We start from the raw sequence: 57,671 nt of genomic DNA on the forward strand, positions 1-57,671 counted from the left end.
AGCATTTTTCAAGAGAGGGTGCGATTCCTGCGTAGGCGATAAGCCGGAGCAGAGCACCCGAACGTAAGGAAAATGCGATTCGCGTTAATTCGCGGAGATTCGCGGTTAAATAATCTCTTGTGTCTACACCCAGTAATACCCTTTCCGAATTGGATTCAGAATAACACCGCGTAACTCCTACTAAAAAATAAAAAAAGAGGGTCGCCCCCTCTCACAGAATAAACGTCACATACACGATGCCGGCAAAGATCCCGGCGACGATCAAAACCGTCACGAGATCTGCCGCATGGTAGACCATCTTTCTCCGGTGCTCCGACGCTTTCCGGTATCCCCGCATATCGATCGTCAGACCGAGCGTATCCGCCTTTCCAAGCGAATTAAGCATAAGCGGAAGCATAACCGGGCCAAGCTGCTTCAGCTTCCCGATAACGCCTCCTCCGGGAGAGTACCCGCGGGAAAGCTGAGCCTCATTGATCCTGACACCCTCTCTCTGCAGAGTCGGGATGAATCTGATAGCAATCAGGAACATCAAAGCATAATCGCCCGGGATCCGCAGCGTATAGAGAGCGTTCACCAGATCACGCGGCTGCGTCGAGATGACCAGCAGCTGGAACGAGAAGATCAGCACCGCAAACCGGAGAGCCATCTGCACCGCGAACATGATCGCTCCCGTCGTCACCGGGAACATCCCGTTTGGCAGAAGCGCAAACAGCACATCGCCCGACGCACTTGTAAGGACCGTCAAAACGACCAGAGCAAGACCCAGAATGATCAGCAGAGGGACCTGACGGATAAGCGGCTTCAAAAGCCCGCCGATCGCCGCGAACGCCAGCACAAACACCACCATCGCCGACAGAAGCAGCGGATTCGACGTGAAGATCGCCGCAAACATCATACCGACCGCGAAGAAGATCTTCGTCATCGGCGACAACCGGTGAACGAACCGGTTTCCCGGGATATACTGCATAATATCTTCCATTTCACTCACCTCCCCGGACAGCGGTTATTTTACCCGCTTCCATCTCGATGATCCGGTCCGCATACCGACCCGCGAGCACAGGGTCATGCGTCACCATAAGGATCGTCTTACCCGCATTCCTCATCCCGGTCAGGACACGCATGATCTCATACGACTCCTTCGGATCGAGACCCGTCGTCGGCTCATCCATAATAACGATCTCCTGACCCGTCGCAATAACGCAGGCAAGAGCAAGCTTCTGCCGCTCGCCCCGGCTCAGATGACGGGGATTCATCTTCGCTTTGCCGGCAAGGCCCACGGCCGCAAGAGAAGCCGCCGGCGAAGCATCGGACTTGCCGATGTTCTTCAGACCGAACATGATCTCCTTCTCGCAGGTGTTTTCAAACAGCATCGTGTCCGGGTTCTGGAACACCAGACCCACATGCTTCGCGATCTCCGGAATCGACCGGCAGGCGATGTCCTCACCCTTCAGCAGGACCGAGCCAACATCAGGACGGAGAAGACCGTTCAGATGTTTGACGAGTGTCGTCTTGCCCGATCCGTTCTCACCGAGAATTGCCGCGATCTCGCCTTTGAAAAAGGAGACCGAGACATCATCCAACGCAAGGACCTCGGGAAATTTGTGCGTGACGTGGGTCGCTTCCAAAACGACTTCATGGGTCGGAGCGGTCTTTTCAAGCGCAGGGCAGCTGGTCTCATCCAGCCGCGGAACGCCGTCGTAGACGATTTTGCCCGCATTCATCGTGATCATCCGGGTGGCATAGCCGATCGTTTCGTCGATCATGTGCTCGATCAAAACGATCGTGTGGCCCTTGGCCGTCATGCCTTTCAGCAGGGTGTACACCTGGCGTCTGGCGTTTTTGTCCAGCTCGGAGGTCGCCTCGTCCAGAACGAGGAGAGGGGTCTCGCGGGAAAGGGCCGCGGCCATCGCGACCCGCTGTTTCTGACCTCCGGAGAGGTTATGCGGGGCACGGTCCGTTAAGTGGCCCGTGCAGGTGATCTTGTAGATCTCGTCGAGTTTCTTTCTGACCTCGGCCTCAGGGAGATCGCGGGTCTCGAGACCAGTGAGGATCTCTTCCTCGACCGTGGTGAAGATCAGCTGGGCGTCGGCATCGTCAAAGACCATGCCGACTTTTGCGGAAAGCTCGGTCACGTCTTTGTACTCATCGGCATATTTCCCGTAAAGAGAGACGTTCCCTACAACAGTTCCCCCATATGCGTGAGCAAGAATTCCTGATACCGCTCGGGCAAGTGTGGTTTTTCCGGCTCCTGATGGACCGTTGACGACGATGAATTCGCCTGGATTTATTTTGAGCGAGACATTGTCGAGAGCCGGCGTATCTGCCGCCTGATAGGTGAACGTGAGTTTGTCCAAGACGACCGAATCACTCGGCGCAGCTTCCGTGTGGGCGGTTTTGATGACGGTCTTCGTCTTCTGCATGACCGAGGTCGCGGGCATCGCGATGATCTGGGCGATGATCACGTTCACGATCATGGCGCTCATCACGATCGGGATCAGGGCAATAGCAAACGCGAGAACGGTCGCAACGGTCGTTTCGGTGGTGAAGAACATCACGAAGCAGGTGACCGTGATGAAGGTGAATCCGCTCGCAGGGGTGGCTATGGCAGTTGAAATTGCCGGGGCAAGGCGGGTATGATCCTTGACGAGTTTATACACCGCTAAACAGACCACGGCACCGATCGGCTCGGAGATGAGGTTTCCAAGAGGAAAGATCGAGTGCGAAAAGACGGCACAGATGATTCCGGCTACAACGCCTATCCCGAGAGCTTCTTTGAACTTCGGGACGACGAGGATGATCGCAAGGCAGTAGAAGGCGATCGTCAGATTCGCGACGATGGCCCCCGGTACGAATAAGGAAATGTACCGGGCAATTGCTCCGGCGGCAAGTAAAATGCCGACGAGTGCTATATCACGTGATTTCATGATGGGTATTTTTTATGAGTATTGTTCGCGAAGTTCCCGTCTCAGGAGCTTCCAGCCGTTTACCCGGGGGAGGGCATCCACCGTAATGATCCTGCGGGGGACTTTGTATCCCGCAAGCCGCTCTTTTGCATATGCAGCGAGAGACTCTTCCTTTGATGAGCTGTCCCAGCCCCTCCGCCAAACGACGGCGGCGACCGGCATCTCGCCCCGATGTTCGTCGGGGATGCCGAAGACCGCGATCTCGGCGACCCCTTCGTGACCGATGAGGACCTCTTCGACCTCGGTCGGGTAGATCTTCCAGCCGGACATGACGATCATGTCTTTTTTCCGGTCGGTGAGGAAGAGTCTGAGATCTTTGTCGAGGTACCCGACATCACCGGTGAGGAACCAGCCGTCCTCAAGGAATGAGGCGGCGGTCTCTTTTGGCATGTTCCAGTATCCTTTGGCGACAGCGGGCCCCCGCAGAGCGATCTCGCCAGGGGTATCGACCGGCAGTTCGATCGACGGATCGGTCTCGTCAACGATCTTGACTTCCGAGAAACAGACCGGGTGGCCCACGCTCTGGAACCGGTCGGCGGATGCGTAATCCTCGGGACGGATCACGGTCCCGGTGCCTATGACGACGGTCTCTGAAAGACCGTAGGCGTTGATGACCGGGATGTTGTACCGGTAATGGAACTTTTTCCAGATGTCATGGTGGAGAGGGCCGCCGCCGGAGATGATCTCGCGAACGGTCGAAAGGCTCTCCTCCGGTCCGGGCGGAGCTTCGGTGAGGGAGTGGATCACCGGCGGCATGCCCGCGAGAACGGTGACTTTGTGCTCTTTGCAGAGAGCGAGGTAGGTGTCGTAGTCGTACCTCTCCATCATAACGAAGAGGGCGCCGGCCCGCATCGCGGCGATGCCCCAGGCGAGGCCGACATGCCCCATCGGGTAGATGCCGAGATAGACGTCGTTTTGTTTGTAGGTCAGCACATCGCAGATGTTGTGGATCGCGGCGAGCCAGTTTCCGTGGGTAAGCATCGCTCCTTTGGGTTTGCCTGTCGTTCCGGACGTATACTGCAGCTGGCAGAGGTCGTCGTGTTCGGTGTGTGCCGGCAGGAGACGGGGTTCGCCGCGCAGGGATTCGATGTCTCCGGGGACATAGATCCTGACCTGCAGATCGCGGGCGGCGGAGACGCCGTTTGGATCGGTGATGAAGATCTTCGCGCCCGAGTTTTTCGCCATATAGGCAAGTTCGCTTGGGGTATAGACGCGATTTGTGGGAACCGAGACGCAGCCGATCCTCCATACGGCGAAGTAGGAGAAGAGGTATTCGGGGCTGCTGTTCATATAGAGGAGGATACGGTCGCCTTTCACGGCACCGAGTGAGAGGAGATCACGGGCGATCGCGGAACTTATCGAGAGTATTTCAGCGGAGGTGTAGGAGGTGTTTCGTTCCGGACAGAAAAAGACCGGTTTTGCCAGACGGCAGGAGTTTGCATCGAGAAACGTGGTTATATTCAGCATCCATTATCACAACAATATACTTTGATGTATATTTGTGTGCATGTAAGATATAAATATGCTCGCTATCGGATGCTGTCCGCTGGATTTTTTCGCGGATAGGCAAGAAAACATCTATCTGAATGTACGTAAATATATTGACTCATTTATGGCAGAAACACCAGAAGGAATACCTGCTTCTCTGCAGTGCTCCGGCGTGATCCCTCCTTTTGTCAGCGAGGAGCGGGCGCGTGAGATCGCACGCATGTGGCTGGAGTCGGACACCAAACCGCTTATCCCGGCCGAAAAGATCAGGTTCGGGAAAGCGGTCATGCTCTACTATCCCTTCTGGAAATACACGCGGGAAGACGGTTGCAATGAAGTGGTCGTTTACCGTCCTGCCTGCGGAACGCTCCTTTCCGGTCTGCAGAATATGCAGCGGGAAAATTCTTCCGTGGTCCCGGTGCCGCAGGATGCGGCGATTCTGCCGGCAACAGTCTTTGCCGGCGTGTATTATCCCGAGCTCCACGGGATCGCCCGGGCGGAGGAGCTGATCGGTATTCCGCTCTGGCTGATCAGTTACAAAGTGAAAAACTCCATCTATATGGTCGAGGTGGACGCCGGGTCCGGTCGGGTCTATGACGAGTGGCATCCGATCAAAGAGCCGGTGAACTGGCGGAAAACCGCGCTGATCGCCTGTATCCCGGTGATGATCCTTTCCCTGACCGCCGTTTATTTCAGTCCCTGGCTCTTTCTTCTGGTGGCCGGACTGCTGATCTTCTTTTTGTATCAGAGCGAGATGCTGGGTATGATCAGCCTCAAACGAAAGGAGGGAAAGGATGGGGCTTGAACGTTCAGTCGAGGATCAGGTCGCCGAGTTCCGGTACAAAGCCAAGATCACCAAAGGGGTCGCCGACCGGACGCTTCGTACCTGGTTTGCAAAAGGGATCAAAGCCCCGGGTCTGGCGCAGCATGCGGTCGTGAGCGAACTTTATCTGCTGTATCTGCCGTTCTGGCGGTTCGTGGCTCAAGGTAAGGCAGTTGCCTGCGGGTACTCGGAGTACACCGAGCAGACGGGAAACGTGATCCGAAACATCTTCGAGGAGCTTATCGACGAGGAGTTCATCTGGACGGAGTGTGCCTGCGATACAGGCAAATACGGCATTGAAAAGCTCTGGCTGGATCCCGGCGGCGAGATCCCGTATGTGCGGGGTTCGGTCGTTTCGATGGAGCCGGGAGGATCGGCGGTCGAGGCAAGCAGACGCGGCCGGGAAGCGGTGCACGGAATGATCAAAAATGCCGTTGAGAAGCGGATCGACACGATCACGCTGAAAAAGTCGTTTCTGATCCCGAAGGTGTTCGAACTGGTGTATGCTCCGGTCTGGATCGCCCATTACGAGTACAAAGGCGGTCATTTCACCGCGGTCGTGGATGGGGTGAAAGGCGAAGTTCTCGGCGGAACGGCGCCGATCAATCTCACCGCCCGGACAAGGATGATGATCCTCTCCCTTGCGGCGGGAGGGATCATGATCGGTTCCTCGATCGCGATGCTCATCCATGCGGGACCGTATCATCTGGTCGAGATGTTCCAGATCATTCTGCTTCTTCTGGGTATCGCCCTGTGTATGGCGGGATATCCGGCGTTCAGGGAGGGAAAAACGTTTACGGCGGCAGGGACGATGCAGCACATCTCGACGCTTCGTCCTGCGGTCAGGATCCCAAAACAGCTGACCGATCAGGAGATCCTGAACCATGAATCGACCGTGCTTCAGTGCCCGCTCTGCGGAGAGGAGGTAAAACAGCCGTGGGGCGAGGTGGTGATCCCGTGCAAGGGGTGCGGCCATCTTCTGGATATCACCGCCGACACCGTAAAAATCGTGCCGTATGATCTGGCAAAACCCGATCTTCTGGCGATGGTGGCGATGAAAGGAGTGGAACCTGAATATATTCCGTTCTGGCGCTTCGATGTGAACTTCGAGGTGACCGACCGGCTCGCCGGCGGGGATACATCGACAGGACTTCCAAATATTGCCGGAAAACGCAGCTATTATATTTGTGCGGCCGATATCCCCCGCTATCTTGCTGAACCCTGGGAGATCGATCTGACGATCAGAAACCCGGAGATCGTTGAGGTGATGGGCGGCCGGGATGGGGAATATCGGCCCATTTTCATCAATCAGAGTACGGCACGCGAGCTGACGGAGTTTCTCTATCTCAGATACGAGACGGAAAAGCCGGGGATCCTGCAGGTTCTCAGATACAACTTCACGGTGGAGAACTCGCGGATCGTGTATATACCCTATTATAAAGAACAGGCATCCTACATTCCGGGTATCTGAAATCAGATCCCTATTTTTCTATCATTTCAAGAGGTACATTTATGATAATTTTAGAAGAGCCCTACATTTCCGATCTTCTGCTTGAATATCTCGCAAAAAACGGCGTTCCCGTACTTGAAAACGCATACGCAGTTTCCAACAGCAGAGGAAATGCCCTTAATTTCATAAGCACGAAAGAGGCAGTAAAGAGATATCATGACGGCGAACGACTCTACACCGTTTCCGAACATGCCCTTGACTGGATCTATACGAATCTGCCTGAGAGCGGGATAATCCGTAAGATCAGTATTCTAAAAGACAAGGCGCTGTTTCGTAAAACGGTATCCGGCCTCTATCCGAATTTGTTTTTCGAAGAAGTCACCCTGGATCAGCTTCGAAGCGGCGATCATGCAAAACTGCCGTATCCGGTCATTCTGAAACCATCCGTCGGATTTTTCAGCGTCGGCGTTTATGCGCTGTTCAATGAGACCGATCTGAGAAATGCCGTGTCCGACATTGAGGAGAATAGCAGAACATGGGCGGCGGATTTTCCGGAAACCGTGATCGGTTCAACATTCCTTCTCGAGCAGTATATCAGGGGTACGGAGTATGCGATCGACGCTTATTACGATACAGAAGGAAAGCCGGTCATACTGAATATCCTGACGCACCGGTTTGCATCCGAAAGCGATGTCAGAGACAGGATATATTATACATCCGCAGAGATCATGCTGGAGTATCTTCAGCCGTTTACCCTATTCCTTGAACGGATCAATACTAAACTGCATATAACCGATTTTCCGATGCACATAGAGGTCAGGGTCACAGAAGACGATATCATCCCGATCGAATTCAATCCGCTGAGGTTCGCCGGTTCCTGTTCTACGGATATAGCGTATTTTGCGTACGGTGTCAACACAGTTGACTGCTATCTGCATCAGATCAAGCCGGATTTTGCCAAGATCCTCGCCAAAAAATCCGGAAAGATCTACAGCATGATCCTGATCGACAAAGGCGGAAAAGAGATAGAAAGCGGCAGATTCGATTACGGCAGACTCTGCAATGAGTTTGAACATGTCCTGGACATTCGCAAAATTGAAGCGCCGGAAATGGGGTTGTTCGCTTTCCTGTTTACGGAGACAAGCGTCGGGAATGAGCAGGAACTTGACAGGGCGCTGGTATCTGATTTTTCTGCGTATCTGGTATAAACAAATAAACAAAATCGTTCACTCCCAAAAGCTGAGCGGTGATTACCGGGGACAAGAGAAAAATGCATACCCCATCAGCACCAAAATACAGGTGAAGAATGGCATTGGCATAAAATTTCATGACGAAAGCGATACAGCAGACACTTGAAAGATACTTCCATCATCAGACGTTTCGTCCCAATCAGCAGGAGATCATCGAGACGATCGTCGGCGGGAGGGATGTACTCGCGGTGATGGCGACCGGCGGGGGAAAATCCCTCTGTTATCAGCTTCCGGCAATGATGCTTGAAGGGATGACGATCGTTATCTCTCCCCTGATCGCGCTGATGAAGGATCAGGTGGACGCTCTTTCGAATCAGGGGGTCACGGTTGAGACTCTCAACAGTCTGCAGACCTACGATGAACGGCAGAGGGTCGAGCGGGAGATGCGGGAAGGAAAGATCCGGATCCTGTATGTTTCGCCGGAGCGGGCCGTGACCCCGGCATTTTTTGCGACGCTTGCCGGCTGCAAGGTCGCACTTTTTGCCGTGGACGAAGCGCACTGTATCTCGATGTGGGGACATCAGTTCCGGCCCGAGTACCGGGAGATCAAATATCTGCGGGACAAGTTCCCTGATGTGCCGATCGCCGCTTTTACGGCGACGGCTACCCGGCGGGTCCGTGAGGATATCGCAAACGAGCTGCGGCTCAAAGATCCGGCGGAGTTTATCGGCAGTTTCGACCGGAAAAATCTTCGGTACTCGGCATTTTCCGAGCCGAACGCCCAGGTCAGGATGCAGAAGATCATCAGTTATGTCACTGCCCACAAGGATGATCCGGGGATCATCTACTGTTTTTCCCGGGCGAGTACCGAGGATCTGGCGGAGCGTCTCCGAAAGGTGCATATCCTGGCAAATCCGTATCATGCGGGTCTGCCGACACCGGAACGGAGCAGGGTCCAGGAAGGATTTCTGAACAACTCGATCAGAGTGATCTGTGCGACGGTCGCCTTCGGGATGGGGATCGACAAGCCGGATGTCAGGTATGTGATCCATGCCCATATGCCAAAGGATATCGAGTCGTATTATCAGGAGACGGGGAGAGCCGGCAGGGACGGCAGGCCCGGGGAATGTCTGCTGTTTTACTCCGCGGGAGACCGGCGCAAGATCGAAAGTATGCTCGGGCGGGAGTTCGCCGATCCGAAAAAGTCGGAGATCGCAAAAGAGAAGCTGGATCAGATGTATGCGTACTGTACGGCAGGATCGTGCAGAAGACGGCTCCTCTTATCGTATTTTGACGAGGAGATCAGGGCCTGCGGCAACTGCGATGTCTGCGGGGACCGGAAGGTAAAACAGGCGCCGCCGGCTGGCAGTCCGGCAAAGATGATCCTTGCCGGAGCAAAGGAAGTCGACGGGATGCTGACGACGCCGGAGTTCATCTCGTTCCTTCTCGGCCTCGAGCGGGCGAAGACGGTGAGGCTTCAGCTGAACTCAAACCCGTATTTCGGCGCGGCGAAAGGGCGGGAGAGGGAGGAGCTCGAACGGGAGGTCAGCGGGCTTCTCCGGGAGGGAAAGCTTCGCCTTGAGGGAAAAACCGTCAGGAAACTCTGTTTTTCGAACTGATCATTTCAGGAGATCGCGGAATGTTTTTCCGGCCGTCTCGATGTCGCTTTTTTTCACCTGTTCAACAAGGCCGGTATACGTTTTACTCCCGGAACGCTTCTCGGCCATCCATTCATCCGCGAACTCCCCGCTGCGTATCTCGTTGAGGATCGTTGTCATCTCTTTTCTGGAATCTTCGCCGATGACCCGGCCGCCGCGGGTGATCCCGCCGTAACCTGCGGTTTTTGAGACGAAGTCATGCATTTTTGCAAAACCTCCTTCATAGATGAGATCGACGACCAGTTTCACTTCATGGGCGCACTCGGAGAAGGCAAGTTCCGGAGGATAGCCGGCATCGACGAGGGTGTCATACGCCGCAGATATCAAGGCCGGGAGACCGCCGCAGATGACGGCCTGTTCGCCAAAAAGATCGGTTTCGGTTTCGTCTCGAAACGTCGAGGCGAGAACTGCCGAACGGGCCGAGCCGATACCTGCCGCAAATCCAAGAGCGGTGTTCAGTGCGCGCCCGGTGTGATCCTGATGGACGGAGACGAGTGCGGGGACCCCGGACCCTTCCTGATACAGTTTTCTGACCATGGGTCCGACCCCTTTTGGCGCGACGAGGACGACGTCGGTGTATTCCGGCGGAGTTATGAAGCCGAAATGGATGTTGAATCCATGGGCGAACACCAGACACTGGCCCTCTTTGAGAAACGGAGCGATGTCTTCTGCATAGATCTCCGCCGCGGATTCATCGGGGAAGAAAACTGCAAGGATATCAGAGCGCATGACCGCATTCTGCACTGACATGACGGAAAACCCGTCGGAAACGGCCTGATCGAAGCTTTTTCCCGGCCGGTTCCCGATGATGACATTGACGCCGCTGTCACGAAGATTTCCGGCCTGGGCGCGGCCCTGCGAGCCGTAACCAAGGATCGCGACGCATTTTCCAGCAATTAAACCGATATCATTATCAGTCACAGGATATTTTCGCATCATATCTTCAGGAGTAGATGGAGTCCGCATACGTATAAAATTATATACCCTCATCCCCATACACATAGTTACACGTTGACTTGCCTTTAAACCCAAAAACGGCAAAGTAACGAAAACAGGACACGATATATAATGTCATTACCAGATGTGCAGTCCACCGCCCCGGATGTGAGAATCAGCCTGACGCGTGTTGGTGTGAAAAATGTCAGAAAACTTGTCGAGGTCGGCAGACCCGGGAAGACCCGGCCGGCTATTTTCATCTCAGAGTTTGATGTGTTTGTCGATCTGCCAAGCAGTCTGAAAGGCGCAAACCTTTCCAGAAATTTTGAAGTGATCGATGAGGTGCTCCAGCAGGCAACGAGCGGTGATGTCAAAGGTATTGAGGATGTATGCGGGATCGTTTCACGAAAACTTCTCGATCATCATGAATATGCAGACCGTACGGAGGTTTTCATGAAAAGCTTCTATATGATGAACCGTGAGACCCCGGTCTCCAAGACGTCATGTCAGGAGGTCATCAATGTATATGCCCACGCAGTTGCCGAGAGGACGAACGGCAAGCCGATCGTCAGAAAAAGCGTCGGCGCCGAGGTAACGGGTATCACGGCATGTCCCTGCGCACAAAACATCATGAAGGATCATGCGATGCATGTGATGGAGCAGCTCGAGATCCCCGAAGAGAAGATCGATGCGTTCTTCAACGAGATCCCGATGGCAAGCCACAACCAGCGTGGACGGGGTTTCCTTTGTGTGGAGACGGACGGCGATATCATTGTCCCGCTCGAAAAGATCGTGACGGTCCTCAAGGAGTCGATGAGCGCAAAGATCTACGAACTCCTGAAACGCGGCGATGAAAGCTATGTCGTGATGGCAGCTCATAAGAATGCCAGATTCGTCGAAGACTGTGTTCGTGAGATGGCAAAAAGAGTCGTTTCCACGTTCGTTGACCTGCCCGGGGATACCCATATCACGATCCGGCAGACGAACGAGGAGAGTATCCATCAGCACGATGCCTACGCGGAGAGGAAGGCGACCCTCGCAGAACTTCGCGAAGAGCTCAGCGTATAATCCCAATCACTTTTTTCTAAAAAGGTCTTCTGCCGGCGCAGATGCCGGATCGTTTGCGAGCGGCTAAACCATTGCCACTCTATCTATTTTGCTCTGGCGGCAGAGATAAATTTAATTAGTTGTGGCCTATTGTGAAATCTATATATGGTTTGAACATCCAACTCTCACAAAACGAGGGGTGAACATCTCATGACTGACAACACGAAACAAAACATTATCTTAGCCGCATCGATGGCGGCAACCTATCAGCCGGATTCTCTGTCCAACGATAAACTGGAGGCGGCAACGAAGGGGCACGGTTCTCTTGTACTTCCCGTCTATGCGGCTGCCAACTCGATCGCGGAAGACGTATTCTGTTCGATCTCCGGAAAGAAGACCAGCTGTGCGGAAAAAATGACGATTCTCGACGCGGCGCTCGGAGAACTTCCCCTGGATACGGTGATCGAAAAAGCCGTAAAGGCGGCGATGAGCTCAGGAGCGGCTCCTGAAAATGCCGCTTTGATCGTTGCCGCTCTCGCTTATTTTGCGGGATCGGCAGCACGCTCGGGCGTCCCTCTCGGGAACAGAAAACTCGGCGCAATGGCACGCATGCATGCAGGCGGAGCCAGGACCAGCGCTATTGCGTTGGTTACCGGAAAATCCACCCACAGGATCCAGGCATTTCCGGCCTACATGGCGATCTACAAAGCCCTTGAGGAGAAGAAGCTGACAAAAGTCGACGGATCGACCCTTCCCGGATTCATCTCCGGCGGGACGATCTATGGTCACTCGGCACTTGGCGAAGACTACAACATCCCGGAGCTTGCCTACAACGGCGCACAGGTCGGAACAAAAGCAATGCTCAATGCCATGGCAGGTGCGGGAGTGACGCCCCTTGGTCTCTGGCCGGCACTGATCGGCGCAACGGTGATAATGGAGATCGTCCACCCTGATGCGATCCTGGGTGAAGAGTTTGGAAAATTCGGCGCCGTCAACTCGTCGTATATGGCGGGAAAAGGCGCCCGTGATGCGGCAAACCTGCCGGAAAAACTGCATATCCGGGGGACCCGTGAAGAGTATGACACGGCAACTCTTTTAGGAGACTTTGCTCTTATCCTCAAAGATGTGGGCGGACCGTCGGTTATCGGATCGATGGCGTTTTCCGAGATCTTTGCCGGGTTTGAAGAAGCGCCGATGATCGGCGCAGGTTTTTCCGGAGGGCCGGTGAATGCTCCGTTAGGCCATGTGCTTGGAGACATCGTGCCGGCGCTCCGGCTTTTACTGCAGAACGGCGGAGACGTGTTTGCGGCAGCTGAGGTTATCCGGGAATATAAGATGAATTCATTTATCGATCCGGAACTTGCCATCTGCAGTCTGAACACCATCGCACGAAAAGCCGAGCAGGTTTCCCGGGGAAAGATCACCAACGTCTGCATCCTGGCATCCGAAGGAGTTCGCGACCGGGCTGTCTGCCGCAGAGCGGATCTGACCTATGAAATGATGAAGAATGGGAAAACAGTGGCAGATGCGGCAAAACTTCTGGACGAAGAGCGTAGAGCGTATGTTGAAAAGCGGGGTTCTGCGATCCTTTCAGGGTTCACGGGGCATGAGATCGATCTGAAATTCACGGAGCTGAGGTCGCATGGAAGACGCACGGATAAGTTCACCGAGCGTTACTGGGGTTTTGATTCCTATGTTTCCTATGACGTGAACATCGACGGCAGACCCTATCATGTGGAGAATCTGAGCGGAAAAGAGGTGCCGGCTTTTGCCCTCGAAGGTAAAAACAAAGATGATCCCAACTGGGGTATCGCTCTCCAGTGCGGAGCGATCATTGCCCAGGAGCTTCAGTATATAGGACATACGATCATCAATATCACGGTTCCGGCCGCGGTTGCCGCTTTGTTTGATATGGACGCGAAAACAGCGGCAAAAGAGGCGGAAAACGGCGCATATCTGACCCGGTCGATTCCGGGCGCAAATGAGAAGGCGGCCGAGGTGGCAAAGCTTGCCCAGTCGATCTATGCTGAGATGAAAAAACCGTTTCCGGAATGAGAACGTTATTCATTGATCCAGGTACCGCAGGTATCAGCGGAGCCGCCTTAGCGGCGGCTCTGACTGATCTTGGCGATGCAAAGGATATAGGAAAAAATGCCGCGGATGTTGTCTCCAAAATGAGAGGAGAGGATCCAAAAAAGGTTATGGAGGCGCTGGATCTTTCGGCGGCCGCTCAGGAAAAGGCATATGCGGTTTTTTCGGATCTGGAGGCCGTGTTTTCGAAGTTTCATGAAGGAGCGTTTTCCCCTTCCGGGGTTTTGACGGAGGTGTTGTGCCCGCTTGCACTATTGGATGCAATGGATCTTCTTTCCTGTCCGGTGTATGCAAAACCGCCGGCACTTGGGATATGTCTGCCTGAAACACTGGAGATCTGCGCACGGCACAGAATGCCGGCTGCCGAAAGCTCTGCAAAGATGGAACGTACGACGCCGGCCGGCGCCTCGCTTCTGGCACATCTTGCGGTTTTTCGGCAGTCGATCCCTTCGATGACGCCGGAAAAAACCGGCTATGCAAAGGAGTCGGGGCTGTTGATCGTTGAGGGCGATATCTTTGATCTGACGGAGGAACGGATCGTTATTCTCGAGACGAATATCGATGACGTGTCCGGAGAGGTGATCGGCTATGCTGTCGAGCGGCTTTTGGCATCCGGGGCCGTTGATGTGTTCGTTACCCAGGGATTCGGGAAAAAGCATCGTCCTGTTTTTATGATATCGGTGATCACGACCCTTGAACGGTACCGTGCCCTGACCGAGATCCTGATGGAGGAGACGGGAACGCTTGGAGTGCGGGTAAAAGAGGAGCCGCGGATCGTGGCAGAACGCGAAAGGAAAGCGTATCGGTTTATGATCTCCGGTGAGGAATTTTCTGTGCGGGTCAAGGTTTCAAAACACGCGGGACGTATCATTTCAGCAAAACCTGAGTTTGAAGATATGAAAATAGCAGCGGCTGCATTGAAAAAACCGCTGAAAGATGTGATCAACGAAGTTCAGAGACAGATCCCGGGATTTGTTCAGTATTGAGTTTATTTATAAACAAAATCGGCATTTTGCAGGGATCCGCTGATTCTTTTTTCGGGAAAGACTCATTAACGTTCGCAAAAAATCAGGGGAAAACCAGTTACTTTGTTTCGGGAAGATTAGCCAGCCGGAGAGCGCGTGCCCTGTGAGAGGGGAAAAGAAGAGCATATAAGGCGAATCAGGCAATTCGTTGTACTTAATTATAATTTTGTACAATTTAATACTAATTATATATCCACTAAAACTATTTTTGAAAAAAATCTAAAAATAAGTCATTGATTTTTTCGATCAAATAGGAAACCATTAATTAGCATCGCGAAAGAGAATAAGATTAGCGTACAACTGTACGTGTCATTAATCCAAAAGGACAATGGTAATATTCCTGTATAGCTGTTTGAAAACCTAAATAATTTAGGATGAGGCGAAAACATTGTCGAAAGTAGTAGAAATTTCCCCGACCACCAGACATGAAGGTCACTCCAAGCTCGTTTTAAAAGTAAACGATGAAGGCATCATTGAGCGCGGAGACTGGCTTTCTATCACCCCGGTTCGTGGAGTAGAGAAACTTGCTATAGGTAAAACCTATGAGCAGGTCCCAAAGATCGCTTCCCGTGTGTGCGGTATCTGTCCGATTGCCCACACGCTTGCCGCAACTGAGGCAATGGAAGCATCGATGGGTGTTGAGATCCCAGACGACGCATATCTCCTGCGTATGATTTTACAGTGCGGTAACAGACTGCACTCCCATGCACTGCACGACATTCTTGCACTGCCTGATTTATATCTGCCAGGAACCGACATCAAGGTCAACCCCTTCAGCCCAGAAGAGCCGGTCAGATCTGTCGCAAAGCGTATCCAGACCCTTCGTATGATCGGTCAGACCGTCGGCGAGATCGTCGGCGGCGAAGCAGTACACCCGTCCAACCCCCGTGTTGGAGGTATGTACAAAAACATCACTCCCCGTGCAAAAGCAAAGATCTTCGATCTTGCAAAGCAGGGAATCCAGCTTGCCCGTGAACAGATGGAGTTCATGATTGCTCTCGAAGAGAACTACATGAAACGTGACTGGGCAGAGATGTGCGGCCGCGAAGTTGCCATTCCAAAAGACCTCGGTTACCACAACCAGGGATACATGGCAGCAGCTCCGATGTACGGCAGCTCCTCCCTTGATCTTAATCCTGAGTGGGACCCGGCACGCTGGCTTGAAGTCAGACCCTGGGACTGGTATATGGGCGAAGAAGAGATCACTCTCGAAGACCCCGCATACCCGATCGGCGGAACCACAAAAGCAGGCACGAAAGCCTGGCCGCAGATGCAGGCATGCACCGGCGTACCTCTGTACGACGGACAGCCTGTTGAGGTCGGTCCCCGTGCACGTCTTGTAAAATACCAGAACTATGACCGCAAAGGCGCAATGGGATTAAACATTGCCCGTGCAATGGAATACATGGACTGTATGTACAAGATGATCGAGGCAGTTGATGCAATTGACACCAGCGCCCCGGTTTGTGCAGACGTCATCCCTCAGGGTGACGGCGAGATCGGATGGGCAGCAAACGAAGCACCGCGTGGCTGTGATGTGCACCTTGCAAAGGTACGCAACGGCAAAGTCGAGTGGTTCTCCATGCTTGTCCCGACCACCTGGAACTTCCCAGTCTGCAGCCGTGCACTTACCGGCGCACCCTGGGAACTTGCAGAAGTTATCGTCCGTGCATACGACCCCTGTGTTTCCTGCGCAACCCACATGATTGTGCTGGATGAAAACAACAAGCTCGTTGCACAGAAGCTCCTTGAGTAAGCATATACCATGGATGGACTGTTCCCAGAAATAATAATCGCCGGTGTCGGTAACGAACTCTTCGGCGACGACGGATTTGGTCCCGTGGTGATCAGAGCTTTGGCTGACTGCGAACTTCCCGACAATGTAAAAGCAATGGATGTAGGCCTTGGCGGCCCTCACCTCATCTTTTCCATGCTGGATCCGGAAGTCACAAAGAAGCTGATCATTGTGGATGCAATGGACTTCGGGGGAAAACCCGGAGACGTTACCAAGATCCCCGCCGATCTTCTGCCTGAGGGCAGAGGTGAACGTTACATGGACGCCCATTCCGGAAATCTGCTCGATCCGATCGGCAGACTGAAAGGAAAAATGGATATTGTTATTATCGGGTGCCAGCCCGGGTATATTCCTGCTCCGGACTCGGAGGACTTTGCCCTCGAATTAAGTCCGGAAGTTCAAGGAGCTGTTCCCAAAACTGTAAATGTCATCTTACAGGAATTAGAGAGCTGAAAATGGGATTACTAGATAAACTCAAAGGCTTACTGTTCGGTAATGAGGCTGTCAGCGAGGGAAAACAGGACGCAAAGCCTGGTGCAAAACCAGCTGACGCAAAGGTCGAACAAAAGCCAATTATTACAAAACCAAAGGAGGAGAAGCCAGTGGCTGACAAGATTACTGTAGGACATGTACACATGAGCGGTTGTACCGGATGTCTCGTGTCCCTTGCAGATAACTACGAAGGATTACTTACAATCCTCGATAAATACGCTGACCTCGTCTACTGTCTGACTCTCGCCGATGTGCGTCACATCCCCAAAATGGATGTCGCATTAGTCGAGGGTTCCGTCTGTATCAACGACGAGTGCTCAATGGAAGAGATTTTAGAAACCCGTGAGAACGCAGCAATTGTTGTGGCTCTCGGAGGCTGCGCCTGCTACGGAAACACGACCCGTTTCTGCCGCGGAGGCCAGCAGAACCAACCCCAGCATGAGGGTTACCTGCCGATCGGCGACCTGATCAAGGTGGATGTCTATATCCCCGCTTGTGCGCCGACGCCGCAGCAGATCAGAAACGTCTGCCTTATGGCATACCTGTTACTGAAAGGAAACGACGAGCAGAAGGCACTTGCAACCGCATACCTTACGCCCCTCATGAACCTTGCGGCAGCAGGAACCGAAGCATGCGGCTGCGACCTGATGACCGAAGTCATCAACCAGGGTCTCTGCTGCGGCTGCGGAAGCTGCGCAGCAGCCTGCCCGGTCCGTGCAGTCACAATGCAGTACGGCAAACCGCAGATCGAACGCGATCTCTGTATCAAATGCGGAGCATGCTACGCACAGTGCCCGAGAAGCTTCTTCAGCTTCGACGTCTGTGGACAGTATGAATCAATTACTAACCTCATTGCAGAGGTTATGAAACCCTGAGGGTCCTGGAGGCGAAAAAAATGGAATATCTTGGACAATACAAGGCAGTCTACAAAGCCAAATCCGGCTGTGAAGACATTCTCGCAAAGGCCCAGGACGGAGGAATCGTCACATCAATGTTTGCCTACGCACTTGAGACAGGCATTATTGACGGAGCAATCGTCGCAGGACCAGGATCAGAGCCGTACAAGCCTGAACCAATGATCGCCACAACGGTAGAAGAACTCTTCGCCAGCCGTGGAACCAAATACTCAGTCTCACCGAACCTTGCACTGATCAAAGAGGCGACCCGCAGCTATGGTCTTGACAAGATCGGTATCGTCGGAACCCCGTGTCAGATCCAGGCCGTTCGTAAAGGACAGCTCTACCCGGTCGGTCTGCGTGACGTCCCCGACAAGATTGTACTTGCACTCGGTATCTTCTGTATGGAAAACTTCCCCTACCAGGGACTCTTCCAGATGGTCGAAGACCACTGTGCAACCAAGATCGAAAATGTCACCAAGATGGACATCGGAAAGGGCAAATTCTCCGTCTACACCGAACGCGGTGTAAACTCACAGATCCCCTTAAAGGTCACTCACAAATATGAGCAGCCCGGATGCCACGTCTGTCTTGACTACGTCGCAAACATGGCAGATATCTCAACCGGATCTGTTGGAACCCCCGATGGATGGTCAACCGTCTTCGTCCGTTCCGCAGCCGGCGAGGCAGCCTTCAACAAGGCAGTCGAAGCAGGCTGGATCATTGCCGAGTCGATGGACGGCGTCAAGCCGGGTCTTGAACTCGTCGAGAAACTCGCAACCGAGAAGATCACCAAAAACCAGAAGTACCTTGAGCACAGGGCCCACAAGGACCACGCTGCTCTCAAACCACTGCGTAACCCCTACATCTGAACGGTGTAACCGGCTTACCAGAGTACCCACCCTCTCGGGTACACTTTTTTAGACCATTCACTCATCGCCGACGATCTCAAACGAACATCTTTTCATCTCTAAACGATGTACCTTGTATCATGAGTGACACCCCCTCTCCTGCGCCGAAAAAACGAACGGTAAAACCCAAACTGGAAAAACCGACTGAACCAAAACCGGCAAAAACCTCCCGGAAAAAAGCTTCTGCAGAGGAGACGGTCCCTCAGCCTGAAGAACAGCCAAACGATACGCACAAACCGGTTCCCGAACAATTTCTTACAGATCTCGGTTCCTTTGCAGATATCCTGGAAACGAATCCCGCCATTCTTGAACCTGTAAGGGAAGTCTTTGAGTATCATCTCATCGACCCGATCGACCGAAAAACCTTCCCGAAACTCGTCAATGCCATGTCCATGCTGCTTGGAGCGAACGCAACCATGGTCCTCATGACGGCATGCCATGTCAACTCAGCGGCATTTTTCGATGATCTCCTCTATGCGATCAAAGATGACAAACAGAAAAGTGCGGTCTGGATCATCCAGCATCTGACATCGCTCTACGGAAACCGTGTCCAGCAGGCTTACACGCTTTCGGCCGGAACCATGGACGAAGACTGGCACATGATCGATGTCAACACCTACAAACGGGAAGGCGATACGCCGCTCTGGATCCTGAACCTTGAGCTCGTCCTCTACAACGGGACCGAGACCAAGATCACGATGACACCCGACTCCGCCTTCCAGCTCATCGAGATCCTCTCTGCCGAACTGGCAAAAAATATCCCCAAGGAAAATGTGGACGAAGGTCTCATCACCAAATGCGAAAAGAACTTCACCGCATTCTTTGAAAAGTTCTACGGCTGCAAAGAAGAAGAGAAGAAAACCGACGAACACCCGCCCGGGTATGCGTGAGTTCGCATCATTTCTTTTTTTGGAAAAAACAATGTATAAACATGCCAACTCTCCCGCTGCCGGAGAGTAGATACTGAATTTATCACACAAATAAAAACGTAACTTGGGTGAGATGATGTTTAAGATCGGCGAGTTCTCAAAGCTGAGTAAAACTACCGTAAAAACTCTGCGGTATTATGACGAGATCGGGCTTCTTCAACCGGAAAAAGTCGATCTGGCACGCTATCGGTATTACACGACCGATCAGCTCGTCAAGCTTCACTATATACAGTCCCTGCGTCAGGCGGGTCTTTCGATCGACGAGATCAGAAACATTCTCGCAGGCAAAGATGCAAAAGAGATCCTGACAAAGCGGAAACTGCAGCTCGAAACCGACATTGCAGAGAAAAACGATCAGCTCTCCCGAATCGATTTCATTTTACAAGGAAAGGAGGAGGAATATTTTATGAATTATCAGGCAACCATCAAAGAAATTCCCGAGTGTATCGTCTACTCGAAAAAAATGACGATCCCAAACTATGATGCATACTTCACGGAGATTCCGGCAATAGGCGCTGTGTGTGCAAAAGCAAACCCTGATCTCAAATGTACGGTGCCGGGATACTGCTTTGTTGTCTATCTCGACGCAGAATGCCGGGAAAAAGACATCAATGTCGAGTATTGTGAAGCGGTCGACCGATTCGGCAATGAAGTTGACGGTATCATATTCAAAAAAATGCCGGCCGTCACCGCAGTATCGGTAATGCACAAAGGACACTATAGTGATCTAGGCAGGGCATATGCATTCGTGTTCAAATGGATCGAGGAAAACGGGTACACTGTGACGGGAAGCCCCAGAGAATGTTACATCGACGGAATCTGGAACAAGGAGAGCGAAGATGATTGGCTCTCGGAGATCCAGGTCCCTGTACAGAAAAAATAATAGATCCCGCCCTCTCAAACCGAAAATAATTCGTTGAACGCTTCGGCAATGGTCAGATGGGGGAACACCTGGTCCCGCAAAACTGTGTAGTCAGTATCCTGATCCATTGCCAGTTGTATGATGCTGATGAGTTCATCCGACCCCGCACAAAACAAACCGGCGCCGAGAATTTTTTTTGTATCTGCATCGATGACCGTTTTCATCATCCCGGCCGTCTGACCGGTGACCTTTGCCTTTGAAATCCTGCTTACAGCAAGTTTTGCGATCAGAACACTGCAGCCGGCAGCCCTTGCCTCACGTTCAGTTTGTCCAATACGCGAAAAAGGCGGGGAGATGCACATACCTGAGGGCGTCCGGGGATCGTCATTTGCGGCATGATCCCCAGAGGAGCATAGCAAAATCACGTCGGCGGAAATCTCCTGTTTTTGTCCATCTGAGGTGAAAGAGATCAGTGATGAACCCTTTTCTATTGCTATTTTTTCGACACAGGAGCCGGATTTAAAGGTAACACCCCGTTCTTCAAGAACTTTTTTTATTTCTGCAGAGATGTCTTCATCTTCTTCTGCGAGAACCGTCATATGTTCCTCTAAGACGGTGACGGCAGATCCAAATCCGGCATAGATTGAAGCAGTTTCAAGCCCTGCCCGACCCCCGCCGAGAATGACGAGACGACGCGGAAGGTCCTCAAGATCCATGAGCTTCTCACGTGTATAAGCAGTCGGGCAGGTGTCAAGCCCGCTGATCTCCGGAAACGGTGACCGGTGTACGAAAGCAGACACGATCTTTGATCCGGAGATGACCGATGTCTCCTTTGAGGACAGGATCCTTACCTCATTTTCAAAGATGACCGACCCTGACCCCCGAAATACGGATACATTGTCAAGTTTTTCCAGCTCATCAAGATCCTCTTTAGCGCGGGCTGCCTGAAACCTGCGCTTCTCCTGGATGGCTCGCCTGTACCATATATCCTTTTCATCAAAGGAAAGACCGGGATGGAGCATCACAAAATCCGATTTGTGTGCGAGAAAATGCGATACGATATCCGCCTGATCAGCAGAGATCCCGTCCTGTATGTCAGCGGATTTTTCTATCACCGCGACTGATTTTCCTGCCGCCGCATATCGTTTTGCAAGAGTTTTTCCGGTTGTGCCGACCCCGATGAGAATCAAATCGAATGTTTGCATTGATGCATTACTCTTTCCTCTGAGGGTTTAAGTAGGTATAGCCAGATCGAAAAAAAGAGAGGAGATGCTGAACGCTTGTCAGCGGATCTCGTGGATGACCATGCCGGAGAGAAGTTTCGGCTCGAACCAGGTCGACTTCGGCGGCATAATCAGTCCGGCGTCGGCGACATCGATCACCTGCTGGGCAGTTACCGGCTGCATGATGAATGCCGCCGAGAACTCTCCGTTGTCGACATCCCGGATCACGTCGGCAAGCGGGGCGAACCCGCCGACAAAGGAGATACGCGGATCGCCGCGGGGATCGAAGATCGCAAGCATGTCATCTAAGACGAGCTCCTGCAGAACAGAAACATCGAGCCGTGAAATGGCGTCGGCAGCGGGATCGACCGGCCGGGTCAGTTCATACCACTGGCTTTCAAGATACAGATGGATGATATGCATCGATCCGTCGTTTTTGACCGGGATGGTGTTTTTGGAGACATCGACCTTCTTGAGCGGCGTGACGGTGAACCGGAGGGCGAGATCGCCCAGGAACTGGTCGGCATTCATGCCGGCGAGGTCCCTGATGAGACGGTGATATCCGTAGATGCGGACCGAGTCATGCGCAAAGAGGACGCTCATGAACTTTTCCGCATCAGAGGTCGCACGACCTTCAGAGAGCCGTCTTTCGAGAACATTGGCAGACGACTTCGCCCGGTGGTGACCGTCGGCGATGTAGAGGTTGGGAATCCCGGCAAAAAGTCCGGTGATCTTTTCAACGTCAGAGGGATCCGCCACCCGGAAGATCTGGTGGAGATTGCCGCCGGCAGAAATATATTCGCCGTCGGGCGTGTGGGCGGCGGCGATGCTGACCAGGGTCTGATGGATGAGGCCCGAGTCTTTATAGAGCAAAAAGACCTGACCGGTGTGGGCAGATACCGCATCGATATGCCGGGTCCTGTCCTCTTCTTTATCGTACCGTGTCAGTTCATGTTTTTTTATCGTATCATCATTGTATTCAGCTACCGAGACACAGGAGACGAGACCGGTGAACAGCTCGCCGTCAAGGGTTATCTGATAGATATAGAAAGAGGGTGTATCATCTTCAATGAAAAGTCCCTCTGCCTTCATCTTGGCAAACATTTCTGCAGCCCTCGCATAAATACGATCATCATGCGGATCGATATCCATGAGTTCCGCATCGGGACGAATGACCCGAAGAAGAGAACGTTCATTTTTTTCTATTTCTGCAGCAGCCTCTTCAGCGCTGATGACATCGTACGGGACTGACGGCACGCTTCGGTATGCATCCGGAGCGGGGCGAAGACCGGTGAAGGGGTATACGCTAACCATTATGCTATATTGGTTAGCGCCCAATAGTAAAAATAGCAAATGGTAACCTTTAGAGGAGTGGGCGGGACCGCCGCCGGCTGTCTGATCAGGAAGGCAACGATCGAAGATATTCCGGATATATACCGGGTCGAGCTTCTCTGTTTCCCTGATCCCTGGGATTATAAGGCAATGCTTGAGATGATGACGGTTTTTCTGACATCGTTTTATGTAGCAGAGGCGCAAGGACGGATCATCGGGTTTTCAGCAGGGGCTATAGAAGAGACCGATCAGGAAAAATACGGGCATATCTGTAATCTTGCCGTTTCTCCCGATATGCGGGGATTTGGGATCGGCAGACTTCTGCTCCGTAAACTCGAACGGGATTTTTTCATGCAGGGATGTACCGGATGCAGTCTGGAAGTGCGGGTCGGAAACACGCCGGCAAGAGCTTTTTACAAAAAGATCGGGTATGAAGATGTCATTTTGTTTGGCGAGTATTACAAGGACGGGGAGGACGCCGTTGTGATGATGCGCTGGTTCTAAATGTCTCCGAAAAATATGTTTATGACGGAAGACCTCGGATAAGAAATTATCATGATCCTGACTGATTTCATAAAGCGAAGAGCATATGGAGAATCAGTATTGGTGATGTTCTCAGCAGTTCTTTTTTTCATCCCCGATACACAAATCCTTCTGACCTGCATTCATCCTGAAGTTTGAACCATGCCTCCCGGCATTTTTCCTTTTCACCCAAAACCGATGATCATGTCTGGCGATTTTGCCGCATCAAACAACGAAGAACTTGCCGGTTATGTACTCTAAAACGGCGAATGGAGGCTTTATATCATAAGAACACTGATAAGAAATCATGAAAGAGACAAAAGATCTGATCGGAACGCCTCTGCCTTTGAAGGGTCTCACCGATTATCAGGAGGGCTCGGTCGTATCCCGGATGGTCATCAATAAAAAAAGCGGTACGGTGACGGCATTTGCTTTTGAGAAGGGTGAAGGACTTTCTGAACATTCTGCTCCGTACGATGCTCTCGTGATCGTCCTTGAAGGAGAGGCTGAGATCCCCATTGGCGGGGTATCCCATTTTGTCAAGGAGGGAGAGATGCTGATCATGCCGGCAAAGATCCCGCATGCGGTCCATCCCCTTTCACGATTTAAAATGATGCTCGTGATGATCCACGAGTAACATTTCCTCATTTTTAACATACATTTCGTATTCTGTCATTTTCAGAGATCCGCAGATATCCCGGAGTATTTTGAAAAACAGAATAGACGCGGTATGCCGGCCGGATGAATACGCTTTAAAAAAAGAATGATTTTCTGATCCAGACTTACAGAAGAAGAAGGACCGGTACGAATACCAGTGAGATCATCGACATAAGTTTGATCAGAATGTTGATCGAAGGTCCGGACGTGTCTTTGAACGGGTCACCGACGGTGTCACCGACGACAGCTGCTTTGTGAGCGTTTGAACCTTTGCCGCCGAAGTTACCGAGTTCGATATACTTCTTTGCATTGTCCCATGCTCCGCCTGCATTTGCCATCGTAACTGCAAGAAGGAATCCGCAGACAAGTGATCCGACTAAAAGACCGCCGAGAGCCAGCGGACCGAGGATAAATCCAACGGCGAGAGGCGCAGCGATTGCGAGAAGACCCGGAAGCATCATCTTTTTGATTGCTGCTTTCGTGGCGATCGAGACGGCTGACGTGTAGTCAGGGTCCGCAGTTCCTTCCATCAGGCCTTTGATCTCTTTGAACTGACGGCGTACTTCAACAACGATCTGCTGAGCTGCATCGCCGACTGCGGTCATAGTGAGGGCAGAGAAGAGGAACGGAAGCATGCCTCCAAGGAGGATACCGATGAACACTCTGGTGTTCAGAATATCGATCGTCTCAATGCCGACGGCGAGTGCGTAGGCGCTGAAAAGCGCAAGACCGGTAAGAGCGGCTGAGCCGATAGCAAATCCTTTTCCGATTGCTGCTGTCGTGTTGCCGACTGCATCAAGCGTGTCGGTGATATCACGAACAGAGTGATCCTGATGGGACATCTCGGCGATACCGCCTGCATTGTCCGCGACCGGACCGTATGCATCGACTGCAAGGGAGATACCAAGGGTGGACAGCATACCAACGGCAGCGATACCGATACCGTACATGCCGGCAAACTGGTAGGCAATGAAGATGGCAACTGAGATGATAAGAACCGGCCAGACGGTCGACTCCATACCTTTTGCAAATCCGCTGATGATATCAGTGGCCGCACCTGTCTGACAGGATTTTGCAATGCCTAAGGTCGGCTTGTAATCGAACGAAGTGTAGTACTCCGTGATAAGACCGATCATGAAACCTGCAATAAGACCTGCGATGGTTGCAAACCAGATACCCATACCAAGAGGGGCGGCAAACATGAATCCCATACCGAACTGACCGTATAAGAGGATACTCGTTATACTGTAGGTCGAGATGATGGAGATGATGATTGCGACAATAAGACCGGTATTGAATGCTTTGTGGATCGCGGAGCTTTCGTTCTTCTTTGTGCGAACGAAGAGCGTTCCAACTGCGGCTGCGATGATACCGAATGCTGCAATGAGCATCGGAAGGAGAATAAGGTTTAACGGGGCGATGGTTTCGCCAAAGAGCTGGGACGCAAATGCTGCGCCTGCAACACCAAGAGCCATGGATGCGATGATCGAACCGACATAGGACTCGAAAAGATCGGCACCCATACCGGCGACATCACCGACATTGTCACCGACATTGTCTGCGATGACTGCCGGGTTTCTCGGATCATCTTCAGGGATGCCTGCTTCGACTTTACCGACAAGGTCGGCTCCGACATCGGCTGCTTTGGTAAAGATACCGCCGCCGACACGGGCGAAGAGAGCAACGGAAGAGGCACCGAAACCAAACGATGCAAGGATCGACACAACAGTGTTGACACCGACAACGCTGGCAAATCCGCCGTTGATCGTTACAAGGATGATGAACACGATGGAAAGACCAAGGAGTCCAAGGCCGACCACGGACATACCCATGACCGAACCGCTTGCAAAGGATACTTTTACTGCGTCCGCGATTCCGCGTTTTGCTGCATTGGTTGTTCTTACGTTTGCTTTTGTTGCGCTGTGCATTCCGATATATCCGGCAGCTGCCGAGAGTCCTGCACCGATAACATAACAGAGTGCGGCCCACGGGGAGATGAGGATAGCGAGAATGACTGCAATAACGACGACAAAAGCTCCGATTGCACGATACTGACGATTCAGAAAGACCATTGCGCCAAGGTGAATGGCGGCAGCGATCTTCTGCATCTTCTCATCGCCAGCCGGCTCTTTCTTCACGATAGAGAAGGAGTAGAGGGCAAAGAGAAGGCCTAAAACGGCACATATTGGAGCGAGATAGATCAAATCCATAGGTATAGAAAACCTCCGTGAAATGGGAATGGTTTCTCCTTATGTTAATGGGCGGAGGAGCTAATAATACTAATCCTTTTACAATATCCCAAAGAGAAAAGCGAAATCAGTTAAAGAAAGCAGAATTTTTCATAGGCAAGCGTGAAAAGATCCACAACTACTGCCTCCGCCGGCGTCGGGGTGATGTTCATCAGTTTCTGGAAAGAAGTCTGCGACTGCCATGTTCCGGCATTTATGCCAAGGACCCCGCGGTACGAGATGACATCGCTGATATGGATATGGCCGGTGTGGATGATATCGGGCACATCGCGAATAACAAGAGCATCTTTGTCCGTGGAAAGAAGCGGCGTTCTTTGTCCGTAGATCGGGCCGAGATGCCGGCGCTTGAGCATTGCCTGCATGATCTCTCCGGGTTTTGTGTATGAAGCGCCGGGAATGAACTTGATCAGATCATCGATACTTCGCCCGTGATACATAAGGACGCTGACCGACTGGATATTGACGACTGCCGGATTTTCAACAAAGGTGACGTTCTCCGGAAAATTTCTGCGAAACTCTTCCGGCAGAGCAGGCTGGGGCTCGGCTCCTCTCACCGCATCGTGATTGCCCGGCGAGATCACGATCTTCAGCCTGTCAGGCAGTGCCGCCATAAGGTCGCCGACATGATCATACTGTTCATAGATGGTCTTGATCTCCAGCTCCTTGTCCTGATCCGGATAAATACCGATCCCGTCCACCACATCGCCGGCGATCAGCAGATAGCCGATGTCTTTGCGTTCATGCATCCATTCCGAGAACTTTTCCCAAGCTTTTGGCAGAAACGTATTGCTGCCGACATGGATATCAGAGATGAACACAGCTTTTCCTTTTTCTTTCGACGGGGATATCGTATTCGTCAGCGGGATCTCCGGCCGAAACAGCGTGTCGGAAAAGACCATCTGGGTCCTGCCCATACTGTCGCGCGCCAGCTGACCTTTCACGCCGATGACCTCGTCAGGGATGATCGATTCGGCCTCGGCAAACCCGTCACGGTTTTTGTTGAAAAGCACCTTGATCGATCCGGTCGGATCCTCCACCTCAACGACCCGGTGACCTTTCGCGCTGGTTGAGATCGTGGTCACCATGCCTGCAAGACCGATCTCCTGATCAGTGAACCGGTTGCCTGTTCTCACAAGAGCTTCGATCGGGATCGGATTCACCCTTCCGCGCAGCATCCCGGCCAATGCATCGTACCGGTCGCGAAACATCGCGTAAGACGATTCTGGATCCGCGAGAGGGACCGAACTCCCCTCCCGCCCGCAAAGGATCTCGGGCGTTCTGCTGACGCCGACATCCAGACGGTCGGTCCGAAGAGGGGTCATAGCCGGAACTTCCTTTGGCGTAACGACAGTCACACCGTTTGGAAGAGAGGCAAGGATCCCTTCGATGACCCCGGTTCCGCCGCATTCGCTGATATAGTTCACGACCTGGTGATGTACCAGAAATCCGGCATCGGCAAACCTAGCGACGATCTCACGTTTATCCATAAAAAAATGGTTCAGGTTAAATTAACTTTCCACTCGAAATGAAGGGGTTATTATAGTTCACGAAAGCGACTCGACAAAGACCCCGATCCTGCGCACGGCCTCGGTAAGTTTTGCACGGCCCACCGCATAACACGTACGGATGTGACCAACGCCGCTTTCACCAAATGCGCTGCCCGGAACAACGGCTACCTGCTGCTCTTTTAAGAGGCGTTCGGCAAACTCCTCATCGGAAAGACCGGTGCCTTCGATGGACGGAAACGCATAAAACGCTCCTTTCGGGATATGACAGGGAAGACCGACATCATTGAGACCTTTCACGAACAGGTTCCTTCTGATCCTGTACTCGGCGACCATCTCGTTCTTTGAATCCTCGGCGTTTTTCAGTGCTTCGATCGCAGCAAACTGAGAAGCCGTCGGCGCCGACATCATCACATACTGATGGATCTTGAGTGCGGCATCGCAGATCTCTTTTGGCGCGCAAAGATAGCCAAGCCGCCATCCGGTCATCGCATATGCCTTGGAAAATCCGTTCAGGGTAATCGTTCTTTCCCACAGCCCGTCGATCGACGCTGCCGATACATGAGAACCCTCATAGGTCAGTTCCGAATAGACCTCATCCGATATCAGCAGAAGATCATGATCGATGATGATATCAGCGATTGCTTTCAGATCATCTCTCCCCATAACCCCGCCGGTCGGATTGTTTGGGAAGTTGATGATCAGCGTTTTACTGTTTTGCGTGATCTTCTCCATCAGCGCGTCAGGCGTGACTTTGAACTGATCCTTCGCATCGCAGGGAAGAGAGACGGGTTTTCCTCCCGCCATGATCACTTCGGATTTGTATGAGACAAAACACGGATCGACAACGATGACCTCATCTCCGGGATCGACCACAGCGCGTACGGCGACATCGAAACCTTCCGACACGCCGGTCGTTACGATGATCTCGTTTGGCGAGTATGGGGTATGATACCTTTTTTCCAGATCTTTGGAAAGAGCTGAACAGAGATCAGGCAGACCGCGGTTCGAGGTGTACATGGTCAGCCCTTTCTCTATGGACGTGATGGCAGCTTTTGATACGTTCCAGGGGGTATCGAAATCCGGTTCCCCGACGCCCAGACTGATAACCTGATCGTTATCCATCGTGAGGACGAGGTCGAAGAACTTTCTGATACCTGAAGGCGGGATCTCGGCAGCTACTTTTGATACAAAATTTCGCATGATTGACCCGATTTAGAACGTGATCAGCTGTCTGTCCCGGTTTCCGGGCCGGGCCATTTCCACGCCCTGTTCCTTATACGTCCGCATCACGATCTGGGTCATGGTTTCCCTGACGCCGTCGATGGATGCGATCTGCTCGGCGACGAACCGGGAGATCTCCGCCATAGACTGGCCGGTGATGGTCACCTGGAAATCGTAGCTTCCGGTAAGGAGCCGGATGCTCTCTACCTGGGGGAATCTGGCGAGTTTTTCTGCGATACCGTCGTATCCCAGGCCTTTTTCCGGTGTTACCTTAAGGGAGAGTATAACGGAAACATCATCGACACCTAATGCCGAGTAGTCGATGACTGCCGTACACCGGCGAAGAATACCTGCCTGACAAAGGCTGGCGATCCTTTTTGTCACATCGCTCTCGGATACTTCCAGCATAACGGCAAGATCGCTTACAGGGATCCTGCTGTTTTTCCGGAGTTCCTTTAGGATTAGGGTGTCCTTTTCATCCATTTTTACTCACCTTTTTCATGATTTTTTACCAGAGGATGCAGAATGCCGCATTCCTGAAACCGTGAATCATTCATGATCACAGTACGTATGTCATTGGTCGGACTCTTAAAATAAATTTCCGTCGTTCTGCCGTGGCGGCCGTGAGAAACAACGCGGGTGGTGATGATTCCAAGCATATTGAGCTCGTTTATCAGATCCGAGACACGGCGGTGACTCAATGCTTCAGTGTCAAGTTCCGCGGCGACTTCGCGGTAGACGTTGATGACCGAGCCGCTGGTGAAAACTTTCTGACCGGAGGCCGCCATGAGAAGCATCGAACACAATACTATCTTGCTTTGTGCGGGGAGAGTTTTGACGCACTCACTCATTGTATCGGTCTCGATATTTTCCTGGGCGCCGTTGACATGTTTTACCATGACGCGTTCGGCTCCTTCGCGTTCGGCAAGTTCGCCGGAGACGCGTAAGAGATCAAGAGCGCGGCGTGCGTCGCCGTGTTCCTGGGCTGCGCGTGCTGCGCAGAGACCGATCACTTCATCGGAAACGACGTCCGGGAAAAACGCCATCTCGGCACGCTGATGCAGGATGTCCCTGAGCTGATCGGCATTGTACGGAGGGAAAACCATCTCTTCTTCCGAGAGGGAGGAAAGCACACGCGGATCGAGAAAGTCTTTGAAGGTGAGATCGTTTGAGATGCCGATGATACATACACGCGATGAAAACAGGTCGCTGTTTATGCGCGTCAGATTATAGAGTGTGTCGTCTCCGCTTTTTTTGACCAGTTTGTCGATCTCGTCCAAGACGATGATCTGGAGACCACCGGCCTGTTCAAGGACGTTTTTGAGTTCCGAATACACCTGATCGGTGTGCCATCCGGTGGCAGGGATGATGTTTTTGACCCGGTCGCTTGCTTTCAGATCATGACCGCTGACATGGTTTGCGATCTGGGCAAGAACGCGGTACTGGGTATCGATGGTTTCACAGTTGAGATGGACAAGTCTGCACGGGGAAAACTCCGAGCTCTCGTTTTCCAGCTCGGCTCCGACAAATTTGACCGTGGCTGTCTTGCCGGTCCCGGTTTTTCCGTAGATGAGGATGTTGGAAGGAGTCGCACCCTGAAGAGCGGGAGCGAGGATCTCAGCGATCGAATCGATCTGATCCATTCTGTGCGGGAGTTCCTTTGGACTGTAACTGTGTCGCAGGACCTCACGATTTTGAAAAATTTTATTAGGATTGATATATCTTTTAAAGAGACCTGTCGACTTGTAGGGTTCGCTTTCCATTGTAAATTTTTCCTTGGATATCTTATATGGTTTTTTTTCCTGATAATGTACCACTACTGCGAGTGGAAATAAGTGGGGGGATCTGTGAAGGGAATCTCTGAGGGGAGATAAGACGGATGGATGATAGTGAACTGATGTAAGAGGGGAGGGGAAGGTGTGGGATAAATTGAGGGGAAGAGAGGACAGGAGGACAGAATATGGGGTAAATTGGAGGGAGGAGAAGAGGAAGAAGACAGAATATGGGGTAAATTGGAGGGAGGAGAGGAGGAAGAAGACAGAATATGGGGTAAATTGGGGAGAGGACAGGGGGACAGAAAATGGGGTAAATTGGGGAGGAGGAGGAAGAAGACAGAAGAGGGGGTAAATTGGAGGGGTTGAAGCGGGAGTTAGAGTTAGGGGGAGTTAAAAGTTGAGGGGAGAAATGGTGATTGATTGTTAGATGGTGATAACCAGGTGTTTGATGGAGCGTTTGCTGATTTGAAATGATTGTAAGCGATTTAAGGGACCCACCCCTTTATTGCGAGTGGAAAACTTTTTGGAGAATGCAAAAGAAATGCAAAAGAAATGCAGGTAAGAAATGGAGTTTATTCGAATGCTTTATATATAATCTATCCAGAAAACAAAAAATTTTGGTTCCTGTATATATATCATTTGCTTTTGTCCGTATTTTTGTAATTTTTTTTCTTTGAAAAAATATTTTTTGGCTGCTGTTTCATCGTTTTTTTTGTTTTTATTTTGTTTTTATTTTTGATGTAAAAAAAGAAAACGTTTATATAATCAAAAGTCTAATTAATTATGATTTCAAAAATACATAAAATGAAAAACATTTTTTCAGTGATTCAAAAATAATTTTTCCACTCGCAATAAAGGGGTGGGGGACTTCTTTTGCAAATATTTGATAAACAGAAAAAAATTTCATCGATATCCTTCATTACCCAACTCACCAACCTCCGCTTTTCAACACTGATTATTGATTCAACCCGCACTCTTTTTTCACCCTCTGCTGCTCCTTTTCATATCCCCCTCCAACCCCTCCCCCTCAAAAATCCTCGCTTTAATCCTCATCTCCTGCTCATCTCCCTCCCCTCCTTTGTTACTTATCTGCTCCCTCTGCTGCCCTTTTCCGATTCAAAACAGGAGAACAACCTATTATCTTTGAACTCATACACTTCTCTTATGTCAAGAGAACACCGGGAAACTGTTTCGATAAAGACGGCCGTCATCACCGTTTCAACCACCCGCACAGAAAAAACCGATCTCTCCGGAAAGATCATCACTGAAGCATTTGAACAGGCCGGCATTCCTATCGTTTCTGCAGTCATCGTCAAAGACGACATCTCAGACATCAGATCCGCAGTTCTCTCTGCCCTGGATCAGGCCAACTGCATCGTCGTGAACGGCGGCACAGGTCTTACCCATGATGACTGCACCATCGAAGCGGTCTCCCCCCTCTTCATAAAAACCATGGACGGATTCGGTGAACTCTTCCGTCAGAAAAGCTATGCCCAGGTTGGAAACGCTGTCATCCTTTCCCGTGCCGCAGCCGGCATCAACAAAGGCCGCGTAATCTTCTGCATTCCCGGCTCTCCCAAAGCCGTCAAACTCGCAACAGAAGAGATCATCATTCCTGAAATCACCCACATCCTGACCCATGCAAACCAGTGATCCCTCCTCTCCCCTCACCCCCCCTTCCCCTTCCTCCTCCTCTCCCTCCCCTTCACTGCCGTTTCTCCTCGAACCTGTCCGGACACCGGAGCAGATCAAAAAAACCGCAGAACTTGCAGAGATCATCTGGACCGAACACTACACCCCCCTCATCGGCGCAGCGCAGGTCGCTTACATGATCGAAAAATTCCAGTCAGTTTCTGCCGTCACTGCTCAGATCCGACAGGGATACCGATATTATCTCATGCAGTCCGGCGGGATATCGGCCGGATACACCGCAGTCCTTTCAGAGCCGGTGGAAAAATCCCTCTTTCTTTCAAAGATCTATGTGGAAAAATCGTACCGAGGCAGACATTTCACCTCAAAGACCCTCGCAGCTTTGAAAAAGATCTGCCGCGAAGAAGATCTTGAAAAGATCCGGCTGACGGTGAACAAAGGCAATCACTCCTCACTCGCCGTCTACGAACATCTCGGATTTGTACAAGTTCAAGACATTGTCACAGACATCGGCGAAGGCTATGTCATGGACGACTACATCATGGAAATGACCATCTGATACGTCTCTTCGCGGCTGAAAGATCCGGTGTTGATCACACTCAGAGTGTCTATATATGCATAACAGGTCGCCGTACACTCGTAATAGCTGGTGAGATTTTTCTCATACTCTTCATACAACTCCTGATCATATGACTGACCAAGGAGTGTTTTCTGATCTGCTATCTCATTTTGCAGAATCCTCATCTCCTGACCCAGCGCCTCGATTGCAGAAACGATCTGGCCGCGCTCCTCCAGGATCGTGTCGATCTGCCAGGACGCCGAATAAGCGGCAGCTCCTCCTCCGACAAGGATCACCCCCTCCTCTCTCACGCGTGTCCTGTTTTTGTTTCTGTTTCTGATCAGAGCGGAATCCTCACCGATATAGGCAAACCTGGTCGTTTCGATCAGAATATACTCGCTGATCTGATTTTTACTCCTCCCGCTCTCCCCTTCCTTCGTTTTGACCGCAGCTGTCATATGGTTTTCTTCGCTCAAAACCACGACGCCTGCCGCATATCCGGATCTCGCCAGAAGGCCTGCAAGAAGGATACTCTTGTCATCACAGTCTCCCTGATCCTCGATCACCGTCTCGATCGGGAAGTTGACCTCAGCTCCGACCGTTTTATAGGGAATGTTCTGGACATAGGTCGTCAGCAGCTCGACATACTCATCGCCTGTCAGCCCGTGACTCTCTGCATACCAGGTAAAAAATCCGAGAAGCTTTGCATACATCTCATCCTGCGCCGGATCCTGCGCGATCGCCGCGTAATACTTCTCCGGCGAACAGCCAAACAGCGGCGTCGATTTGGATCCCTCATGTTTTGCTCCGTAATACGGGGCAAGGCCCAGGGTGATCTCTGCGCTGACCGTCTCACCTTTGAAAGGAAAATCGATTTCAACGACCTGTGTTGATGTATCGCCGGGATCTGCAGTTATCGAAGGATAGACCGTCGGCATCGCCCCCACGCTCACGGCCGATGAGATTATCATACCAAAGATAAGTACCGCCGCCAGGAGTTTTTTGAGTATCTTCATCTGCTGAATGCGAATCGTTGCAAAAAATCCGTTCCGATCTCTCTCACCAGCCGTCACGGGACTGGATCAGCCGCCCCGAAACGATCGTCTGATACACGTTTTCCCGGTTGTAGGGCTCGGAGTTGATCATATGCAGCACCGAACGTATCCTGTTCCCGGCCTCTATCCCCTCATTATACTCATCCAGATGAAGATCATATGCGGATCTCAGCGTCGTATTCGATGCATTCTCCGGGTCATCGAGCATCGTCTTCTCACTCCCGATCGTCCTGCCAAGACCGTTCAGCGCCTGATACAGAAGATCCAGAGCAGCATATGCCGTATCCCGCACATCAAGGATCGTCTGGATCTGCCAGGAGGCCGTATAGACATCCGTTCCATCACCGATCCGGTAAAATGCGTAATTCCCGTGATCGGATTTTTCATGCAGAAGCTCCGGGACCTCCCCGATGTAGGCATATCTCGTCGTTTCGATCAGACTGTATCCGCTGTTCTCATAGTCGGTCTGATACCCTCCTTTGACTCCGGCAGCCATATGATTGTCTTTCTTGAAAAGAAACACGCCGGCGTCATACCCTTTTTTGTCCAGAAGACCTGCAAGAAGAATACTCTTGTCATCACAGTCTCCCCACTCCTCGATCACCGTCTCGATCGGGAATTTTATCTCTCTGCCGGATGTTTTGTAGGGGATGTTCTGGACATAGGTCGTCAGCAGTTCTATGTACTCATCGCCTGTCAGCGAATGATCTTCTGAATAGGCGTCAAAAAACCCGAGAAGCTCTGCATACATCTGATCCTGCGCCGGGTCATAGGCGATCACCGAGTAATATCTCTCCGGCGAACAGCCAAACAGCGGCATCGATTTGGCCCCCGCTGATTTTGCGCCGTTGTAGGGAGCAAGATCAAGCATGATGTCACCTGTGACCCGGCCCTCCATGAACGGAAAATCCAGATGAACAGCGGTCGTCGAGGTGTCGGACTGATTCACCGGGATCGACGGATACGCGATCTGATCAGCGGCCAGACCGATGCCTGCCGCAAGCAGCAGAAGAATGAGAAGAGAAAAAAGGAGTATACGCGGTGTTTTCATCGGTTGTATGGAAATACACCGTATTCTGCTTTAATTGTATCGTTTTGACGGTCATCTCCATGCATCAATCATCGCGATCCGTTCCAGAACAAGTTCATCGATCCGGTCCGGTCCTACGACCTCAAGCTCCTCATCGGTGATGTCGAACTCCTTTTTCAGCGTCTCGTTCGCCGCCGAAACTTCTTCGGTCTCACAGACGAGTTTTCTGATCTCATCTTTTGCCCTTTGTGTTTCGCCGTCGAGGATCAGGACATAGACCTGGTTTTCACCTGCCTGCAGACCAAATCTCGGTGCAAGAGAACACTGTCTCTGGCCCGAAGCATACACCAAAATCTCCATCGAAAGGGTCCGGGCAATATTTTTTCCTTCGGCAAAAGACCTCTTCGCATGCATGACAGCCGATTCTATATGGGGTTTTCCGGCGATCTTTGCTGCGTCGAAGAGAACGATCGTTGACCCTGTGTCTTTCCCGATCCTGTTTATCGTTTTCAGCGTGCCGCTGACATCCTCAACATCCAGTTTTCCTGAAAAAATTTCCATCGTCATGTTCATTCTCCAAAATCGAAAAGGGTAGCCTGCGGTTTTTTCTCGGTCGGCACATCCTCTCTCTCCTCCTCTTCACGATCCGGCCGGCTCTTCTTTGCGGATCTGCGGCCGGCCTGTTCGAGAACTTTTTGTGCGATCGTTGCGCCCAGGATCGAGACGACCTCATGTTCTTCTGCGGCCATGAGCCCCTCCGGGTTCGTGATCCCCCGGTCGAAAAGTCTGCGGGCTCTGACGCGTCCGATGCCTTTGAGGGAGATCAGGGGGAGGAGCTCCTCTTTCACGCCGTGGTTCACTCTGAGTTCAAGATCCTGCATCTCACTATCACAGCAGGAGGCGAACTCATGACAGATCCTGCCCGCCGCATGCATGAGCCATCTGAGGTTTTCAACCACCGCGTGAATATCGCCGGCTCCTACCCCGAACCGTTCGCAGATGGAGTCTTCGCTGATCTCGGAGATCCACTCCTCGGCAACGAGAGCCGTCTTGATCGCTGCAAAAAACTCCTCGGAGATGTCTTCGAGCAGGAGTTCATCGCTTCTTTCCTTGAGGATCTTATCCACGAACTTTTCGTCCGAAGCTTTGAGATAAAATCTGAACATATCCGGCGTCATGCAGAGAAGGTGCAGCATCCCAAACGCCGTGAAGTTTTTCGCTGCAAGGCCGTCTTTGATCATCATGGCCGACTCGGGGTCGAGATAGAGCCGGGACGTCAGCGCTCCAAAGAGGGTTCCGTGGATCCCGTCTCCCTCTTTTTCGATCATCCCGGACTTTTCCAGATAGGCAAGCGTCTTCTCGATGTTTTTGTCGAGACGCCGGTGAACGGACTTCTGGCTTGCATAGAAGGATTTTTCCATGAATCCCCTGACTTCGTCCGCGGTCTGTGCAAATCCCGAGGTGATGAGTGCGAGGAGATGGCTTCTGAGTTCGTTCTCTTTCTGGCACTGGGAGGTGATGTCTTCTGCCGGCGCATCGATGAACTCTTCGAACAGCCGGTCCACGTCACGCTGTTCTTTGGCGATGAGGACCGCCTCGCCGTACGGATCGAGTCTTGGTCTGCCGGCACGTCCTGCCATCTGACGGTACTCGAGGACCGGGATCGGGTTCATGCCGGTTCCCCGCTCATACCGCTGATAATCCCGGATGATCACCCGCCGTGCAGGCAGGTTCAGTCCGGCGGCAAGCGTCGGGGTCGATGATATGCAGAGGATATCCCCGTTTCGAAATCCTTCCTCGACAGCCCCTCTCGCTTCACGCGGGAGACCTGCGTGATGGAACGCTGCTCCGGATTTTACCGCGAGGGCGAGATTTTTTCCGGACGCGGTCGTGTCGGCTTTGGCGATCCGTTTTGCGAGTTCGTCGAGTGCGACCGAGGTTTTTTTCAGCGTTACGGCCGCCCGTTTTGCGTATGCCTCGGCCGAACGCCTGGAAGAGACGAACACGAGACACTGCCCGCCCTCGTTTACCGTATCCAGAAGGAGATTCAGGTCGTCGTCCTTTTTCGGCGTTTCGAGCAGACGTTCCGTTCCGTGGAAATGGATCGCTCCGTTATAGTAGACCCCTTCCCGGAGATCGACCGGCCGCCACTCGCTCGTGATGAGGGCGGCATCCAGCCATTTTGCAAGGCTTTCGGGGTTGCCCATCGTGGCGGACAGACCGATGATCTGCATATTCGGGTTCTGGAACCTCAGCTGCGCGATCACCATCTCAAGGGTCCCGCCGCGGGAATCGTCGCCGATCAGGTGTATTTCGTCAACGACGAGAAGAGAGATGCTTTTCAGCCACCCGGCTTTGTTTCTGATGAGTGAATCGGTCTTCTCGGATGTTGCCACGATGATGTCGTACCGTCCGAGGTACTCGTCGCGCTGGTCCGGGTCGCCGGTCGCGATCCCCACCTTCACGGATTTGCCGCTGAAGTCTTCGTATTTTTCCGAAGCAAGGGCTTTCAGGGGAACAATATAGAGACACTTTCCTCCCTCGGAAATCTCCTTCTGCATCGCCATCTCGGCGATGAGTGTTTTTCCGGAAGCCGTCGGAATGGCGGCCAATATATTTTTCCGGTCGAATAAACCCGCAGTTACACACTCAGCCTGGGGAGGATACAGCTCCTCGATCCCATTTTTCAAATACGCCTCGCGCAGGTGATTTGGGATCGGCATTTCGTGTATTTTCATGAAACGCGCCCGGATGTATCAAGACCCCTTTGTTTCCAGTGGAACTCTGCAGAATCACTCATCATATTTATTGATTTTTATTTTATGCGGGCCGTCAGTAGTAGTAGTTCAGAACGTCCAGCTTTGCTTCCTTCTTTTTGCGATCCAGGAAGTTAAAGACGGTATTGTGATCCGAACCGTTGATGAGCATCGTGACTGCAGTGTGGGCATCGTTCATCTGGTCCGGCATGCCGATGATGCCGACGGTCTTTCCGTAAACGGAGATGAGAGCGCCGCTCATGTTTTCTATCTGTTCGCGTGCTTTTCCGTCGCGGCCGATGATCCTTCCTCTGATGCGTGCGAGTTTCTGGGGGGTGTCGGCGATATCCGAAAGGTCGATTAAGGTTAAGATCATGTCGTCGTCTTCGAGGAGTTTCTTTGCCCGCTCGGGCGAGAAGCCGCGGCCGATCGCTTTGATGACTTCCATCGAGCGGATCTCAGCAAGGGAGTCCTCTTCGTTGATGATCTCAATAAGACCGGACTGGCTGTCGATCTCCAGTGTTACGTGGAGGATTTTTTCCAAAAATTTTCTGGTGTCGCCGCCTTTTCCGATGATGGCGCCGATTCTGTCGTTGGGGATCTTTACTTCCTGTGTCATGATTTATATCTCGAAAAATTCTTCACCGACGATGTCCCTGAAAAGTTCGTGTTCGTCGGTTGTTTTGCATTTGGTGCCAAAAAATCTGTTGATGTTTTTGATGTCCCTGAAAAGGAAATTGTAGGCTCTGGGGTGTTCGGGAGTTACCGCCTGGGCCATGTCGATCAGGATGAGTCCGTTAGGCCCTGTGAGGATGTTGTACTCGGATAAGTCGCCGTGAACAAGGCGTGCTTTCTGATACAGATCGCGGATTAGGCCGATGGTTTCTTCGTAGCCTTCTGCAGGAGTTCCCGGGAGGCGAAGACGCATCTGGGGGTAGGGGATGTTTCCCTCTCCGAGGAACTCCATGATGAGGATGTTTCTGTCGAATGCGTACGGGGTCGGGCAGGGGATGCCGGCTTCTTTTGTCCTCGAAAGGTTGCTGTACTCTTTTTTGGTCCAGGCAAAGATGATGTCTTTGTGGGTCCGGCGGATGCCGGCGAATCTGGGATCACCAAGGATGTAATCGCTCATTGTGGTGAAGTTCCCGGTCCGGAGACGGTAGATCTTGACGGCGGCAGAGATCTCGTTTCCGTCTTCGTCGGTTTTTCCTGCAAGGAATACGTTGGCTTCTTTGCCGGTGGAGATGGATCCGCCCATGGAGGCGATGACGTTTTTCTTGACGAGTTTGTAGAGTGCTAAAAGAGTGACTTCGTCAAAGACTTCGCCGGTGACTTTTCTTGAGTCGGCGTCTTTGAGTCTGATGCCGAGTGCGGAGAGTTTCCGGTCGAGGTATTCGATCCTGTCGTCCTGTTCCTGGTGGTGATCGGGTGAGGATGCGGATCTTGGCGGTGAGCAAGGTTTGGGTTTGCGGGTTTTTTCGGGGGACATGATGGGGTTGATGTTTGGTTCAGCTGTGCTGTTGTGCTATATGTTTCATTTATAGGGTATTAGTTTTTGGGGAGGGGGCAGGTTGAATGTGCCCCCGTTTTTTGTTTATTTTGCGGGGGGCAGGTTTCAAAAATCTACGTGCCCCCAAATTCTGTTGATTTAAGGGGGATATCTGGGAAAAAAGCTGATTTGCTGAGTTTTTGGTGCGGGGGCACATTTTTCCCGAAACTCTGTATTTTGTAGGAAATAGGCTAATATTTAGGGTTTAGAAAATTTTCCCAGGGTTTTCGGAAAAATGTGCCCCCAAGATGGAACTCTGTTTGGAAGGAGTTGGTAAGGTTTACTCACCATGAAACATGAGTGTCGAGTTTGGACACGTTGTATTTTGCATACCTGTCCAACTCGTTTCCATCTCGTTTTTTGCGGGATGTTTTGGACACGTTCTGAAAACCGGACGTGTCCACGAAAATCTTTGTAATCCGGGCTTTTTGTCAAAAATAGCCTGATATTGGGGTTTTATTATGTTGGACACATTTTTTCCAAAACTCTGTTTTTTTGTAGTAATGAGGGTTAGAGGTAGGTTTTAAAAATTTTCCCAGGGTTTTGAGAAAAATGTGTCCAAATGTATTTTGGGTTTTTGTCGTGTGCGGACACATGAGGTATCCCACCGCGAATAAGCCCAAGCGGGCAAAGCCCGATTGAGGCGGCACGCAAGCCTTTGGATTGCATGCAATCGCGAATAAACGCGAATCGCATTTTTCCTGTTCCGCCCTCTTGACCTTCGGTCGCGTCACTACGCTCCGCCTGATCGGCTCCGCGTGGTCGTGACGGCGGAACGAAAAATGCTGAAAAACCCGCGTCGCGGGTTTTCTTAAAGGAGTGTTCGATATCCTTGATTTTTCAATAAATATGAAATGTTTACCCTGAGAAAACCCGCGACGCGGGTTTTCCAGCATTTTCCACGCTGGCGTTCCGGCCACGCGGAGCCGATCAGGCGGAGCGTAGGAACGCGACCGAGGAGTGAAACGACGAGGTCAAGAAGACAGCGTAAGGAAAATGCGATTCGCGTTTATTCGCGATTGCGTGCAAGCCAAAGGCTTGCGTGCCGCCTCAAATGGGCTTTGCCCATTTGGGCTTATTCGCGGTGGGATTTCTCATGTATCCACGCCCTGCCGATTATGATTTCTCAGCTTGGGCAGGTTTTGAGGTATAATTATATGAGGTGATGACTATTCTATCATATTATGGTGGAGAGACCGGAAGGGTGGAATGAGGATCTGTATAATAAGCTAAGTTTAGAATATCTGATCGAGTGTGCGAAAAATGAGCAGTTCGATGAATGGAATCAGGCATATGAGGCATATCTGAAATCTGAATGGAAGAGGCTTTTTCCGGATGAAAAATATGATCTGGGAAATATTGGTAAATTGTTTTATGATGGTTCAGAGTTTGTACGACCTGATTTTCAAGAGATAGATTTTACCGATGCCATTAAAGAACAAGCCTATTTTATCGATGCCCATCTTGAGGGAGCATATTTCATGAGTGCTAATCTTGAGGACGCCAATATCGACAGAGCTCATCTTGAAGGAGCAAATTTCAACGGTGCTCATCTTAAAGGAGTAAATTTCAACGGTGCCCATCTTGAGAACGCCAGTTTCGGATATGCCAATCTTGAGAATGCCTATTTCAAAAATGCCCATCTTGAGAACGCCGATCTCCATGATGTACATCTTGAAGGAGCATCTTTCAACGGTGCCCATCTTGAGGATGCCCGTATCGAATATGCCCATCTCGAGGGAGCACAATTCACCTTAGCCGTCGTAAATGGGGAGACTCTGTTTACCAACAACACTATAGATGATAAAACTGATTTCACCGGGACCTCTCTTTCCTCGGCTCGCATCGAACCTGAACTTAGAACCAAGCTTGAGAGAAACATCCGACAGCTTCGCTGGGAAAAATGGTATGCAAAGAATAAACTGTGGGAAATCCCGGCGAGAGTATTCTGGAAAATTTCCGATTACGGCAGCAGCACTCGTTCGATTTTGTTTACCTTTTTGTTTTCGAATTTTATCTTCACGATGATCTATCTTGCACTCCGTGATGCTAATCTTTTACATGGAACGATTCTCTCATCTGGAAATGATATCCTTTTAGTTTTCATGCAAACGACCCTGGTCCCCTTCGGCATATTGAGCATCAAGCTTACTGACCTCTCGCTCTTTCCCGTATTCATTATCTTTATTCAGGTGATTTTCGGCTACACCATTCTCGCAGCTTTGGTCACCAGAATGGCGATCATGTTCCAGAATCTGAGTCCATAGACTCTTCTTTTTTTCACGGGGAAGTCATAACGGATAAACGGGGATATTTTCACCGTGGCCCCCATCTGAAAAAAAGAGGCGGGTATTTTTGGACGCATGAAAAAACCAACCGCGAATCGGCGCGAATCCCGCAAGCCTTTGGCTTGCTCCTTGAATCGGATTTGCTTATCCTCACTTTCGCAATCCAGCTTCGCTGTCTTGCTCATCCCTCATCGGGAGCGTTCGGGCAAATCCTGTCGCCGCCCCGGCGGCTCCTGTGAGGGAATTATTCATTGAGCTGTCCTAAATGTGAAAAATGTTCTTTTTATGACAATCTGAAAATGAGAAGTAGAGGGGGGAATCACCAGTGGGAGGCGCTGGGGCGCCGACAGGATTTGCCCGAACGTTCCCGATGAGGGACGAGCCGTCGTGTCCTCAGAGACGACGAGCGAGAGTGAGGAATTGCAAATCCGATATCTCTCGCCCGTAGGGCGGATTCGCGCCGATTCGCGGTTGGTTTTTCTCATGTGTCATAAGCTAACCGTAATCTTCCTCTCAGTGATTTGCGAATCTTTTCGAACGCGGTTAAATATCTCATGAGTCCCCGCACCCAACCACCCCCATCCCGATCTTCCCCTCACCACTCAACCGTCAGCCCGACCCCGACTTCATGCACCGGAATCACGAAATGGACCGCTGCTTTCACCGCAAACGAAGTACAGTGACAGGGATACATCTCGGAGATCCCCTCGTTTTTCATATACGAAATCGTCTTCTCTGCCCGCTCATCCATCTTCTTCATATGCCAGCCGCCGATGATCCCGAGGACCGGTTTATTCGTCAGCTCTTTTGCATACGCACACATATTACAGATCCCTGCATGCGAACAGCCGGTAATAACGTAAACGCCCGACGCCGTTTCATAAATCAGCGCCGAGTCCTCCAGAATATAATCCGGGACATATCCCTCCGGCGTTTTTCTGGTGTCCATCTTCGGTCTCTGCTCGAACTCCTGCGTGATCGGGATCTCGCCAAGGAACGTGATATGATCGCTGATTTTGACCGGATCCTTCGAGAGAATCAGGCGGGTCTTTTCCCGCATGGTCTCTTCGGAGACGGGCGAACCTGTCAGCAGATCGCCCCGGCGTTTCTCGGCAAACGTATCAGGATGTGTGATCACTTGAAACGACGACGTATCGAAGCGTTCCAGCAGATGAGGCAGTCCGCCGGTGTGGTCGTCGTGCCCGTGAGAGATCACGACCTTTGTCAGAGCCGACAGATCGATCCCGAGCTTTTTCGCGTTCCGGATAAAAAGATCCGAGTAGCCGGTATCCAGCAGGATCTTCTCCTTCCCGTCCTCGATATAGAAGCACAGTCCGGGTTCTCCGTAAAAATATTTATCGATATAGGTGTTGTTGTCAACGAGTACAGTCAGTTTCATGTTTGTTACCATGGTTTTTTTCCGGCAAACCAGCCGTGTTCTTCCCAGTACGCTGCATCAGATTCAATAAACCGGTATTTTTTCTGCACGAATCTCATCAGATAGAAGAGCATCCTGACTTTGAGCCGCGGCCCGGCTCCCTGCTGTCTTCGAATTTTTCGGGCTGTTTTCTTGACTTCTTGTGCAAACGCCGCTCTGCTCTTTTCGGTGACCTCTGTCCAGTCTCCCGCCAGGACCGCATTTTTGAAACTGTAGGTCCGCCCGACTCCCCACCAGTCAAAGGAATCCTGAACATCCTTTCCTGCACTCCGCATCCCGGTTTTTGCGGCCGTTATAATAACAAGTGCCTGTTTGCGAAACATCTGCGGGTTTGGCTTGTGTCCCATCCACCGACAACCGAAGTGGTCTAAGAGTGCCTTGACCTGGCCGGGCACATGGAACACATACACGGGAGCAGTGATAATGATCAGATCCGCATTCTGCATTGCCTCCTCTATCGGCTGGATGAATTTGTAGTGAGGACAGGTTGTGGTGTCGGAAAAACAGTTGAAGCATCCGGTGCAGAATGCCGGCATATCCTTCGGCAAATGGAATTCGGTGACCGTATCGCCGTCTGCGAGTTCAGTTAGGAACTGCTGGGCGATGTTGTACGTACTGGATTTTTCCGTACGGCTCGTTCCGTAGATGACGGTGATTTTCATGAGATGATGGAGTATTGGGTTTTCGCGATGTTCTATTTTTTCCTGGGGGAGATCCTCTCCTGTTTTTTCAGAGGCCGGTTGGGAACTATGGACATATGACCGCTGTATTTTTTTATCAGGGCAGTTAAAAAAGGAAAATTAGTTTTTATAGCTCTGCACGTATGCATAAGCATCCGCGAGAAGATCCGTGAGGGCATCGCCGCATGCGGCTTTGAGATCCATCGGGTGGATCTTTCCTCCAGCGTATGCGGTTTCAAGCTCTGCATAGCTGTGGAACTCGAGGTCCCCGCCGAATTTTTCCGGACGGCGGATCGCGATGGTGTCCATTCTCGGGAAGACGTTGTACCGGAAGATCTGCAGGATCGGGTTTCCTTCCGTCTCCGGCGGGCAGAATGCCTTCTTCATCTTCTTTTTGATTTCCTCGGGCGAGTCGGCGACCGAGACGACGTTTCCTTTCGAGGAGGACATCTTTTCGCCGTCGAGACCGTTGACGATCGGCGTGTGGATACATACCGGCGGTTTGTATCCAAGCGTCGGGAGGTGTTCGCGGGCGAGCATGTGGATCTTTCTCTGGTCGATCCCTCCGACCGCTGCATCGACATTGAGGGTCGGGATATCGACGACCTGCATGACCGGGTAGACCATCTGGGAGACCATCGGATTATCCATCGCACGGCCGACCTCGTCCATACTGCGGGTGGCACGGTTCAGAGTGATCTGCTGACAGAGGGTCAGCACTTCGGTCTGGTACTTCGGGGTGAGCTGGACGTCCGTTCCGAGAACGAACTCCGCGCCTTTGAGACCGACTGCCTCGATACAGGCTTTGTTGTAGTCGGAAAGCTCTTTGATCTGTTCGAAGGTTCCTTTTCTGTTCAGATAGGCGTGCAGGTTTGCAATCAAGACCACGACGTCAAATCCTGCTGCTTTCATATCCATCAGTTTATTGATGGTCACCAGGTGACCGAGGTGAATCTCGCCGCTTGGTTCATAACCGGTATAGACCCGTTTTGTTGGTTTGTTCAACAAAGCTCTGAGTTCGTCTTCGGTGACGATCTCAGCCGTATTACGGGTGACGAGTTCGTATGCGTCCATATCGGGATATGTTGTCCGTGAAATACTATAAAGGATGTGTGAGAGAGTGTGGACCGGGACACGGTCTAACATGTAGACAGGTAAAAAAAGGAGAGGTGTTTATTTGGAGGATTTTCATCTTCCGAACTTTGAACCGGATACGGCGATCGTGATGATCAGGACGACGAGTCCTGCCACGATTTTATCCAGCACTGAGGGTGCGTATTTCATACTGGATTATTGCCTCTATATTATCATAAATGCGGTGTTAACTACAAAAATATTGTTAGTTATCCAAATATTCGAATGATCAGGCAAATAATATCCGATGCCTGGAATGCTCATGTTTCCATGGCGATGCGTTCGCCGCCGCCCACTTCTCCACGCTCCATTCTGAAATAGGCATTATTGGCATCCGGGCTGAGCGAGTAGTACGAGATCCCTCCTTCTTTCACCTCGGTAAGTAATCGGCCGTCGAAATTCTTCAGATGAAAATACACGGTGTCCGGAGATTTGCCGATGATCCCGGCGATTTCGTGGCGTGTCAGATTTGGATGAAGATATAATGTTTTGAAAATCGATTTGGTGGTTTCATTTTCCAGAATGCTGTATATGACCGGTTCTAACGATTCCTGATCGATCGGGTGTGCAGAATAGTACGTTCTTCCGTTCACTTCGGCTGCAAATATTTTCTGCTCGATCTGGAGCCGGTGAAGCTGATAGGCAACGGATCCCCGGGAACTCTCCACCCCGTTGACGATCTGTTTTTGCGAGCAGAATTTGTGCTGCCGAATGTAGGCGAGGATCTTTGCCGGGGTCGACTCCGGATTTTTTTCGGGAGATTTCCGGCGGCAGAAGACGATGAAGGTACCGCAGATACCAAAGATCGTAGTAAGAAGCGGAATCATCATTGTTCTGGTCATGTCTCCAAGAGGCGTTGGTTCAAAGTAGTCAAAGTATGAGCCGATATAGATGGGAAGCACCTCTTTCCAGTAAACAAGGTTCAGCCATCCGGTAATAGTCACTCCCTCAATTCCGTCATCGACAGGAACTATCTCATAGTCGATCGGGGTTATTACCAAGTCATCTTCGCCGGGATAAGTATAATAGAAGTCAAAGGCACTCGCTGGTCCACATACACCTGCAAGTACGCAGAAGATCACAACCCATAGGAAAAAGTGAATTTTGTGTCTAAACAGCATAGAATTGTAATGTGTATGGCTGAGTACCGCTCACCGATGCCCCATTAATAGATATTGTTCATAGGCCTGCTGCAAGGTTTCCGCTTATGGCAAGGGGAATCACTCCATTTGCTACTCCATCAAATGAATCGTAATACGGTCCATATGAAGATTCATCCGGTTTTTTTATCAGCATGTAGAGAGTATTTTGCGTATTTCCCCATGAGAGAGCAATCTCAATTCTTGTTTTACCGGCAGGAAGGAGATATGAGTGACTCTTCCATTCCCCTTGGGTAATTGTATCGTAGAGCGGCGGAGCTTTGCTGCTATCGGTAAATTTGTACCAGGGAGTTATCGTATACTTTGCGGCATTCTCAGAAAAATCAGCTGCACCCGCAGGCATTACACAGCATGTGGTCAAAAGGAGCATGCCGATCAACAGAATCTGTATCTTCATACGTTGGTATGTTCTGTTGTTTCTTTGTTATAAATACATTGAGCCTAGTATCCAATTCTGCCTCTTTCCCTTTACCTCTTGAATACATGAATTGGAATCTATGCTCAATGTATTGATAATAGATGAAAAAGAAGGGATAGGTGTGGATTGAGTTACAATCTACAAGATTATCAAAACGAGGGTTTTCCTCTGGTGTTGCTTACGTATCTGCGATGAGGACTCCCTCAAACGAGATTAAAATGAATTTTACTAAACGACGTATTGAAATTATATCACTTCTTCTGCTCATAATTGCAGTAATTTTTATTTTTCCAATAAGTGCAGAAACTGCAGACGGTGATAGCGTACCAATTTTTACCCTCCCTGGTAAAACAACGATTTATGACATGAAAATGATTACAGAAGAATCAGAATCATCTATAAATTACGAATCTTTGAAGATTCCAGAAAGTGTTATAGCCTCATCTGATGCCAAAAAAGCATCAGGCGAGATAGCAAAAGATTCAGAAATCTATGATGTGATTTGTTTCAACAACCCCATTCCCAACCGTCAGGCTGAAATCACACTTCCAATCACATTATACGGAAAAGACTATCTTCTTCTCCTTAAAAGAATGAATTTTGAAAACATTGATGATGGTATTGATTCCTATGAGGGCGTGATTTCAGGCATTGATGACTCGCATGTTGTTTTGACCGCAGATATGGATAATATTCTTTGTGGATTTATAAGCTATCCTGGTGAATACATCACCATCTCTGCAATTCAGGCAAGTGAAAACAGCCGAACAACTGGTATGCCATTGCATATCGTATATTCAGAGTATGATATGCTTCAGCCGGATGAACCGATCGAATTCTGCGGAGTCAAAGATCAGATTCAAACGGCCCCATTATCTGAAAATATCGTAAAATCAGCTGGATCAAACTCAAAGGGACCATATGACACGATTTATGTTGATGTACTTGTTGTAACCGACGACGCTTTTTACTCTAGTAGCTGGGTAACAATCGCTCAAAGTTACATTGCAACAGCAAATTCAGTCACCAGTTATGGTAGAGATGACGTAAAAGTTGTTTTAGTACCGCATTATGATGTCTCTCAAAAATCTCAGTTAAGTGCTAATTCTTCAATTACTACATATCCTTTAGAGACTCTGGCATATTATTATCCGCTGTCGACTTTAGACTCTTTGAATGTTGATTTGTGTGTTTATCTTGGGGGATATGATATTGAAGGGGTGAATTATAAAGCTCAAGGGATGTCATGGGGATATGATACCAGATATGCATGGTCCCAAATGGTCTCTGATGCGAATGATTTCCCCTCTAATATTTACAATGGAAACGATTATGCAAGAACATTCTGTATCATTCATGAAATTGGACATTGTTTCGGAGCAGTACATGAACAAACATACACATGGGGATTATTACTTAATGTAAGAAATACCGTTATGCTTAGTGAGTATTATGGGAGTCCATTTAACTTATTCGAGTTTTCCTCACCATCTTATCATGGGGATTCGACACATAATAATGCACAGATAATTAGAAATAATAAAACCAGTGTTAGTTTGCACACGTAAACTACATCTGTAATCATGACTGAACATACCAAAAACACAAAAGCAAGTGTCATCTGCATGGCACTCATCTATTTTTTGCCGCTATGCATTATATCGGCATATTTATCCTGGATCATACCACTGTTAACATCCCTGTCAAATTCTCTCACAGACGGCATGTTTGCAGGGCTGATGGTTCTTTTGCCGCTCGCCGCTCTGATCGGAGTGATTACGTATAAGAAAACAGTCGGCAGGGAAACCACAAAATGGTTCACTGTCCTTATACTTGCGTTAGTTCTTTTGCTCGTCATCAACATCGGCATGGGGATCACAAACATCATCGACGGAGCCTTTACTTCTCCGGCAATGCTGACGAATTTCCTGCGAACACCGATTTGGGTCACACCTTTCTATTTCGTCCTGATCCTTGCCCCTCTCTTCTCCCTTGTTGTTCCAAAGCTTTGCAAAGGACAAAAACCGCAGAAGATCCTGTCGGGCGTCTCGAAAGGGTTTGCCGTATTCAGCTTTTTCTATCTGATCTATTCTACGTTTAGCGGGATAGCAGGAGATGCATACGATGTTGTTGTCCCCGGCATGCCTCCCGCTTATCCCTGGTATATATCCCCGGTATTTATGTTGAGCCTCGCCATTATCTGGGCCCTCTTTGGTCTCGCGGTCGGAGCCTGTATGATTTGGCTGTGTCGAAAATCTGAAAATGAGGTGTACATGCGTACCAAATGTGATGAAAAATGAACACAATGCAGAATCCAAACAGACCTGATATTTGAATACTACAATCTGCGGATGTGATCCCCCCCTCTATTTTCTCACTATTTGTCTCACGATTCCGACGGATACATTCTGCATTGGAGTCTATGCTCAATGTATTGATAATAGATGAGGGAGAAAGGGTAGTTTTAGTGTTGTTGAAGTTACAACAACGGTAAAAATTTTATGAAGAGGAGAACACAGTAAAATGATAAAAATTCTATCAAAACTGCTATCAGTATTCGTCTGCTTATGCATGCTGACGGTAATTGTGCCTGGTGTTTGTGCAAGTGAAGCATTTTCATACTCAGGAGAAGATTCTTTAAGAATTGCTAGTTCCGATAAACAGATTGAAGAAATATCTCAACCAGAATTATCGAAAGCTATTTTTTCCATCGATGGTGCAACAACTGATGTAAAAACAGGCATCACATTAGATAGCAAAGATACAGATGAATTAGAAAAACAATACGGCGTCTTGAACATTCCATCAACTGTTCTTACCTATGATGCAGTATCTTTCAAGACCGTGAAGTTAAACAAAGAGGGGGAAAATTCCATAAAAGTTTATTTATACGGCAAAGAGTACGATTTAATCCTTGAAAGATCTAATTTTGAGAATATTGATGACGGTATTGATTCCTATAACGGATATATCAAAGGTTTGGATAATTCAGTTGCATTATTCACCTTTGATGAAAGTATGGGGAAATCTCTTGTTCATGGATTCATTGAGTTCGAAAATGAGCAGGTGTATGTAGTTCCTGTTCAAACACGGGAAAATGGATTGAAAACGGACAATCCTTTGCACATTATATATTCATCAAAGGGTGTTGCAAATCCAACTGAAGAACAGATAGCAGAAATTGAAAAAATATATTCAGAAAATACAAACCGGCTGGGAGTTACGTTGCCGGATGCAGGTAAATTTCCGATCACATCTGATTTACCGTCAAGTTATTCTCCATCCAGCTGGGCAACGGTTTATGTCCTTGTAGCAACTGATTATGAATTCCATGAACTAGAGACGAATTGGGTTTCTTCAGCACAATCCTATATGAATCATGCTGCATATCAGTATCAGAGACCTGATATTGGCGTATTTTTGAATGTAGCTGAATATGATGATTCAAAAAAAGCCATATTGTCAAATGATCCACGTAAAACTTCAGATCCATTTGAATTATTTAGAGAAAAATTTCCAGCATCGTATCTGGATAGTAAAAATGCAGATATTGCTGTTTATATGGGTGGAAATGATATAACTACTGGGGAATTTGCGACTGATCAAGGTATGGCTTTTGGGTATGGACGGTATCCTGACGATGAGTGTCGCTATACTTGGAGTCAGATGGTCGCTGATAATGTTCCATTTTATGGTTTCGTATATGATGGATCGCTCAATGCAAGAAGATATTGTGTCATTCATGAGTTAGGACATATATTCGATGCAAATCATGAAGATTCACAGGGCACTAATAAAGCATACATGTGGGTTGAAAATAATGTTCAGAAACGTAGTGTCATGTGGAGTTGTTATTTAGGCGCAACGAATACCTGTGAATATTCATCTCCAAGTTATCATGGTGATAATACACACGATAACGCAGGTGCCATCAGAGCGGTAAAGCATAACATTGCAGCACTCGTGTGATTTAATCAGATAAGGTACAAATAATGGACGAAAAATCTACAAAATCTAAAAAAATTATTTTTGACATTCTTATTCTGATCATTGGATTGAGCATCGGCTATGCCATTATATTTTTTGCGCTGGGTCTTGGAGAAGGGAGCTATGTATACCTATTCTACTCATCAGAACCTGATGATGATCACTCTGAGTGGAAGATATTTGTTCCAACAGAAGAGGTTTTCCAAAAGTATCCTGAGTTAAAAGAGCTGCTGCTCACGAGAAACACAAGCATTAATCTGTCAAATCCAGATGAAGTAGAGACCTGGTCTCATAAAGTTCCTGTAAAAACTAGACAGAGATGCAATGAACTTCGTGAATTCTTATATCACAAAATTTTCTACTGGGAGGGGGAGTATTACACTGCGGCGATACCTATTGAGTAGGGATGCATACACCCATTTTTGCTTGAAAGCCGCTCTGAACTGAAACCTCTGTATGTCCGGACTAATTCTCACGATCCCGACGGATACATGCTGTATTGGATTCCAGGCTCAATGTATTGATAAGAGATAAGGGAGAGAGTAATGCTTGTATCGTTGAACGTAAGCCACATGTAAAAGTAAAATCTCTCAATGTCAGGTATACATAATGGACGAAAAATCTGCCAAATCTAAAAAAATCATCGCCGGCATTCTCATTCTGATCGTTGGCTTGAGCATCGGGTATCTCATTTTCTTTTTTGGTGTAGGTCTTGGAGATACGTGGGGCATGACTTTGTATTATATACCTAATTACGACCTCAATAATATTACACATAGTACTATGGAACTGGTTGTTCTGACAGAGGATGATTTCAACAAATATCCTGCATTAAAAGAGGCTTTCCTTACCAGAGATACAAATGTCGATACCTCGGACCCTGAAAAAATAATATATCAGGTTAATTCTGTCGGGATACAAACCAGGCAGCAGATCAAGGAAATTAGAGAATATATAAAGAACAAGATTTTTTATTGGGATGGGGGATATTACGTGATGACCATGCCTATAGAATAGAGAGATATCCTCTATTTTATCACTCTTTGTCTCACGATCTCAAAGGATACATTCTGCATTGGATTCCAGGCTCAATGTATTGATAATAGATGAGGGCAAAGGTGTAATTGTAGATCATAGAAACCATCTCCACAATCATACTTAGATTTCATACAACTTGCCTGATTATGACTGAACAAACCAAAAACACCCAACGAAGTGTCATCTGCATGGCACTCATCTATCTACTGCCGCTATGCATTTCTTCAGCAGATTTCTCATTGAATCTATTATTGCCAAGAACCGTGACCGACGGGCTGTTTTCGAGTCTGATGTTTCTTCTGCCGATCGCAGCCCTGATTGGGGTGCTAACGTATAGGAAAACGCTCGGCAGAGAAAACACGACATGGTTCACGGTCCTTATAATTGCCCTTGTTCTTTTGCTCGTCATCAACATCGGAATGGGCATCACAAATATCATTGGCGGAGCCTTCACTTCTCAGGCAATGCTGACACATTTCCTGCGAACGCCGATGTGGGTCACAGTTCTCTATTTTGTCCTGATCCTTGCGCCTCTCTTCTCTCTTGTTGTCCCGAAATTTTGCGAAGCACGAAAACCGCAGAAGATCCTGTCGGGAGTCTCGAAAGGATTTGCCGTATTCAGCATCTTCTATCTGATCTATGCTATGTTTCGTGGAATAGCAGGAGATGCATACGATGTTGTTGTCCCCGGCATGCCTCCCGCTTATCCCTGGTATATATCCCAGGTGTTTATGTTGAGCCTTAGCATAATCTGGGTCGTTTTCGGTCTCGCGGTCGGAGCCTGTATGATTTGGCTGTGTCGAAAATCTGAAAATGATGTATGCATGCGTAACGGATGTGATGAAAAATGAACACAATACAGAATCCAAATAGACCTGATATTTGAATACTACAATCTGCGGATGTGAGACTCCTCCCTTTATTTTATCACTATTTGTCTCACGATCTCGATGGATACACTCAGCATTGGATTCCAGGCTCAATGTATTGATAATAGATGAGGAAGAAGGTGTAATTGTAGATCATAGGAACCATCTGCACGATCGTAATTAGATTTCATACACCTTGCCTGATCATGACTGAACAAACCAAAAACACAAAAGCAAGCGTCATCTGCATGGCACTCATCTATCTGGTGCCGCTATGCATTTTATCGGCAGATTTCTCATTGAATATATCTTTGCCAAACACCGTCACCGACGGACTGTTTGCGAGTATGATGTTTCTTCTGCCGATCGCAGCCCTGATTGGGGTGATAACGTATAAGAAAACACTCGGCAGGGAAAACACGACATGGGTCACGGTCCTTTTCATTGCTCTTGCTCTTTTGCTCGTCATCAACATCGGAATGGGCCTCACAAATATCATCGACGGAACCATCACTTCTCCGGCAATGCTGACGAATTTTCTGCGAACATCGATGTGGGTCACCGCCCTCTATTTCGTCCTGATCCTTGCCCCCCTCTTCTCCCTTGTTGTCCCAAGACTCTGCGAAGGACAAAAACCGCAGAAGATCCTGTCGGGAGTCTCGAAAGGGTTTGCCGTATTCAGCTTCTTCTATCTGATCTATGCTATGTTTTATGGAATATCAGGAGATGCATATGATGTTGTTGTCCCCGGAATGCCTCCTGCTTATCCCTGGTATATATCCCCGGTATTTATGTTGACTCTCTGCATTATCTGGGTCGTTTTCGGTCTCGCGGTCGGAGCCTGTATGATTTGGCTGTGTCGAAAATCTGAAAATGATGTATGCATGCGTAACGGATGTGATGAAAAATGAACCTGACACAGAGCCCAAACATAAAACTCCTCTTCCCGATCTATTTTTTACCGATATTTATCTTTGGAGCGTTTATTGCCTGGAATTTTTCAAATATAGGTATCGAATCCATACTCTCTGCAGGTCTTTTCGTATTGACGGTAGTGCTTTTCATTGGAACGATCCTCTGTTACAGAAATAGTGATGGAGCAGTCAAATCCCGCTTCGAATTTCTCGCAGTATTTACTGCATTACTGTTGATCGGTGAGATCGGATTAGGGCTCATATCCGTTATGGCCGGAGGGGGTTCACAGCTCACTGTTTTACTTAGGATGTCTGTTTGGCTGACACTGATTTACCTCATACTGATCGCCTCGCCGATGATGACATCTTTGATTCAGAAGGTATCGGCAGACTTTGCATGCGGAAAAATGATGAAACGAATCTCGTATACATTTTCCGTTTGGGGTTTTGTACTTCTTGTCTGTTACATCATTTTGTCGGTTTTGGGAGATGCGAATGATGTCGTGATCGAAGGAGCCATACAAACAGTTCCCTGGTGGATCTCAACGGTTCTTATAAACACGGTCTTTGCGGTCTGGGTTATTCTGGGTGTCGCCGGCGGACTGCAGCTTGTTTTCGGATGTAAAAAAGATGACACGTAGACGTTTTGAAGGGAAGGAGGATAATGCAATGAACAAAGACCCCAATCACGCGAAAAAATATGGGTATATATTATTGGCAGTCCTCATTCTCTTACTGTTCATACTATTTTCCCCTCTTATGGCGGAATCCACCGGTATCTTTGACAGTAAGTCAATGATATTAACCTATTCATCATATCCTGAAAAACCGATCAACCACGTATGGAACGAATCCGGATATGCGATATTGAATATTACTGATGATGATTTCGAAAAATATCCTGAGTTGAAGGAGTTGTTTCTTACGAGGGATACCAGTATAAAAAAATCGGACCCTGGAACATATATCCCTGTATTGAATAGTGTACAGGTTCTGACTCGACAACGAATCGATGAGATCCGGGAAAAATACTGCATTCACAAAATTCTCTACTGGGAAGGAGAGTATTATCAGGCAGGCATCCCGTATTCATAACTTTTTTAGCTCTTCAATGGATCGAGTGGAAAATAGATGTTTTGACTCTATCATCCCCCTCATTATTTATTACCTATAGAAATTGACCTGTTTTCTATTGCCCATAATATTCACGAGTCTGTTCAATGGATACACTCAGCATTGGAATCTATGCTCAATGTATTCATAATAGATGAGGGAGAAGGTATAGTAATGATGGTTCTAAAAACCAGCATCTGATGAAATCTACGAGGACATATAATGATGAATGATAAAGAGTTTTCCAAAGATGTTATGAAAATAGCATTAGGTGTTGTATTAGGCGTTGTATCTGCCGTTTGTATTTTATTTATCCTGAGTGTGGTTGCATCCGGCGTTGTCCTTCTCGTCGCACAGATCATGTCGTGAATACCGCCCGGGATGATGATTGAACAAACCAAAAACACCCAACGAAGCGTCATCATTGTCGCCCTCATCTATTTTTTGCCGGTATCTGTATGGCTACTGTATATTTTAGTCACTCAATATTATGATCCTGCAATTTCGGGCAGCCTTGCTCAGGTATTCCTTGCCGGAACCTCTCTCCTTGTGATAATTTCCGCAGCCCTCCTTCTCCTCCCGTTTGCCGGGGCGATACAAGGTCTCCGGATGCACACTCTGCAAAAACTTCCCTGCATACTGATAATTACAGCAGTCATTCTCATTCTCGGTATATCTGTATGCTTGATGTTCATCGGAAATCCCCGTTCATTTGGAGAAGCTCTGCGACTATTTTCCTTAGATCTCTTCTTCATCTCACTGATTTTTACGCCTCTCTACTGTCCGGCGGCATTTATGCTTAGACGTGAATCTTCGAAGAAGGCAGCTTCTGCAAAAATATCAGGCATCTGTCTTGGCATTGCCGGATTAGGTATGGCATATGTGTACTTCGGCATCTATTGCAGCGTCCAGCAGTATGATACATCACTTAACCTGATAAAAGACATATGGTATTATTCGATCTGGGTATTACTCATCGGTTTTGGCATATGGGCAGTGATCGGCGTGACAGCCGGAATTCTGACACTTGCATCATTAAAAAATAGAGAGGATCTGCCGTAAATCCTTCATCCAAAAGGACAGGGGATCTGCGCTGCGTCCTATGATCCAGGAGTTATTCCCCTTCCAGGAAGAACTTCACGACCTCTTCCGGGAACATCGTTCTTTTCGCGATCTCCTCAACGGTCATACCCTGTGCCCTCAGTCTCCGGCAGACATGCATCATACTCTCGCCTACTTCGATGATATGCATGTCCGGATCATAGAATCTCACAACTCTCTGACCCCATGCATACTCCTTCACCGGATGGACATACTTCACACCGCACGTTTTGAGGCGTTCGACGGATGCATCGAAATCCGGCGCCTCAAAATAGAGCTCGGCGTCATTTCCCTGATACCGGATCTCTGAGGCAGGTTTATCGATAAACCCTGTCCAGGTACTCTTCGACTGAATCGCAAACGACTCGGCAAACGTCACATTTGCTCCAAGATCCATGGTTATCTTCTGATCAAGGACCTCGATATAGAACTTCTTTGATGCTTCGATATCATCAACTACAATTAACGGGCAGATAAACTTCATACTTTTGTCTCCTTACCTCTCCACCAGAGGTACCATGTTTCTTTTTTTCTAAATAAAATACAGCCGTCCAGAAATCCCGGCCAGTCATCCGTGAAATCATACCCGGTCAGTGTAGATACAAATGCGCAAAGAAACACATCATGGGTCACGCAGACCGAGATCCCATCCTGGAATGCCGTATTTTTCAAAAATGCAGACAGCCTTTCGGTTCCCTCGGCTATCGGATAATGACCCGGCAGCGTGCCGGTTCTGATATACTGAAGGGTCACCGTCTTGGTCGGATTTTTCACATAAAAACCGCGGGTCAGCTCGTCATCGAAGATGTATGCCCCGGGGTCGCCAAGCTGATCGTTTGCCTCGGGTTTTTCTTCGGTTCCTCTTCCGGCAAGGATCAGTTCCGCGGTATGCATGCACCGAAACATCGGGCTTGCATACGCTTTGACCGGCCGGCTTCCGAGTCTCTCGCCAAAGGTCAGCGCCGCCCGCTCTCCCCGGGTCGTGAGTTTTTTCTGCGAACCCGGCTCTCCTTTGATGAACGGTTCTCTCTCGGCGTGCCTGACGAGAACGACGGCGGCATCCCACTCGGTCATCTTTAGAATAGTGGGGATCGGACTCTCTTCTCCGATGAATCTGACAATTCCGGAAACAGGATACGGATCACCCGGGGGATCGGCACGCCTGATCTCCTGTCCTGTCCTGTCGATAACGAGCCAGCCGTCTTCGTCCCGGACGAGGGCCTCGCCGTTTCGAAAACTCCGGGCATCAAAGTACCAGTCCCCATAAAGCATCTCGCCGCCGGTCGTGATGTGGGTCGCTCCGTAATTTTTCCGGTAGATGACCGCGGTTCCTTCGACGAACTCCTCTGCATAGAGATAGTTGTTGTGTCCGATCCGTTTTCCCTCTTCGTTGATGTGATAATACTCGCCGTCTGCTGTTTTGACGACAGCACAGTCGTCGGCGTAATCCCCGGTCCAGAGATACCTCTCCTCATAGACGGGATTTCCTGCAAAGTCGATGTGATATGCTCCGGAATCATCGAGGACGGCGGCAAGACCCGGGAATCTGAACGGCCCGACCGTTTTGAACCGTTTATCATAGATCGGAGCCCCGCCGAATTCGTGATACGTCCCGTCGGAACTGGGTATTGGAAGATCCATAAAAAAATTAGCGAATGGCTGTAAGGCCAACTGCTTTATTCGTGATCGAAATCGATTCCATGGCGGTTTTTACATCGCCCGCCATTGCCCGGATACAGTCCACGGTCTCCACAACGACGTCGGCTTCCTGGTGGATCGCCTGGAACAAATAGAGGTCGGTCCCGTCGAGGACCGAGAGTGAGTCGGCAAAGATGCCGTTCTCCCAAAGATCTCCCCTTGGCCGGAGCAGATCGGAGGTGAACTCTTTG

General features: G+C 49.8%; 55 protein-coding genes (1 of these 55 running past the window's edge). 29 read left to right on the forward strand and 26 right to left on the reverse strand.

Going from position 1 to position 57,671, the window contains the following annotated elements:
- Window positions 1-211: 211 nt before the first annotated feature.
- Genes EYA77_RS08395 through EYA77_RS08405 form a run of 3 tightly spaced genes read right to left on the reverse strand, consistent with a single transcriptional unit; the run spans window position 212 to window position 4,430 of the window.
- Window positions 212-979 carry an energy-coupling factor transporter transmembrane protein EcfT gene (locus EYA77_RS08395; protein ID WP_167816433.1) on the reverse strand — a complete coding sequence of 256 codons (768 nt, stop codon included), beginning with the start codon at window positions 977-979 and terminating at the stop codon, window positions 212-214.
- A gap of 1 nt (window position 980) precedes the next feature.
- Window positions 981-2,924, reverse strand: coding sequence for an ABC transporter ATP-binding protein (locus EYA77_RS08400; RefSeq protein WP_167816434.1), 1,944 nt, complete (start codon window positions 2,922-2,924; stop codon window positions 981-983).
- A gap of 12 nt (window positions 2,925-2,936) precedes the next feature.
- Window positions 2,937-4,430 (reverse strand): class I adenylate-forming enzyme family protein, encoded by a 1,494-nt coding sequence (locus EYA77_RS08405; protein WP_167816435.1) that lies wholly within the window; start codon window positions 4,428-4,430, stop codon window positions 2,937-2,939.
- Window positions 4,431-4,575: 145 nt separating this feature from the next.
- Between EYA77_RS08405 and EYA77_RS08410 the strand changes: the two genes are divergently transcribed.
- The 4 genes from EYA77_RS08410 to EYA77_RS08425 all read left to right on the forward strand — a co-directional run bounded on the left by EYA77_RS08410 (window position 4,576) and on the right by EYA77_RS08425 (window position 9,533).
- On the forward strand, window positions 4,576-5,256 hold the full coding sequence (locus EYA77_RS08410) for a hypothetical protein (RefSeq protein ID WP_143744985.1): 681 nt from the start codon (window positions 4,576-4,578) through the stop codon (window positions 5,254-5,256).
- On the forward strand, window positions 5,246-6,745 hold the full coding sequence (locus EYA77_RS08415; RefSeq protein ID WP_095641833.1) for a hypothetical protein: 1,500 nt from the start codon (window positions 5,246-5,248) through the stop codon (window positions 6,743-6,745). Before EYA77_RS08410 ends, EYA77_RS08415 begins: the two co-directional genes overlap by 11 nt.
- Window positions 6,746-6,786: 41 nt before the next feature.
- Window positions 6,787-7,932: an ATP-grasp domain-containing protein gene (locus tag EYA77_RS08420; protein WP_167816436.1), complete on the forward strand. Its 1,146-nt coding sequence runs from the start codon at window positions 6,787-6,789 to the stop codon at window positions 7,930-7,932.
- A gap of 119 nt (window positions 7,933-8,051) precedes the next feature.
- Window positions 8,052-9,533, forward strand: a complete 1,482-nt coding sequence (locus EYA77_RS08425; protein ID WP_095641831.1) for an ATP-dependent DNA helicase RecQ — start codon at window positions 8,052-8,054, stop codon at window positions 9,531-9,533.
- Here the strand turns inward: EYA77_RS08425 and ilvC are convergent, their stop codons facing one another.
- Window positions 9,534-10,574 carry a ketol-acid reductoisomerase gene (gene ilvC / locus EYA77_RS08430; RefSeq protein WP_167816437.1) on the reverse strand — a complete coding sequence of 347 codons (1,041 nt, stop codon included), beginning with the start codon at window positions 10,572-10,574 and terminating at the stop codon, window positions 9,534-9,536.
- 66 nt (window positions 10,575-10,640) lie between these two features.
- Here ilvC and mptA point away from each other — a divergent pair, with 66 nt between their 5' ends.
- From mptA to EYA77_RS08475, 9 genes are all read left to right on the forward strand, one after another.
- Window positions 10,641-11,576: a GTP cyclohydrolase MptA gene (gene mptA / locus EYA77_RS08435; protein ID WP_167816438.1), complete on the forward strand. Its 936-nt coding sequence runs from the start codon at window positions 10,641-10,643 to the stop codon at window positions 11,574-11,576.
- Between the two features lie 189 nt (window positions 11,577-11,765).
- A complete protein-coding gene (locus EYA77_RS08440) occupies window positions 11,766-13,610 on the forward strand; it encodes a hypothetical protein (RefSeq protein ID WP_167816439.1) in 1,845 nt (614 codons plus the stop codon).
- Window positions 13,607-14,632: a nickel insertion protein gene (gene larC, locus EYA77_RS08445; RefSeq protein ID WP_167816440.1), complete on the forward strand. Its 1,026-nt coding sequence runs from the start codon at window positions 13,607-13,609 to the stop codon at window positions 14,630-14,632. The genes EYA77_RS08440 and larC overlap by 4 nt, the downstream gene beginning before the upstream one ends.
- 427 nt (window positions 14,633-15,059) lie before the next feature.
- A complete protein-coding gene (gene frhA / locus EYA77_RS08450; protein WP_167816441.1) occupies window positions 15,060-16,427 on the forward strand; it encodes a coenzyme F420 hydrogenase subunit alpha in 1,368 nt (455 codons plus the stop codon).
- 9 nt (window positions 16,428-16,436) lie between these two features.
- Entirely contained in the window at window positions 16,437-16,919 is a 483-nt protein-coding gene (gene frhD / locus EYA77_RS08455) for a coenzyme F420-reducing hydrogenase, FrhD protein (protein WP_042698991.1), read from the forward strand.
- A 149-nt stretch (window positions 16,920-17,068) separates the two neighbouring features.
- Window positions 17,069-17,833 carry a coenzyme F420 hydrogenase subunit gamma gene (gene frhG, locus EYA77_RS08460; protein WP_042699079.1) on the forward strand — a complete coding sequence of 255 codons (765 nt, stop codon included), beginning with the start codon at window positions 17,069-17,071 and terminating at the stop codon, window positions 17,831-17,833.
- A gap of 20 nt (window positions 17,834-17,853) precedes the next feature.
- Window positions 17,854-18,726, forward strand: a complete 873-nt coding sequence (gene frhB, locus EYA77_RS08465) for a coenzyme F420 hydrogenase subunit beta (protein WP_042698988.1) — start codon at window positions 17,854-17,856, stop codon at window positions 18,724-18,726.
- A gap of 119 nt (window positions 18,727-18,845) precedes the next feature.
- The gene (locus tag EYA77_RS08470) at window positions 18,846-19,655 is read left to right on the forward strand and encodes a hypothetical protein (protein ID WP_042698985.1); all 810 of its coding nucleotides are present in this window, start codon (window positions 18,846-18,848) and stop codon (window positions 19,653-19,655) included.
- 112 nt (window positions 19,656-19,767) lie between these two features.
- Window positions 19,768-20,577, forward strand: a complete 810-nt coding sequence (locus tag EYA77_RS08475; RefSeq protein WP_245241234.1) for a MerR family transcriptional regulator — start codon at window positions 19,768-19,770, stop codon at window positions 20,575-20,577.
- Window positions 20,578-20,591: 14 nt separating this feature from the next.
- On the opposite strand, the gene EYA77_RS08480 is transcribed toward EYA77_RS08475, so the two are convergent.
- Together EYA77_RS08480 and EYA77_RS08485 are read right to left on the reverse strand one after the other, a co-directional pair.
- Window positions 20,592-21,761 carry an FAD-dependent oxidoreductase gene (locus EYA77_RS08480; RefSeq protein WP_167816442.1) on the reverse strand — a complete coding sequence of 390 codons (1,170 nt, stop codon included), beginning with the start codon at window positions 21,759-21,761 and terminating at the stop codon, window positions 20,592-20,594.
- Between the two features lie 78 nt (window positions 21,762-21,839).
- Window positions 21,840-23,093, reverse strand: a complete 1,254-nt coding sequence (locus EYA77_RS08485) for a DUF1015 domain-containing protein (protein ID WP_167816443.1) — start codon at window positions 23,091-23,093, stop codon at window positions 21,840-21,842.
- 39 nt (window positions 23,094-23,132) lie between these two features.
- Between EYA77_RS08485 and rimI the strand changes: the two genes are divergently transcribed.
- Both rimI and EYA77_RS08495 read left to right on the forward strand, forming a co-directional pair.
- On the forward strand, window positions 23,133-23,615 hold the full coding sequence (gene rimI, locus EYA77_RS08490) for a ribosomal protein S18-alanine N-acetyltransferase (RefSeq protein WP_081406675.1): 483 nt from the start codon (window positions 23,133-23,135) through the stop codon (window positions 23,613-23,615).
- Window positions 23,616-23,940: 325 nt separating this feature from the next.
- Complete coding sequence (locus EYA77_RS08495; protein WP_042698974.1) at window positions 23,941-24,270, forward strand: cupin domain-containing protein; 330 nt, start codon at window positions 23,941-23,943, stop codon at window positions 24,268-24,270.
- Between the two features lie 145 nt (window positions 24,271-24,415).
- Here the strand turns inward: EYA77_RS08495 and EYA77_RS08500 are convergent, their stop codons facing one another.
- From EYA77_RS08500 to EYA77_RS08520, 5 genes are all read right to left on the reverse strand, one after another.
- Entirely contained in the window at window positions 24,416-26,500 is a 2,085-nt protein-coding gene (locus EYA77_RS08500) for a sodium-translocating pyrophosphatase (RefSeq protein ID WP_167816444.1), read from the reverse strand.
- 110 nt (window positions 26,501-26,610) lie between these two features.
- Complete coding sequence (locus EYA77_RS08505; protein WP_167816445.1) at window positions 26,611-28,026, reverse strand: DNA-directed DNA polymerase II small subunit; 1,416 nt, start codon at window positions 28,024-28,026, stop codon at window positions 26,611-26,613.
- A gap of 57 nt (window positions 28,027-28,083) precedes the next feature.
- Window positions 28,084-29,247, reverse strand: a complete 1,164-nt coding sequence (locus tag EYA77_RS08510; protein ID WP_167816446.1) for an aminotransferase class I/II-fold pyridoxal phosphate-dependent enzyme — start codon at window positions 29,245-29,247, stop codon at window positions 28,084-28,086.
- Window positions 29,248-29,259: 12 nt separating this feature from the next.
- A complete protein-coding gene (locus EYA77_RS08515) occupies window positions 29,260-29,751 on the reverse strand; it encodes an Lrp/AsnC family transcriptional regulator (protein ID WP_042698961.1) in 492 nt (163 codons plus the stop codon).
- A 2-nt stretch (window positions 29,752-29,753) separates the two neighbouring features.
- Window positions 29,754-31,031 carry an ORC1-type DNA replication protein gene (locus tag EYA77_RS08520; protein WP_042698960.1) on the reverse strand — a complete coding sequence of 426 codons (1,278 nt, stop codon included), beginning with the start codon at window positions 31,029-31,031 and terminating at the stop codon, window positions 29,754-29,756.
- A 154-nt stretch (window positions 31,032-31,185) separates the two neighbouring features.
- Here EYA77_RS08520 and EYA77_RS08525 point away from each other — a divergent pair, with 154 nt between their 5' ends.
- The 3 genes from EYA77_RS08525 to EYA77_RS08535 all read left to right on the forward strand — a co-directional run bounded on the left by EYA77_RS08525 (window position 31,186) and on the right by EYA77_RS08535 (window position 33,252).
- Window positions 31,186-31,395 (forward strand): hypothetical protein, encoded by a 210-nt coding sequence (locus tag EYA77_RS08525; protein ID WP_167816447.1) that lies wholly within the window; start codon window positions 31,186-31,188, stop codon window positions 31,393-31,395.
- 812 nt (window positions 31,396-32,207) lie between these two features.
- Window positions 32,208-32,696 carry a molybdenum cofactor biosynthesis protein B gene (locus tag EYA77_RS08530; protein ID WP_042698953.1) on the forward strand — a complete coding sequence of 163 codons (489 nt, stop codon included), beginning with the start codon at window positions 32,208-32,210 and terminating at the stop codon, window positions 32,694-32,696.
- Entirely contained in the window at window positions 32,683-33,252 is a 570-nt protein-coding gene (locus EYA77_RS08535) for a GNAT family N-acetyltransferase (RefSeq protein ID WP_167816448.1), read from the forward strand. Before EYA77_RS08530 ends, EYA77_RS08535 begins: the two co-directional genes overlap by 14 nt.
- Here the strand turns inward: EYA77_RS08535 and EYA77_RS08540 are convergent.
- From EYA77_RS08540 to EYA77_RS08570, 7 genes are all read right to left on the reverse strand, one after another.
- On the reverse strand, window positions 33,228-34,268 hold the full coding sequence (locus EYA77_RS08540) for a hypothetical protein (protein ID WP_167816449.1): 1,041 nt from the start codon (window positions 34,266-34,268) through the stop codon (window positions 33,228-33,230). The genes EYA77_RS08535 and EYA77_RS08540 overlap by 25 nt on opposite strands.
- Before the next feature lie 43 nt (window positions 34,269-34,311).
- On the reverse strand, window positions 34,312-35,358 hold the full coding sequence (locus tag EYA77_RS08545; protein ID WP_167816450.1) for a hypothetical protein: 1,047 nt from the start codon (window positions 35,356-35,358) through the stop codon (window positions 34,312-34,314).
- 51 nt (window positions 35,359-35,409) lie between these two features.
- Window positions 35,410-35,904, reverse strand: a complete 495-nt coding sequence (cgi121, locus tag EYA77_RS08550) for a KEOPS complex subunit Cgi121 (RefSeq protein WP_167816451.1) — start codon at window positions 35,902-35,904, stop codon at window positions 35,410-35,412.
- Window positions 35,905-35,906: 2 nt separating this feature from the next.
- Window positions 35,907-38,075, reverse strand: a complete 2,169-nt coding sequence (locus EYA77_RS08555; RefSeq protein WP_167816452.1) for an ATP-dependent DNA helicase — start codon at window positions 38,073-38,075, stop codon at window positions 35,907-35,909.
- Window positions 38,076-38,169: 94 nt separating this feature from the next.
- Window positions 38,170-38,712: a KH domain-containing protein gene (locus EYA77_RS08560; protein WP_042698942.1), complete on the reverse strand. Its 543-nt coding sequence runs from the start codon at window positions 38,710-38,712 to the stop codon at window positions 38,170-38,172.
- 3 nt (window positions 38,713-38,715) lie between these two features.
- The gene (locus tag EYA77_RS08565; RefSeq protein ID WP_081406672.1) at window positions 38,716-39,582 is read right to left on the reverse strand and encodes a serine protein kinase RIO; all 867 of its coding nucleotides are present in this window, start codon (window positions 39,580-39,582) and stop codon (window positions 38,716-38,718) included.
- A gap of 491 nt (window positions 39,583-40,073) precedes the next feature.
- Entirely contained in the window at window positions 40,074-40,538 is a 465-nt protein-coding gene (locus tag EYA77_RS08570; RefSeq protein ID WP_167816453.1) for a hypothetical protein, read from the reverse strand.
- A gap of 288 nt (window positions 40,539-40,826) precedes the next feature.
- Here EYA77_RS08570 and EYA77_RS08575 point away from each other — a divergent pair, with 288 nt between their 5' ends.
- Window positions 40,827-41,909: a pentapeptide repeat-containing protein gene (locus EYA77_RS08575; protein WP_167816454.1), complete on the forward strand. Its 1,083-nt coding sequence runs from the start codon at window positions 40,827-40,829 to the stop codon at window positions 41,907-41,909.
- 616 nt (window positions 41,910-42,525) lie between these two features.
- Here EYA77_RS08575 and EYA77_RS08580 read toward each other — a convergent pair.
- From EYA77_RS08580 to EYA77_RS08600, 5 genes are all read right to left on the reverse strand, one after another.
- A complete protein-coding gene (locus EYA77_RS08580; RefSeq protein ID WP_167816455.1) occupies window positions 42,526-43,329 on the reverse strand; it encodes an MBL fold metallo-hydrolase in 804 nt (267 codons plus the stop codon).
- Between the two features lie 5 nt (window positions 43,330-43,334).
- Window positions 43,335-44,030 (reverse strand): flavodoxin family protein, encoded by a 696-nt coding sequence (locus EYA77_RS08585; protein ID WP_167816456.1) that lies wholly within the window; start codon window positions 44,028-44,030, stop codon window positions 43,335-43,337.
- Between the two features lie 138 nt (window positions 44,031-44,168).
- Window positions 44,169-45,122 carry a tyrosine--tRNA ligase gene (locus tag EYA77_RS08590; protein WP_167816457.1) on the reverse strand — a complete coding sequence of 318 codons (954 nt, stop codon included), beginning with the start codon at window positions 45,120-45,122 and terminating at the stop codon, window positions 44,169-44,171.
- Window positions 45,123-45,442: 320 nt separating this feature from the next.
- The gene (locus EYA77_RS08595; protein WP_167816458.1) at window positions 45,443-46,183 is read right to left on the reverse strand and encodes a hypothetical protein; all 741 of its coding nucleotides are present in this window, start codon (window positions 46,181-46,183) and stop codon (window positions 45,443-45,445) included.
- A gap of 178 nt (window positions 46,184-46,361) precedes the next feature.
- Window positions 46,362-46,739 (reverse strand): hypothetical protein, encoded by a 378-nt coding sequence (locus tag EYA77_RS08600; protein WP_167816459.1) that lies wholly within the window; start codon window positions 46,737-46,739, stop codon window positions 46,362-46,364.
- Between the two features lie 239 nt (window positions 46,740-46,978).
- Here EYA77_RS08600 and EYA77_RS08605 point away from each other — a divergent pair, with 239 nt between their 5' ends.
- The 10 genes from EYA77_RS08605 (at window position 46,979) to EYA77_RS08655 (ending at window position 55,743) form a co-directional block, all read left to right on the forward strand.
- Window positions 46,979-48,328, forward strand: a complete 1,350-nt coding sequence (locus EYA77_RS08605; RefSeq protein ID WP_167816460.1) for a reprolysin-like metallopeptidase — start codon at window positions 46,979-46,981, stop codon at window positions 48,326-48,328.
- A 15-nt stretch (window positions 48,329-48,343) separates the two neighbouring features.
- Window positions 48,344-49,060: a hypothetical protein gene (locus tag EYA77_RS08610; RefSeq protein ID WP_167816461.1), complete on the forward strand. Its 717-nt coding sequence runs from the start codon at window positions 48,344-48,346 to the stop codon at window positions 49,058-49,060.
- Between the two features lie 271 nt (window positions 49,061-49,331).
- Complete coding sequence (locus EYA77_RS08615) at window positions 49,332-50,729, forward strand: zinc-dependent metalloprotease family protein (RefSeq protein WP_209315043.1); 1,398 nt, start codon at window positions 49,332-49,334, stop codon at window positions 50,727-50,729.
- A 23-nt stretch (window positions 50,730-50,752) separates the two neighbouring features.
- A complete protein-coding gene (locus EYA77_RS08620) occupies window positions 50,753-51,151 on the forward strand; it encodes a hypothetical protein (RefSeq protein WP_167816463.1) in 399 nt (132 codons plus the stop codon).
- 205 nt (window positions 51,152-51,356) lie between these two features.
- Window positions 51,357-51,764, forward strand: a complete 408-nt coding sequence (locus tag EYA77_RS08625) for a hypothetical protein (RefSeq protein WP_167816464.1) — start codon at window positions 51,357-51,359, stop codon at window positions 51,762-51,764.
- Window positions 51,765-51,931: 167 nt separating this feature from the next.
- Window positions 51,932-52,636, forward strand: a complete 705-nt coding sequence (locus EYA77_RS08630) for a hypothetical protein (RefSeq protein ID WP_167816465.1) — start codon at window positions 51,932-51,934, stop codon at window positions 52,634-52,636.
- A 224-nt stretch (window positions 52,637-52,860) separates the two neighbouring features.
- Window positions 52,861-53,565, forward strand: a complete 705-nt coding sequence (locus tag EYA77_RS08635; protein ID WP_167816466.1) for a hypothetical protein — start codon at window positions 52,861-52,863, stop codon at window positions 53,563-53,565.
- Window positions 53,562-54,209 (forward strand): hypothetical protein, encoded by a 648-nt coding sequence (locus EYA77_RS08640; RefSeq protein ID WP_167816467.1) that lies wholly within the window; start codon window positions 53,562-53,564, stop codon window positions 54,207-54,209. The genes EYA77_RS08635 and EYA77_RS08640 overlap by 4 nt, the downstream gene beginning before the upstream one ends.
- Window positions 54,199-54,663 (forward strand): hypothetical protein, encoded by a 465-nt coding sequence (locus EYA77_RS08645; RefSeq protein ID WP_167816468.1) that lies wholly within the window; start codon window positions 54,199-54,201, stop codon window positions 54,661-54,663. Before EYA77_RS08640 ends, EYA77_RS08645 begins: the two co-directional genes overlap by 11 nt.
- Window positions 54,664-55,062: 399 nt before the next feature.
- The gene (locus tag EYA77_RS08655) at window positions 55,063-55,743 is read left to right on the forward strand and encodes a hypothetical protein (protein ID WP_167816470.1); all 681 of its coding nucleotides are present in this window, start codon (window positions 55,063-55,065) and stop codon (window positions 55,741-55,743) included.
- Between the two features lie 52 nt (window positions 55,744-55,795).
- Here the strand turns inward: EYA77_RS08655 and EYA77_RS08660 are convergent, their stop codons facing one another.
- The 3 genes in view from EYA77_RS08660 to EYA77_RS08670 are tightly spaced (at most 7 nt apart) and all read right to left on the reverse strand, a layout consistent with a single transcriptional unit that may run on beyond the window.
- On the reverse strand, window positions 55,796-56,266 hold the full coding sequence (locus EYA77_RS08660) for a VOC family protein (protein WP_167816471.1): 471 nt from the start codon (window positions 56,264-56,266) through the stop codon (window positions 55,796-55,798).
- Window positions 56,263-57,423 carry a histidine phosphatase family protein gene (locus EYA77_RS08665; RefSeq protein ID WP_167816472.1) on the reverse strand — a complete coding sequence of 387 codons (1,161 nt, stop codon included), beginning with the start codon at window positions 57,421-57,423 and terminating at the stop codon, window positions 56,263-56,265. Before EYA77_RS08665 ends, EYA77_RS08660 begins: the two co-directional genes overlap by 4 nt.
- Before the next feature lie 7 nt (window positions 57,424-57,430).
- Window positions 57,431-57,671, reverse strand: partial view of a type II glyceraldehyde-3-phosphate dehydrogenase gene (locus EYA77_RS08670; protein WP_167816473.1) — the 3' portion only. The gene runs 785 nt beyond the window's last position; the window shows 241 of its 1,026 coding nt (coding positions 786-1,026); its start codon lies beyond the right edge, outside the window; its stop codon occupies window positions 57,431-57,433.

The sequence above is a fragment of the Methanocorpusculum sp. GPch4 genome (assembly GCF_012062385.1).
Taxonomy (GTDB): Archaea; Halobacteriota; Methanomicrobia; order Methanomicrobiales; family Methanocorpusculaceae; genus Methanocorpusculum; species Methanocorpusculum parvum.

Coding starts and splice junctions, on each gene's coding strand:
- EYA77_RS08395 (WP_167816433.1), bottom strand. CDS start 979: ATGGAAGATATTATGCAGTATATCCCGGGAAACCGGTTCGTTCACCGG.
- EYA77_RS08400 (WP_167816434.1), bottom strand. CDS start 2,924: ATGAAATCACGTGATATAGCACTCGTCGGCATTTTACTTGCCGCCGGA.
- EYA77_RS08405 (WP_167816435.1), bottom strand. CDS start 4,430: ATGCTGAATATAACCACGTTTCTCGATGCAAACTCCTGCCGTCTGGCA.
- EYA77_RS08410 (WP_143744985.1), top strand. CDS start 4,576: ATGGCAGAAACACCAGAAGGAATACCTGCTTCTCTGCAGTGCTCCGGC.
- EYA77_RS08415 (WP_095641833.1), top strand. CDS start 5,246: ATGGGGCTTGAACGTTCAGTCGAGGATCAGGTCGCCGAGTTCCGGTAC.
- EYA77_RS08420 (WP_167816436.1), top strand. CDS start 6,787: ATGATAATTTTAGAAGAGCCCTACATTTCCGATCTTCTGCTTGAATAT.
- EYA77_RS08425 (WP_095641831.1), top strand. CDS start 8,052: ATGACGAAAGCGATACAGCAGACACTTGAAAGATACTTCCATCATCAG.
- ilvC (WP_167816437.1), bottom strand. CDS start 10,574: ATGTGTATGGGGATGAGGGTATATAATTTTATACGTATGCGGACTCCA.
- mptA (WP_167816438.1), top strand. CDS start 10,641: ATGTCATTACCAGATGTGCAGTCCACCGCCCCGGATGTGAGAATCAGC.
- EYA77_RS08440 (WP_167816439.1), top strand. CDS start 11,766: ATGACTGACAACACGAAACAAAACATTATCTTAGCCGCATCGATGGCG.
- larC (WP_167816440.1), top strand. CDS start 13,607: ATGAGAACGTTATTCATTGATCCAGGTACCGCAGGTATCAGCGGAGCC.
- frhD (WP_042698991.1), top strand. CDS start 16,437: ATGGATGGACTGTTCCCAGAAATAATAATCGCCGGTGTCGGTAACGAA.
- frhB (WP_042698988.1), top strand. CDS start 17,854: ATGGAATATCTTGGACAATACAAGGCAGTCTACAAAGCCAAATCCGGC.
- EYA77_RS08470 (WP_042698985.1), top strand. CDS start 18,846: ATGAGTGACACCCCCTCTCCTGCGCCGAAAAAACGAACGGTAAAACCC.
- EYA77_RS08475 (WP_245241234.1), top strand. CDS start 19,768: ATGATGTTTAAGATCGGCGAGTTCTCAAAGCTGAGTAAAACTACCGTA.
- EYA77_RS08480 (WP_167816442.1), bottom strand. CDS start 21,761: ATGCAAACATTCGATTTGATTCTCATCGGGGTCGGCACAACCGGAAAA.
- EYA77_RS08485 (WP_167816443.1), bottom strand. CDS start 23,093: ATGGTTAGCGTATACCCCTTCACCGGTCTTCGCCCCGCTCCGGATGCA.
- rimI (WP_081406675.1), top strand. CDS start 23,133: ATGGTAACCTTTAGAGGAGTGGGCGGGACCGCCGCCGGCTGTCTGATC.
- EYA77_RS08495 (WP_042698974.1), top strand. CDS start 23,941: ATGAAAGAGACAAAAGATCTGATCGGAACGCCTCTGCCTTTGAAGGGT.
- EYA77_RS08500 (WP_167816444.1), bottom strand. CDS start 26,500: ATGGATTTGATCTATCTCGCTCCAATATGTGCCGTTTTAGGCCTTCTC.
- EYA77_RS08505 (WP_167816445.1), bottom strand. CDS start 28,026: ATGGATAAACGTGAGATCGTCGCTAGGTTTGCCGATGCCGGATTTCTG.
- EYA77_RS08510 (WP_167816446.1), bottom strand. CDS start 29,247: ATGCGAAATTTTGTATCAAAAGTAGCTGCCGAGATCCCGCCTTCAGGT.
- EYA77_RS08515 (WP_042698961.1), bottom strand. CDS start 29,751: ATGGATGAAAAGGACACCCTAATCCTAAAGGAACTCCGGAAAAACAGC.
- EYA77_RS08520 (WP_042698960.1), bottom strand. CDS start 31,031: ATGGAAAGCGAACCCTACAAGTCGACAGGTCTCTTTAAAAGATATATC.
- EYA77_RS08530 (WP_042698953.1), top strand. CDS start 32,208: ATGTCAAGAGAACACCGGGAAACTGTTTCGATAAAGACGGCCGTCATC.
- EYA77_RS08535 (WP_167816448.1), top strand. CDS start 32,683: ATGCAAACCAGTGATCCCTCCTCTCCCCTCACCCCCCCTTCCCCTTCC.
- EYA77_RS08540 (WP_167816449.1), bottom strand. CDS start 34,268: ATGAAGATACTCAAAAAACTCCTGGCGGCGGTACTTATCTTTGGTATG.
- EYA77_RS08545 (WP_167816450.1), bottom strand. CDS start 35,358: ATGAAAACACCGCGTATACTCCTTTTTTCTCTTCTCATTCTTCTGCTG.
- cgi121 (WP_167816451.1), bottom strand. CDS start 35,904: ATGACGATGGAAATTTTTTCAGGAAAACTGGATGTTGAGGATGTCAGC.
- EYA77_RS08555 (WP_167816452.1), bottom strand. CDS start 38,075: ATGAAAATACACGAAATGCCGATCCCAAATCACCTGCGCGAGGCGTAT.
- EYA77_RS08560 (WP_042698942.1), bottom strand. CDS start 38,712: ATGACACAGGAAGTAAAGATCCCCAACGACAGAATCGGCGCCATCATC.
- EYA77_RS08565 (WP_081406672.1), bottom strand. CDS start 39,582: ATGTCCCCCGAAAAAACCCGCAAACCCAAACCTTGCTCACCGCCAAGA.
- EYA77_RS08570 (WP_167816453.1), bottom strand. CDS start 40,538: ATGCTGGAAAACCCGCGTCGCGGGTTTTCTCAGGGTAAACATTTCATA.
- EYA77_RS08575 (WP_167816454.1), top strand. CDS start 40,827: ATGGTGGAGAGACCGGAAGGGTGGAATGAGGATCTGTATAATAAGCTA.
- EYA77_RS08580 (WP_167816455.1), bottom strand. CDS start 43,329: ATGAAACTGACTGTACTCGTTGACAACAACACCTATATCGATAAATAT.
- EYA77_RS08585 (WP_167816456.1), bottom strand. CDS start 44,030: ATGAAAATCACCGTCATCTACGGAACGAGCCGTACGGAAAAATCCAGT.
- EYA77_RS08590 (WP_167816457.1), bottom strand. CDS start 45,122: ATGGACGCATACGAACTCGTCACCCGTAATACGGCTGAGATCGTCACC.
- EYA77_RS08600 (WP_167816459.1), bottom strand. CDS start 46,739: ATGAAGATACAGATTCTGTTGATCGGCATGCTCCTTTTGACCACATGC.
- EYA77_RS08605 (WP_167816460.1), top strand. CDS start 46,979: ATGAATTTTACTAAACGACGTATTGAAATTATATCACTTCTTCTGCTC.
- EYA77_RS08610 (WP_167816461.1), top strand. CDS start 48,344: ATGACTGAACATACCAAAAACACAAAAGCAAGTGTCATCTGCATGGCA.
- EYA77_RS08615 (WP_209315043.1), top strand. CDS start 49,332: ATGCTGACGGTAATTGTGCCTGGTGTTTGTGCAAGTGAAGCATTTTCA.
- EYA77_RS08620 (WP_167816463.1), top strand. CDS start 50,753: ATGGACGAAAAATCTACAAAATCTAAAAAAATTATTTTTGACATTCTT.
- EYA77_RS08625 (WP_167816464.1), top strand. CDS start 51,357: ATGGACGAAAAATCTGCCAAATCTAAAAAAATCATCGCCGGCATTCTC.
- EYA77_RS08630 (WP_167816465.1), top strand. CDS start 51,932: ATGACTGAACAAACCAAAAACACCCAACGAAGTGTCATCTGCATGGCA.
- EYA77_RS08635 (WP_167816466.1), top strand. CDS start 52,861: ATGACTGAACAAACCAAAAACACAAAAGCAAGCGTCATCTGCATGGCA.
- EYA77_RS08640 (WP_167816467.1), top strand. CDS start 53,562: ATGAACCTGACACAGAGCCCAAACATAAAACTCCTCTTCCCGATCTAT.
- EYA77_RS08645 (WP_167816468.1), top strand. CDS start 54,199: ATGACACGTAGACGTTTTGAAGGGAAGGAGGATAATGCAATGAACAAA.
- EYA77_RS08655 (WP_167816470.1), top strand. CDS start 55,063: ATGATGATTGAACAAACCAAAAACACCCAACGAAGCGTCATCATTGTC.
- EYA77_RS08660 (WP_167816471.1), bottom strand. CDS start 56,266: ATGAAGTTTATCTGCCCGTTAATTGTAGTTGATGATATCGAAGCATCA.
- EYA77_RS08665 (WP_167816472.1), bottom strand. CDS start 57,423: ATGGATCTTCCAATACCCAGTTCCGACGGGACGTATCACGAATTCGGC.